The sequence below is a fragment of the Pedosphaera parvula Ellin514 genome, from assembly GCF_000172555.1.
Taxonomy (GTDB): Bacteria; Verrucomicrobiota; Verrucomicrobiia; order Limisphaerales; family Pedosphaeraceae; genus Pedosphaera.
In genome coordinates this window covers 54,782-112,452 of sequence record NZ_ABOX02000016.1, presented here as the reverse complement: position 1 = coordinate 112,452, position 57,671 = coordinate 54,782, and the positions used below count along the sequence as shown (strand labels likewise).

Below are 57,671 nucleotides of genomic sequence, written 5' to 3'. Positions count from 1 at the left end.
ATTGCCAGCCTGGCCGTCAATATTCCTCCAAGCATTACCCAGCAGCCCATAAGTCATGGAGTCACGATCGGCAGCAATGCGACCTTCAGCGTGACGGCCACCGGCACAGCGCCGTTGGGCTATCAATGGAGTTTCAATGGAGCGCCGATCTTTGGTGCGACCGACAGCAGCTACACCATAGTGAATGCCCAAACCAACAACGCTGGCAGCTATGCAGTGTTGGTATCCAATGTGGCGGGAACTGTAACGAGCTCGACTGTCAGTCTGGCCGTCAATATTCCTCCCAGCATCGACCTGCCGCCAGTAAGCCAGAGTGTTACGATCGGCAGCAATGCAGTCTTCAGCGTGACGGCCACGGGCACGGCACCGATGGGTTATCAATGGATTTTTGACGGGGCACCGATTAGTTCCGCCACCGATAGCAGCTACAGTGTATTGAATGCGCAAACAAATAATGCAGGCAGTTACGCCGTGGTGGTAGCGAATGTTGCCGGAAGTGTGACGAGCTCGATTGTGAGTCTGACCATCAATATACCCCCGAGCATTACACAGGAGCCTGTAAGCCAGATTGTTACTGTAGGCAACAATGCAACCTTCACCGTGGCTGCCGATGGATCTCCCGCCCCCACATTCCAGTGGTGGTTCGCAGGTGCTCCGATTGCGGACGCCACACAGAGCAGCTTTGCACTGGCCAATGCGCAACCCAACCAGGCAGGCGAGTATTGGCTGGTGGCATCCAACGTTGCGGGGAGCGTGACGAGCTCAATTGTGAGTCTGACTGTTAATATTCCGGCTGGTATTGACCAGCAGCCAATCAGCCAGAGTGTAACCATTGGTGGCAATGCGACCTTCAGCGTGACTGCCACGGGCACGGCGCCGCTGAATTATCAATGGAGCTTTAACGGGTTACCAATCCCTGGCGCTACCGACAGCAGCTACAGTGTATTGAATGCGCAGACAAGTAATGCGGGCAGTTACGCCGTGGTGGTATCCAATGTTGCCGGAAGCGTGGTGAGCTCAATTGTGAGTCTGGCCGTCAATATTCCTCCAAGCATTACGCAGCAGCCGGTCAGCCAGACTATCATCAAGGGCAGTACTGCCACCTTCAGCGTGACGACCACCGGCACAGCCCCGATGGGCTATCAATGGAGATTCAATGGTTTACCAATCGCTGGCGCTACCGACAGCAGCTACAGTGTATTGAATGCGCAAACAACTAATGCGGGCAGTTACGCTGTGGTGGTATCCAACGTTGCCGGGAGCGTGACAAGTTCGACTGTGAGTCTGGTTGTCAATGTTCCTCCGAGCATTACTCAGCAGCCAATAAGCCAGGCTGTTATCATAAACGGCGATGTCACCTTCAGTGTGACGGCCACCGGCACGGCGCTGATGGGTTATCAATGGAGCTTCAACGGATCGCCAATTCCTGGTGCCACCGCCAGCAGCTACACCGTTTCAAAGGTCAAAAAGAAAGATACAGGCAGCTACTCAGTGGTGATAAGCAACGTGGCAGGTTCCATTACCAGTGCCAATGCGGAGCTCACAATCGCGAAGAAGAATCAGGCAGATGTTCAAATGATGAGCGTGTTGCCAGACACGCGGGTGCACTTAACCATCGCAGGCACCCCGGGCGTTACTTACATGATCGAGGGATCATCCGACCTGGTGAAGTGGGTGGAGTTGGGGGCCGTGGTGAGCACAAACGGAACGATCGACCTCAGCGATACTGCAGCATCCAATCCGTCGGTGAACTTTTTCAGAACCCGACAGATGGCAGAACCAGCGACCGAGGCCAAATAGCTGGGAGAATGGGACGACCTGGATTAGGGAGGGTCCAAGCAGTGACGCTTGGACCCTCCTTTCCTCTGTACATAAGTCCAACCACCATCGAATGGAGAAACATTGTATTCAGGTGGGGTTATAGTACTTATGTCTTTCTCGCAGGTTGTTCACATTGACAGCCATAACGATCGTGTCGTTCCTGGTTATCAGGCCCGCATTTGCGGTCCTCCGCGATGACGGCATCGACCCGGCAAACCTTGGGAAGGGCGAGTGGGATTATTTCATGAGCTCCGCCACCAATAACCTCGGTGGAAATCTTGCCAGTGTAACCAACGAAACGAGCCTGATGTTGTGTTACGAGAGCCTGGGAATTCATTACCTCATCGTCAAGGCCGGCAAGGGTGAGGCAGACTTCAGTGGGGGGTTATAGTTCTCCTGAATTCACCGCGACACTGGTCAATCATGCCCATGCAGCGGGCATTTTGATTTTTGGTTACACACACTCGGATGGCATCGACATACCGAGTGAAATCGCTCCCGCTTCTTCTATTTTCAATAAAGGGGCGGACGGTTTCGTTTTTTGATGCCGAGGGTGAATGGGAAAGCCGGAAACTGGCCAACAATGCCGCTCGGGCATGGCAGCTTTGCTCCACCGTTCGGTCCCACTGGCCGACCAAATTCCTTGCCCATGCGCCTGTTCACATCATTAAAACGCGGCCATTCTTCCTCTCCGTATAGGGAATTTGGCTATTGGTGCGAGGCGGTGATGCCGCAAATTATCATTGTCAACCTCCGGCCTGGAAGGGGCGTCCAGTGCCTGCATTAATTGCTCAAATGTGAATTTGAGCGGTTGGCAAAACTCTTTTGTCGGCAAATCGACTCACATGAACGGCACGACCTATTACTGGACCAACGCCACCAAACCGCTGGCGTCGACCAATGATGTTTATGGGCCACTTACCGGCCAAACCTTGGCCGAAGGTTCGTACAACAACTGGTACCGGACAAGGCTGTAATGGAATTCATTGATTAGCCAGCAGCGGATCCCACGCGATTACGCTGGGCGGGTACAAGGGAGCAAGTTTTGGAGCACGGAACTGCACGGGTCAGTGCAGTAGGCAAATATCAAAGCCAGTTCGAGCGGCGACTTTGCCAGCATCGTAAATAATGGCATGTTCCAGTTTGTTGACGATGGGTCCACCAACGATCCCTTGCGGTTTCACCAAGCGCGACAGGAGCCATGAAACAGGAGACCAAAAGATTGGCTTCTCCGGTGCGGTCGGGGAAAGTCGTTATATCCCCCGGCGGCGTAACGAAAGCCCAAGGTTTTTAGTTTTTCGTGCGATAGAAGCGCGTCGGCGAATTTGTCACTGGATCGATCACTTCGAAAATTCCGTTCGTGCGAGTCACCACGAGATCAAGCCAGTTGCTGAAATCCGAACTGCCCTGCACGACAAAGGTTCCAGGATCAACGTTCAGTTGAAATTGCCGGCGATTGGCCGGCAACACGGCGAATGCGTTAATTCTCGGCGGCGGGTTGTTCACCAGGATTTGCAGGGCGACCACGCCATTTTGCGTGTCGAGCGCCACGATCCGCGTGCCATCGCTATCAATCCCTGCGCCAAAGTTGGAATTACTGCTGTTCGTGCCGGAACCAAAAGCCAGGAAATTAAAATTCGAAACAACCACTGGCGAAGCCGGCGCTGAGATGTCGTAAACTTTCACGCTATGCCCGGAGGTATTGATGCTGTTGTCGTCGACAACGCCGGCGATCAGGCTGTAATTCGTGACTACGGAAATAGCGAGCATGCTCGTATCCAGCGGCGCAATGTCGCTGCTCGTCGAAGCGCTGTTGGCAGCAACATTATAGTTATAAGGTTTACACGCATTGAAGCCGGGGTTCTTGGTGTAAAACGTGTTGGTCCCAAGCAGGTGCAGGCCTCGTGAAAATTCACCCGCCGCCACCGGGGCAGCCGGATTGATCACGGTTGCGATAAAATTTGTGCCGTCGCTGGTGGTGAACAAAACCGCGTTCGTCGCACTGGAACCGGAAACCACAATCCGCGTGTTCACACCTGCCCCCGTGACGGAAAAGCTGTCGCCCCAACGGGCCGTTGTTCCGCTGTCGGGAGCGCCGGAATAAGCGACTGTGGGAGCCGTTCCTTCACTGGACCAACGATAAATGATGAAGGGTGACGTGCCGCTCGCAGTAGTGAGATTGCCACCGTAAATCACACCATCAGCTGCGGCATCAATTTTGTTCAGCACAAACGTGGCGGAGCTGCTGACACCCGTTAAGTTCATGGTGCCAACCTGCGCTCCGGTATTGCCATCAAGTACAAATACTCCGAGGGCGCCGGAAATTTGCGCCGAGCGGCTAACGAGCAACACGTGGCCGGTGAGCGGATTGATACAGATGCCCCGCTCGGTGTTGCCGGAAGTCACGTAAGTGCGCGAACCGGCCTGGATGTTCCAGATGTTCGTGAGTTGGATCGTGGGTCGTGCGGTCAGCACGGTCAGCGTAGCGTTGGAGCTCAACACAGAACCAAGAGTGTTGCTCACCGTCACGGAATAATTTCCTCCGTTGGAATATTGAGCGGAGTTTAAGGTCAAGCTGCTGGAGTTGGCACCGGAAATTGCAATGCCATTGAAACGCCATTGATAACTGAGCGGAGCCGCACCAGATGCCGTTACCGAGAAAGTGGCACTGTTGCTTATGACGACGGTCTGGTTTTGCGGCTGGCCGGTAATCGCCGGGAAAGGATTCACGAAGGTGCTGGCGCTGGCCTGGGCTGAATTGGTGGATGCACCAACGGCATTCGTAGCGCGCACAACGTAATAGTACGTCGTGGCACTGGTTAGGCCATTGTTCGTATATACAACGGAGTTGGGCGCGAGTGTGGCGATGTCCGTGTAGGGGCCGCCGGAAGCCGTGCCGCGTGCGACGACAAAACCGGTTTCGTTGGTCGCATTGTCGGTCCAGGTAAGTTTAATCTGCGAAATGCTCAGAGCCGTTGCGGTCAAACCACTCGGTGCAGCCGGCCTGGGAACTATATTGAGCAGTAGATCGTAGCGGACTATGTCCCCAGCCAAAGCGATGGCATTGGTCGTCTGCAGAACGTTTCCAGTTTTGCTGGCGGTCACTGAATGCGCCGTGCCGCCTGCCGTGGCAGGAACCAGCGTGGCGATGTAATAGCCGTTGCCGTCTGTCTTCACAGTAGGCCCGCCGGCCACCGTCACCGTGGCATCGTCCACATAGAGGCCGGTGTTGTTATCTTTGACGCGTCCCCACACGATTCCTTCGGTGGCAGTGGCAGGATTCCGCCAGGGCATGGGGGGAGTGGAGACGATATTGGTATAAACATTCGCGGCAGCATAGGCCCACCAGTCACTCTCGGCGGGGACAAAATTAGTATGGGGCACGCCATAGGAATAAATCGCGTTGCCTTTGAGTCCAATGCTGCGGGTGTAACCGATCATATTGGCAATGGAGGCATTGGTGTTGAGATAGGCGCCGATACCAGGGAAGATCTGCCGGTTATATTGCCAGCACGAAGCGCTAAAGTTGGCCCAGTTAGTAAATGTGCCGAGGCTGTAGGTTTGGGGAATCACGGCATCCAGCCAACCGTTTTGCAGCATGCCAGCCCAATCACAGAAATAGGTGTAAGGGACCAACCCAGCGAAGGTGCAGGAAGTCGGATACGGGCTGTAGGCGAGCGCCGCCGAGGTGTGACGCAATGGCTGGCGGGGATTGGTTTTGATGGATTGTATCTCAGCCTGAACGCGGGCCATTAATTCGTTCTTGAAGCGGCGGCGATAGTTGGACCAGGCGGTGTCAGTATTGGGCGGGGTGCCGACATAACCGGTATTTCTTCGATAACGGCCCAGGCCTGAGTTCGGATAATTGGTCTGGCTGAGAGCGGGATACCCAAAGCCTGCTGCGTAGCCCGCGTTGTTAAGCTCATCGTCCCAGTTGATGCCATCGATCGGATAGTTGGTCACCAGTTCGCGCACGATGCTGACGATGTATTCCTGCGCATCGGGAGAGCCCATATCCAGATCGTAATTACCGTCCACAAGCACGGGAGCACCGCCTTCGCTATTCGCCAGGGGCGCAATGAACCACTCAGGGTGAGCAGTCAATGTCGCGTTTCCGGCGGGCGGCCAAGCGGTGGAAACGCGATACATCGCGCCGGCGCTGCCACCAAGCCAGGCGTGAACTTCAATGCCGTTTGCGTGCGCCTGCGCGCAGAGAGCCGCTAGCGGATCAAAGCCGGCGGTAACGCGAGGCGACCAAGGTAGAATGTTCGATTTCCAGTGGGCGCCATGCGAATTGACGCCGATCCCATCCATGTACCCGACCACCTGAACTATGACCGCGTTGTAGTGACCGGAAACCAAGGTCGCAACCATGTTGTTCACTTCCGTCTGGCTGCCCATGCCGACGTGAAAGACGTCAGCCCACGCGGCCCGAAATTCCTGGGCTGGCGAGGAAATTGCCAGGACAAACCAAAGCCCCGCCATGATAACCAGGCAGCGTATGCGCATCCTGACATTACGGACCAGAAAAGAATTGGGCATATCCCCAAAAGTTTCATACTTTGGCGACGTAATCAATTAGTCTTTTGTGTAATAAAGATGTTACATCTTTGCGTAAGATGCTTATCTAACAAGCTCGTGCGACGAGGGATACGATTAAAAATCCTCGTCCCGCATCGACATCTCGGCTTTTACCTTTTGCAGCCTGGTTTTGATCCTGCTGCTGGAAGTTAGCTCCCAAAAGGTGGTTTTCTTCTGGCGCAAACCAAGCGTGGCCGCGGTCCAGGTTTGTCCCCAGCCGGCTTCGATGGACCAGGCGCCCCAACCGGCGTCGGCGGAGCTGGCCCAGAAATCCCAGCGCTGATCATCGAAGGCGCGGAACCACGTGCCGTTTACGTAGGGATTACGTGCCGAACGAATTTGGATGCGACACAGGAACTCGGCCAGTTTGTCCTCGGCTTTCTTCAAGTCTTTGTCGCCGGTCGCCCCGACGGCTTCATGCAATCCGAGCAGGGCATAGCCGGTGGTGTAAAGCTGGTCGCTGGCAGGGTCGCCATTCTGTTGGATGAGCGGAGTTTCGGCGGTGCCGTAGGCTTCGTTTGATTGCGGGATTCGATCGTGGTCTCCGCCCTTGCCGCTCAGCCATTCATGAATCGAGCCGGAGGGGCGTTGATGGACCAGCAAATCGGTGGCGACCATTTTCAACCACGAGCGATGCAGTGGCGTGTCTTGCACACGCACCAGCCAGGAAAGGCAGAGTAACATGTGGGCGCGTTCAATATTGTCCTGCCAGCGCCAGCCGTCCGGATAAGCCTTCATGGTCATGGAGATGGCATTGGTGGCCTTGTTGAGGAACGGAGCAAAGCCGGTTTGCCGGTAGGCCCACAAGTTGCAGGCCCATAAAAACGCCTCGAAATGAGGGGAGTAATTGATGGTGGTGGAATCGTGAAATGGTTTCCAGCCCTGCTGTTCCAGCGCGGGGATGTCGATGCGATCACCGCGGAAGCCGAGCTTGCCGGTCGTGCGCAGGTTGGCCAGCAGTGCGCGCATGAGCATTTCATCCCAATGATCATTTTTCAAGCAGGAGGAAGCGGCCATGGTGCTGAGCATCGCGTTGGCATTGTCATCGCCATAATTGGCCACCAGCCAGGCCGGGGCAATGGCTCCCCAACCGATCAAACCAAACGCCCCGCTTTTCGGGTCCGCTCGCACGCCGCCGCACATGCCGGAATTGAAATAAACGTAGTCGAGCAAATTGCTCGCCGTATTGCGGCTGTTCTTGTTCCCATTCAAGGAGTAATCCAAAGCCAGAACCATGGCAGTGTCGGTATTGCAATCCGCCCGCAGCGGCAGGCGTTGAAGTTGATTGCCGTCGTAGCGAATCCCTGAGGCATAACCCTCAAGGATGCCCAATGAACCATCACCAGGATGCGATTCTGGCCCTGGCGTCTCGATGGTTTCGCCGCCAGCAGACAGAGTTTTCTCCACGATTGCCTTGCGTTCCGGCGTCACCAGCAACCGGGATGCCGGGATCCAGTTCGCATAAGAGTCGAATGCTTGTTTTTCTAAATGGCGAGGCAGCTTCTCGGTGGGTCCAAAAGCGGGAACCACCGTGGGTGACCAGACCATTTTGTGGGTGTTCGTCTGAGGATCCAATTTTGCGAGAATGGTTTGCCAGACAGTTTCCCAATTGCCGTACGGGGCATAACGGCCAGTGACGAAGCCACTCAGCTTGGTGGTGGCCACCAACAATCGCTTGTCAGGGAATTCTGCCAGGATCGGAAATACCTCCTTGGGCAGGCCGTAAACGGCCGTGTCATAGCCGGCGACCCTACCCACCATGATCCAGGCATTCGTCGCAGTCAGCGGTGTAAAATGGCAATCATGAATGGCGAGCAGCCTGAGTTTGGGGAGCGTCGGCCCAAAGGCATCGCTGGAGACAATGCCGCGTTCCCAAACCGTGTTGCGGGGTGTGGCGACTTCCAGACCGGTCATCGGACCCGGATATTCAAGGTACAGATGGAGTTGTTTGGATTGTGCAAGTGTCAGTTCATCAGGTTCCAAACGAGTCGTTTCGTTGGGATAATGGTCGGCCAAAATAAGAACGGCAGAGTTAGGTTGGGCATGCTCGAAGGCGTCGGCCGCTTGATCGAAACGGGAATATTGAGCGCCACCTTTTACCAGCGCCTGATAAAGGTCATTGGTTTCCGAGCAGCAGAAGGTGAGTGTGAGCGGGCTGGGATCGAGTTCGGCAGCCTGCGCGGAGCAAAAGAAGAAATCCGAAAGCGCAAAGAGGAGGATGGTGCGCAGCAGCATGGCGGCAAGCAAATGCTTGCGACTGTTTAATGATTTCATAATCAAGCGGCGGCCAGTGTAATTCACTTCGCGCCTGGAAGAAAAGCCAACTGTTATTCGTGATGGCTGTTGACCTTACGGCCAAGCAATAAATCAATTTTATCGCTGGAGAATATCGGGGCGCAAGAGCGTTCGTGGCAGTTCATAGGGGTAAACCAACCTTTTTTCATCAGTGAGACCATTAATAATGACTGGAATCTCAGGTGATTGGGGTTAAACTGGAGGCGTAACCGGAAAAGCTGAAAAATTTTGATGAACGAGTGGAACATACAATCCCGTGCGCACGCGTGTGAAACCTGCGGCAAAAAATTTGCCGACAAGGAGGCGTACCATACGCTGTTGTTTGATGACAAGCGGGAGCTGAAGCGCAACGACATTTGCGAGGCCTGCTGGCAGAGCCAGTATGGCGATGGCGCCCGGGAAAAGAAGGGTTTTATTTCCTATTGGCATGGTGTTTATCACGCCCCGGTGAAGCAGGCCGAGACCATCCAAAAAGACAGCGCCGAATCGTTGCTGCGCAAATTGATAGAGTTGAACGATCCAAAATATATTCCCGCGGGATACATTTTGGCAGTTATGCTGGAGCGCAAACGTCTTTTAAAGGTGAAAGAGCAGTTCATGCGCGATGGCCTGCGAGTGTTTGTTTACGAGCAACCGAAGACCGGTGACATATTTACGATCGTGGACCCCAACCTGCAACTCACGCAGTTACAGGAAGTGCAACAAGATGTCGCCCAGCTTTTGGAACATGGATTGAACCCGCCGCCAACCGAACAACCAGCGGAAACTATAGCGACGGCTACAGTTGGTGAAACGCCCGTAAACTCTCCCGCTGAAACCAGTTCCGAAATACAAAAAGTGGAAGAATCACCCGTGACCTGATAAAATAAGTCAGCGAACCTAACAATGACCGGCTGGAACTTCGGCCTGGTCGTCGTCAGCGAGTGAAAACTGCGAGGACGACGACGAGGACGAGTAAGCAGTGGCGGTTGGCAAACCATCTGAAATGACGATGATGTCATAACGGTAATCTAACTTGTGCCTGACCTTAACAACCTACAAACGGCTCTGGGTTATGCCTTTCGGAAGATTGAGCTGTTACAATTGGCGTTGACCCATCCTTCAGTTGCCCACGAACAAAGAACGCCGGTTCAGCATAATCAACGCCTGGAATTTTTGGGTGATGCTGTGCTCCAACTGGTTCTCACCCATGAATTGTACAGTAAATTTCCTGATTTTGGCGAAGGCCCCCTTACCAAGGCGCGCGCCAAATTGGTGAATCGACGAGCACTGGCCGAACAGGGGCGCGCATTGAATCTTGGGGCTCACCTGATTTTAAGTCGCGGGGAAGAGGCCCACGGCGGGCGGTTGCGGCCATCCGCATTGGCGGACACCTTTGAAGCGCTGCTCGGCGCCATTTTCCTGGATGGCGGTTTTGAAGCCGTTGAAAAGTTTCTGCTGGCACGCTTTCACGATATGCTGGCTGAAATTTCGGCCTTGCCAGCGTTGGAAAATCCAAAGGGCGAATTACAGGAACTGTTGCAGGCTAAATCCTCCGAAGCGCCACAATATAACGTGGTATCAACGAGCGGCCCTGATCATGACCGCGTCTTTGAGTGCATAGTCCAACACAACGGAGTGGAACTGGCGCATGGACGCGGTAAGAGCAAGAAGGAGGCGGAAAGCGCGGCCGCATTGGCCGCGTTGCTGGAGTTGCGCGGAGTAACTCAGTAAGCAATCTGCATCATCTGTGCAGGTAATTAACCCGCGCTCCTTAACCTAAAAGTTACTCAGCTGCCGCGCCCAGTAACGCTAAAGTGGACAACCGGTCAGGGCGGACGCATCTAAATGGGTTCTCCCCTCAGAATGTTTGCTGTCATACCTTTTCTCTCGACACAGAGTTCAACCATTTCTAAAATACCCTTATTGCCCGCTCTCAATAAGGGTATTTTATTGTGCGTCATGCCAGTTCGATTATTTAATTGGTCCAGGGCAGTTTCTATTGGTGACGCATTAGCCATGGCAGGATTTCGGAGTTGCGGCATTCGCAAACCTAGTGTTTTTACGCCGGATTGCAGCGGCATTAAGATGCGTCCGCCCTAGACAACCGGTGAAGTGGACTTGCCGCGCCGGTAAAAATCAGAGACAAACAGTGATGCTTTTCAATTCTCGTCGCAAGGTGCTTATCGGAGTAGTTCACCTGGGACCATTACCCGGCGCGCCGCGGTGGCAGGGTGACATCGGGGCGGTTGCCAGAAAAGCGGTCGCGGATGCGCGCAGTTATGAGCAGGGCGGAGCGGATGCGGTTTTCATCGAAAATTTTGGAGACGTTCCCTTCACCAAGTCGGCGGTCGGGCCTGAGACCGTGGCGGCGATGGCGGCGCTCGGTTGTGCGGTGCGGGCGGCAGTGAAACTGCCGATTGGTTTTAATGTTCTGCGCAATGATGCACGCGCTGCTTTGGGATTGTGCGCAGCGTGTGGCGGCAGTTTCGTACGCGTGAATGTGCATACCGGCGCGATGCTTACCGACCAGGGCTTGATTGAAGGAAATGCTTACGACACGATGCGTTATCGTGAGGCAATCAGTCCCGGAACGCAGGTTTTTGCGGATGTGCATGTGAAGCATGCGGTGCCATTGGGCAGTTGGACGATTGAAGACTCTGCGAAGGATACCATTGAACGCGGGTTGGCAGATGCGTTGATCGTTTCCGGCACCGGCACAGGCGTGGCGGTGAACTTGGATGATCTGCGGCGCGTGCGGGCGGCGTGTCCGGAAGCGAAAATTCTGCTCGGGAGCGGTGTGACGCTGGAGAACGCTGGGGATTTTCTTCAACTGGCTGATGGATTTATCGTCGGCTCGTCATTGAAGAGGGGCGGCAAGCTGGCGAATCCGGTGGATGCGAAGCGGGTGGCGGCATTGGCCAGAGCGATGCGGCGTGGGTAGCCAGCCAAAGAATTTCTGCTGGATGAGTGAGCTCATTTGCTCCACGTGGAACTTCAGAGAAGTGATGGTGAAGTTAATTTTGAGCCAAACGTCAAAATAAAGAATACGGATTTGAACATGGCAGCACCGGAAACACTTTTAAAATTATCGGATGTGACTTTGCGCTATGACTCGGGTGCAGGCCCGGTTGAAGTCTTGAAAGGAGTCTCGTTGGAGGTCAAGGGAGGTGAATCGCTCGCGATCATCGGCCCTTCGGGTTCGGGGAAAAGCACGTTGCTGAATGTCATCGGAACATTGGATCGACCGGCGAGCGGACTGGTGGCGCTTGCGGGAGAGGATTTGAGCCAGTTGAATGACGTGCAACTGGCATCGGTGAGGAATAACCGGATCGGTTTTATCTTCCAGGCACATTATCTCCTGCCGCAATGCACCGTTTTGGAAAATGTGCTCGTGCCAACATTGCCAGGTGGCAAAAGCGATTCGCGGGAAAAAGCTCCGGAGCGTGCGCAGAGACTTTTGAAGAGAGTTGGACTTGGAGACCGGACGCATCATCGTCCGGGGCAGCTTTCGGGAGGCGAGCGCCAGCGCACTGCGGTGGTGCGGGCACTGATCAATCAGCCGCAGCTTCTTTTGGCAGATGAGCCTACCGGCTCTTTGGACCGTGCTTCCGCGCAGGAATTGGCGACGCTGCTGCTGGAACTGAATCGCGAAGAGGGGGTCACGTTGATCGTGGTCACTCATGCGCTGGATCTGGCTCACAAAATGGGCCGGGTTTTGGAATTGAATGATGGCCGGCTGACTCAGGCAACATGACCTTCTGGAAACTTATTTTTCGGAGCCTGCGTTTTCACGCCCGCGCGCATCTGGGGGTCATCATCGGTGCGGCGGTGGGCAGCGCGGCTTTGGTGGGAGCGTTGGTGGTCGGTGACTCGGTGAAGGAGAGCTTGCACGAATTGGGTCTGTTGCGATTGGGCCGGGTGGATCATGCGATCGCAGCCGGAGACAGATTCTTTCGGGCGGAGTTGGCGAATCAAATTCATCCCAGCGAAAAAAGCCGGTCAGCGGCAGTGTTGCAATTGCCGGGGACGGTTTCCTCTCAAGATGCTTCTGCCCGCGCCAATCAGGTGCAGATACTCGGGGTCGATGCAGGATTTTGGGACCTGGCGAATCAATCGCCTGGCATTGCGGAAATTCCAAAGGACGCAGTGGTGCTGAATCAACCACTGGCATCCCAACTCAAAGCCAAGGTTGGCGACACAGTTTTGTTGCGCATTCAAAAGCCGAGCCTGCTCTCGCGCGATGCGCCCATTACGCCGCAGGAGGATTTCTCGGTGGCGTTGCGGTTGAAAGTGGCAGACGTCGTGACCGACCAGCAGTTTGGAAGGTTCAGTTTGCAGGCGAATCAAGTCGCACCGTTCAATGCGTTCGTCAATCGCAACATGCTGGAGGAGAGAATTGATCAGAAAGGACGGGCCAATCTGCTGTTGGTTTCGGATATTCAAAAAGAACCAACGCCTTCGGCGATTAGAGTGCAAGACGCTCTGCGCACGCACTGGCAATTGGCGGATGCCGAACTGGACTTGCGGCCTGTTCCGGCGACCGGTGTGCTGGAACTGCACACTGACCGTGTTTTTCTCGATCCCGCAGCAGTTGAAGCGGCGCGCAAAGCGGACGCGAATGCCAGGCCGCTCATCACCTATTTCGTCAATGAACTGCGTGTGGGCGATCATGCCACGCCTTATTCAATGGTGACGGCGATGGGTTCGCCGATTGTCCCTGCTGAAATGAAGGAGGACGAAATCATCATCAACCAATGGCTCGCCGATGATTTGCAGGCAAAACCGGGAGACAAACTGACGCTGAAATATTTCGTCGTTGGAAACGGTCGCGCCCTGGAAGAACGCACGAATATTTTCACCGTGAAAAGTGTCGTGCCGCTCGCAGGCGCGGCGGCAGATCGTAATTTGATGCCTGATTTTCCGGGCCTGGCCAAGGCAGAGAGTGAAAAGGATTGGGACGCGGGATTTCCAATCCAGCTCAATAGAATTCGCGACAAGGATGAGAAATATTGGAAAGATTATCGCGGCACGCCAAAGGCGTTCGTGACCTTGGCGGCAGGTCAGAAGATGTGGGCGAATCGATTCGGTGATTTCACCGCGGTTCGGTCTCCCCAGGCTGGTGAATCAGTTCAAAGCCTGAGCAAAAAGATCCTTGATAATCTGGATCCCGACAAGGTGGGACTGGCGATTCAGCCGGTGCGCGAACAGGCGTTGGCTGCCAGTTCACAATCGATGGATATCGGGGGATTATTCATTGGCCTGAGCTTTTTCGTAATTGTAGCGGCGCTTTTGTTGATGGCGCTGCTGTTCCAGTTTGGTTTGGAACAACGGGCGACGGAAGTTGGCACGTTGCTGGCGGTTGGGTTTCGTCCGGCGCAGGTGAGAAGGCTGTTACTCGGAGAAGGAGTGATGCTGGCATTTATCGGTGGGGTCGTCGGCGCGGTAGGGGGAATTCTTTATGCCAAAGGGATGCTTTATGGATTGACCACTGTGTGGCGCAGTGCCGTCGGAAACTCAACGTTGCAGTTTCACATCAGCGCGGAGAGTCTGGTTACTGGAATTTTTGCCAGCACGATTGTCGCAAGTTTGACGATCTGGTTTTCGCTGCGCAAGCAAGGGCGTCGACCGGCGCGCGAACTCCTTTCTGAAGGCGCAGAGGAACGCATGCTCAAGGCAAGCTCTGGGACCGGCAAGCGCAGTCGGGGAATATGGGTCGGAGGGATTGCCGCACTCCTGGCTCTCAGCTCGGTCGGCTACGCCATCGCCAAACATGACACTTCATCGGCTGAAACGTTTTTTAGTGCTGGAGCGTTGTTGCTCATTGCTGGACTGGGCTTCTGTGCGGCCTGGCTGGGAGCGTTAGGGAGCAAATCCTACGGCTCGCAACTCAGCATGAACGGACTGGCGTTGCGCAGCAGCACGCGGCGACGGAAACGAAGCCTGGCTACGATCGGGTTGCTGGCCTGCGGAGCGTTTCTGATCGCGTCGATCAGCGCGTTCCGGCTGGATGCAAATCAGGATGCCAGCAAGCGGTCTTCCGGTACGGGCGGGTTTGCTTTGATTGGCGATTCCACCCTGCCCATCACTTATGATTTGAACAGCCAGGCTGGCCGCGATTTCTATGGACTGAACTCAAGCGATCTTCAAGGAGTGGAGGTAGTTTCATTTCGCGTGCGGAACGGCGATGACGCCAGTTGTCTCAATCTGAATCGCGCACAAAAGCCGAGGGTCTTGGGAGTTAATCCCGAGGCGTTGCAAAAGCGACAGGCCTTTACCTTTGCGAAGGTGCTAAAAGGCTTGTCGGAAGAGAAGCCGTGGATGGTGTTGAAATCAAGTTCCAGCCCGGCGTTGCTTAAAGAAGATGAAGTCGCGGCAGTCGGAGATGAGAACTCGATTGTTTATGCATTGCAGAAGAAAGTGGGTGACACGCTCGATTACACCGACGAGCGCGGTGTCACTTTCAAGTTGCGGCTGGTGGGGTCGCTCGCCAACTCTGTGTTGCAGGGTAACCTGATTATTGACGAAGCTGAGTTTGTAAAACGGTTTCCGAGTGAGAGCGGGTATCGAATGTTCCTGATCGATGCTTCGTCAAATAGTGTACAAAGGGTTTCGGCCTCGCTGGGGCGTGCCTTGCAGGATGCCGGATTGGAACTGACACCGGCCACGCAGCGATTGAACGAATTTAACGCGGTGCAGAATACATATTTGAGCACATTTCAGATTTTAGGTGGGTTGGGATTGCTCCTCGGGAGTGCCGGCTTGGGAGTGGTGGTCCTGCGTAACGTGCAGGAACGCCGGGGTGAATTGGGATTGCTCATGGCGGTGGGATTTCGCAGGGTTGTGTTGCAACGGTTGGTGCTCAAGGAGCATGCCGCTTTGCTGATCCTGGGCCTGGCAGTTGGAATCATTGCCGCAGCGATTGGGGTGATGCCGGCCTTGCTTTCACCGGGATCGCAAATACCTTATAAGTCGTTGGCGCTTATGCTCGCGGCGGTGACGTTGAATGGATTGGTTTGGACCTGGCTGGCAACACGCTTTGCTCTACGCGGCCGGCTGTTGGATGCGTTGAGAAACGAATAAGAATCAGAAAGCGAATGAAAAAAGCGAACTGGATATTTTTAGGCGCAATGCTGCTGGCGTTGCAAGGGGCAATGGCGGAAGAGGTCAAGCCGCTTTTCGAAAATAATTTTGAAAGCGCGGAAATCGGCAAAGTTCCGGATGGTCTCATGGTTCTCGATGGCGCTTTTGCCGTGAAGGAAGAGGGCGGGAACAAATTTCTCGAACTACCCGGTGCGCCACTGGATACCTTCGGGGTTTTATTCGGCCCAGCCGTTAAGGAAAATATCGCCGTATCCGCAAGCATCGATGGAACCAAAAAGGGCCGTCGCTTTCCCACCTTTGCGGTGGGTTCGAATGGACAGGGCGGATACAAGCTGCAAATTTCCCCCGGCAAGGGCGAGTTGGAATTATACAAAAGCGACGAGGTTGTCGCCCACGTGCCCTATGAATGGAAATCGGGCGAGTGGACCTTGCTAAAACTGCAGGTGGTCAAAGCTGGTGACGGTGTTTGGAAGGTGGAAGGCAAGGCCTGGACCAAAGGCAGTAGCGAACCCGCGAAGGCGCTGATTTCCTACGATGAAAAGAAGGAGCCATCCGCCGGTCGCGCTTCCATCTGGGGTCAACCTTATGCCACTACGCCAATTCAGTTCGACAATTTGATGGTTACGAAAGTTGCCGAGGGCAAGTAGGGGAGGATTAATGGCTGTGAAACTAATTCCAAGCCAGTCAGTCAAAATCCGAACAGCTCATGAAGTAATGACAACGCGGACAGCGGAGCTTGCATTTTTCATTGTGCAATTCGTGACTGCACCGGGGGCACCAGCGCCAGTGCTCGCCGCTAACATCACCGGACGCGATGGGACAAGCTTCAGTGGAAGCCTGCTCCTCTGGTTTGGCTGCGTTGTCTGGTTCAGCCGACATGGCTTTCTTTTATCTCCCGTTGCGGAGAACTGGCAAGGGCAAAGCACGTGCAACTAAAAATCTGAATGAGAGAAACCAAACAAGGCAGGTGCGGAACATCTCTCAATGGGGATTAGACACCAAGTGCTATTTTATTTAGATTAGGTAAACCTTTAGGACGGTTCGAGTAATTGCTCGCAACCCTCAGTGTCGCATGATACGCAAATTTGAATATGGACAGGTTTATCGTCCGGACAGCGAGTTCATCGCTGATGGCACGGAACTTGGCCGTCCTTTCCAGGACATTTATTTCGCCACCGAGGATGGGCTGCTGTTGAACGGTTGGTTTTTTCCGGCCGATCCGAATGCCAAAAGAAGCGACATGGTCATGTTGGTATGCCATGGGAATGGCGGCAATCTGAGTCATCGTCTGGATCTCTGCCGAACCCTCTTGCAGCTTGGAGTCAGCGTAATGCTGTTTGACTACCGGGGATACGGGCGAAGTCAGGGGGTGCCGACCGAGGAGGGAACCTACCTGGATGCTCAGGCGGCGCATCAATGGCTGCAGAAGAACGGCTTCGCTGCCGGGCATATTCTTTCCTACGGAGAATCATTGGGCGGCGGCATTGCCAGTGAACTGGCCATCCGTGAACAGGTGGGTGGATTAATTCTCCAAAGTACTTTCACCAGCATTCCAGATGTCGGTGCCGAGTTGTTTCCGTGGATTCCCGTCCGTTGGCTGGGCACGATCAAATACAACACCTTGAGCAAGTTGCCACTCATCCATGTCCCGGTGTTGGTCATGCATAGCCGTGATGACGGCCTGGTGCGCTTCCGTCATTCCGAAAAAAACTTCGAGGCCGCCAATGAACCCAAGATGTTTTGGGAAATCAATGGCGACCATGGTTATTCCCTCAAGTCCGACCATGACCGCTGTGCTGAAGGCATCAAGCGGTTCCTGCTAATGGTCGAAGCGGTGCAAGTTCAGCCCTTCGCAACGGCCAAATAAAAGGATGGCCGAAAAGGGGGCGGATTCCGTAAGGTAACCGCCACCTTGTATGAAACACTCTGTACTGTCGAAGCTGGGCCAGCGTTCCGAAGCACCTGCCATTTCCTGGTTGATGGAAGTAGCGCTTTCGCGACCGCAGCTCATCTCCCTGGCCGCAGGTTTTACCGATAACGAATCGTTGCCGGTCAATGACGCCCGCGACCTGCTGAATGAAATTTTGAAAAACCGGAAGACCGGTCAGGCCGCGTTGCAGTACGGGACCACCGCCCGGAGACCCGATGCTGCGTGAACTCACCGCCCAGGACTTTCGTTTGCTGGATGGTGTGCTGGACACGGACAAGCTTATTCCGCCGACCGGATGATCATTACTAACGGCTCACAACAGATGTTGTACATGGTCACGGAAGCCATGTGTGACGAAGGCGATGTGGTGATCGTGGAAGACCCCACTTACTTCGTCTATCTCGGCATCCTGCAAAGCCGCGGCATTAAAGGACGCGGTGTAAGAATTGAAGAGGATGGTTTGAGCCTGGAACATTTGGAGCAGGTGCTCGAATCACTCAAAAAGAGCGGCGAGATCAAGCGCTTGAAAATGCTTTACCTCGTGAGTTACTTCCAAAACCCGAGTGGCGTGACGACCAGCTATGAGAAGAAGGTGGGCGCGTTGAAGTTGCTGCGGAAATATGAGAAAGCTGCCGGGCATCCCATTTTCCTGCTCGAGGACGCGGCATATCGCGAGCTGCGCTTCAAAGGGGAGGATGTGAAGTCGGCATTGTCTGCCAAGGGTTTTGCGAACCGCGTCATCTACGCCGGAACCTATAGCAAACCTTTTGCAACAGGGACACGAGTGGGATTCGGCATTTTACCAGATCCCGTTTACACGGCGGTGATTCGCATCAAGGGCAACCATGATTTCGGCACCTCGAACCTGTTGCAACAGTTGCTAGTGAAGGCGCTCTCTTCCGGCAGATATGAAGAGCACCTGACCGCCCTGCAGAAACGATATGCGAAGAAGGCCAAGGGAATGCTCGTAGCGATGAAGCAATATTTTCCCGCCGAGGTACAATGGTGGGAACCCCTGGGAGGTCTTTATTATTGGGCGCGCGTGCCGCAAGCTCTAAAGACGGGTGTAAAATCCAAGCTGTTCCAAAAAGCCTTGGCGAAGGACGTCCTGTACGTTCCCGGCGAACTGTGCTACGCGAATGACCCGACCCGTCGCAAACCGGAGAACGCCATGCGCATCAGCTTCGGTGGCGGGACCGAGCAAAACATTCAGCTCGGCATCGAACGCCTCGGCGGTGTGTTGCGCGAGATGCTTGGGAAATAGTCAGTCGCGGAAATTCAGGCGGTAAAGCATTGCTTTTATCGGCCGTTTACTGGAATTCTGGTGAGCGGCCGAATTTTTATGCCTTACGCGGTTGTACAAAAGGATTTGGAAGCGCCAGCCATTGAGCGGCTCAAGGCGGCGTTCAGGAATGTTCCCGGTTTGACTGCTATTGATGCTCAGACCGTAGGTAATGACGCTTTTGGAATTCTGGTCAAAGGATTTACCCTCGAAAATGCGAACCGACTTAACCAAGCCCTCCAAGCGCAGGGAGTTGAGACGGAAGTTGTGGAGGAATCCATGCTCCCGACGCTGCCACCAGGCCCCAACACAACCTTTGTGGATTGTACTCCGGAACAACTGGTTGTGTATGATTCACTTAATCGGCCTGTTCAGGTGGATTGGCAAAGTGTCGTTCTGATTGCTGCTGGCAAAGTTCCATTGATTGAATTTAATAAGATTCGGGTCGAAACACCCGCTTCCCCTTTCGATCCCGCTAACTTTGGGAGGGAGTACGAATATCAACCTCGAACCAACACAGAATATGAAACCCGGGAGGAACGGCAGCATCATCTCTTGTTGGAAATCATTTTGGAGGGAGGAATATCGCGTTATGGTATCGACGCGGGCAAGTCAGCGCATTTGCTTTTCAGATATCTTGGAGAGCGGAAAACCAGAGACCTGCAAGCGAACTTCACACTGTTGATTCAGGACCTTGCAAGCTTCGCCCCTCACGCCGCAGTAAATCGTGGCACGTATTACTTTCGCGAACGGGCGGCTCAACCATTCTTCTATCCAAGTAAAAATGCTTTTTACGAAGAGATTATCTGGCTGCTTTGGAAACTTTCACAAAAACAGCCTCCCGGCTATTAACCCATGCCATACGCTCTGCTCCAAAAAAATCTTGAACCCATCGATGTCGAGAAACTGCGGCGTGCATTTGTGGGGCAGAAGAGGATTTCGGCTGCGGATGCTCCCATAATTGCCAGCAAGGCATTTGGTATTCTGCTGAGAAGCCTGGACCTGGAGGAAGCGAAGAACTTAAATCGGGCGCTGCTTGGAGAAAGTATCGAAACAGATATCGTTGAGGAAAGGCAATTGCCGGCTCTCCCACTGCCAAAGCTAATCAAGCAGATGGAACTCACGCCTCAAGCCATGATCCTGTTTGATCCTTTGGGGCGGAAAGTGCCAAATGATTGGAGCCAAATAGCCATGTTGGCTGCGGGTATGGTGAAGGAATCTACCATTCAACGGACGCGAAAGGAATGGGAGGTGGAGAAAATGAGGACCATTCCCGGTCTCATGATTCCGATTCGCACGAAGGAGAAAAAGTTTGAGTATTCCTCACGGGAAACATCCGAGTGGTCGTTGCGATTGGAGATCGTTTTGAACGGAGGAGCCGCCAGATTTCAAATCGCGGCGGATGATTTCAATTACGCCTGCCTGGGAGAGCGCAAAGTGGCAGATGATACCAATAACTTATGTTTGTTGTTGCGCGAGTTGGCAAACCTCGCCCCCCAAGCCAGGCTGAATCAAGGCGCAACTTGGATGTGGAACAATGAAGGCGAGGTTACGGCGTATCCACGCAAGGAAGCCCTTTGGGACGAAATCACCTGGACACTCTGGAAGGGTTAACCAGCTACCAGCAGTCGCCAGCCGCGCTCATGGCACGTACATGTAATAAATGCCCTGCCCAAAGCATGAACTTTTTTCTCGCTATTGAGTCATATCTGCTCCAGTAATGAACGTTCTAATTCCATGAATGGATATTTTAATTTCGCTGATTGGCTGGTGATTTTCATCTACCTCGGCGGCATCATTCTGCTCGGCGTCTGGTTCGGCAGGGACCAGAAGAATACGCGCGATTATTTCCTGGGTAGCCGGAACATTCCCTGGTGGGGCATTGGGCTTTCGATCGTGGCCGCCGAGACGAGTGCGCTGACCATCATTGGCGTGCCGGCGATGGCCTATGGCACCGATATGGCATTTCTGCAAATGATTGTAGGGTATGTCATTGCCCGAATCATTTTAGCGGTTGTAATGGTGCCGCATTATTTCAAGGGAGAGATTTATTCCCCATATCAATTATTCTCCAACGCATTCGGCCCTTCTGTGAGACAAATGGCCGGTGGTTTTTTTCTGCTCAGCGAAACACTGGCCGCCGGGGTTCGGGTATATGTTGCCTGTATTCCAATCAAGTTGATGTTGGGTGACAGGGTGCTGGGTTTCATGACCGGTGATCCGATTCTTGGGGCTATTCTGCTCTTTGTGCTTTTGTCGTTGCTCTACACCTATATTGGCGGCGTCAAGGCCGTCATTTGGACCGATGCCGTGCAGTTCTTTCTATTCCTGGTTGGCGGCATTTTCGCGCTTTGCTTCATTCCGAGTTATTTCAAGGGTGGCTTTGGGGAGGTATTCCACGCAGCCTCGGCCGGTGGAAAACTTCACTGGCTTAATACAGCTTTCACCTTGGGTGCACCCATCAATATTTTCATGGGGATTATCGGCGGAACTGTCATGGTGATGTCTTCTCATGGCGCGGAGCAATTGATCGTGCAGCGGGTGCTGGCGTGCAAGAACGTCGCTGAGGGAAGGAAAGCACTGGCATTAAGCGCCGTCGTGATATTTCCGCTCTTCCTGATTTTTCTGCTTACTGGCGCCATGCTCTGGGTTTTTTACCAATCCCATCCTTTCCAAATTCCGCTGCCGGAGCCGCGCCCGGGCTCAGGCATCAAGGCGAACGATTTTGTATTCCCGATTTTCATGATGACGGAAGTGCCGCACGTGCTGAAAGGATTTTTGATTGTTGCCATCCTGTCAGCCGCGATGTCCTCAGTCAGTTCCGCGCTGACGTCGCTATCCTCAGTTTCGACGATGGATTTTGTAAAAGCACTTTCGAAAAAATCCCGGAGCGAGTCGTATTATCTGACATTCAGCAAGGTTTCGACCATTGCGTGGGCGGCCATGTTGATTCTGGTGGCATATATCAGCCGGGAAGTGGATTTTGTTTTGAATGCGGCCTTCTCATTGCGCGGATTGACGAGCGGAGCACTTTTAGGCGGGTTGTTGCTGGCGGTGTTTTGGAAGAAAGGCCGGTCCACGCCGATTCTGGTCGGGATGAGTGCATCGCTGCTGGTTATGACTGCCATCCAGGTGTTGCCCAAATACGAGTATTTTCGTCCTCCAGCACTTTCCGCGGGTGACATCAACCTGGAAGCTTTTGCAAGCGAGTTGCGAGAGCCGGCCAGGAACGAGGGCGTTACGCCCTTCCTTCAGACGCAGCTCTCACCTGCCACCAAAGAGATGTTAGCGGCATATAAAGGAGGCACGAATGAACCATTGCAGAGAGCTTTGGTCACAGATTTAAATCAAGTCATTCAAGGTAAATCGATTTATGACACCGAACGGTTTGCCAGCGTGAAATTGTCTCCGGATACCGTCAAGTTGCTTGAGCGGGGGCAGGAGGGAAAGGGATTGGCGCGGTTGAACCGGACCTTGCTGCTGGAGGCTTATCCAAAGAAGTTATCTCTCCATATCCCCGAAATCTTCTGGCCATGGTATGCGCTGATTGGCACGACAGTGATGATCGGCGTGGCCTGGTTGGTGAGACTGGTAATGGGTGTCGATTCCGATTCCCGATATAAAGCCAGACCGCAAACCGCCAGCAATGAGCCGGCAATAAAATAGAAGATAGAAGCGTTCGCATGAGGTAATTCTGCCCCAAGGCGGACGCATCCAAACGGGTTGCATTCCAGGATTTTTGCCACCACACAATTTCTCTCGACACGGAATTCCGTCATTTTTAAACTACCCGCATTGCTCGATTTCAATGCGGGTAGTTTACGTTATTCATGGAGCATTCGTCCAAGCAGAACGATTGAGAAGTGAACAAGAGGAAACGGAGTGTTTTCAGGGCCTTGATTCAACTCTGCTCCATCCCCCGTCTGCTCACTATTCAGTGCGCCTCCGAATTGGGAGAGAAAAACGGTTATTCGCCGCTCCTTTCTCTCCGTTCCTTTGTTTGCTCCTGTTCAACTGCATGGTTACGGCTAAGACATGCCGGTTGTGTGCCTTAATTCATGAAGCATTAGGGGAGGTTGCAATTCGGCGTTGCGCATATTCGTGAAACCAAGTGATTTCCACCAGCTTGCAGTGGCATTGAGATGCGTCCGGCTTGCCTTCCGCCCTTGAATCCGTTCGCCTAGTGGTTATCTTTGATTCCACGTGGATAAAAGACTCTACTTTCGAGTTTTGATAATGGCGCTTGGGCTTCTGGCGACTTCCTGCAATCGCAATTCCAATTCTCGAGCCGTTTCCGGCACCATTGATGTGGACGAGGTGCGCGTGGCCTCGCGGTATGGAGGGAGAGTTGAAAAGATTTTCGTTCAGGAAGGAGATGCTTTAAAACCCGGACAGGAAATTATGGAACTGGATGCTGCTGAACTCCAGGCGCGTGGCAAGGAAGTCGCTGCCATTTTGGCGGAAATGGAGGCGGGGCCGAGGAAGGAGGAAATCGAAACCGCCAAAAATGAGTGGGCGGCACAGAAGGCAGACCTCGAATTCGCCGAAGCAGACGCGAAACGTGCAGAGATTCTTTTCAAGCAAAACACCATTTCGCCTAACGAGCGGGATCGTGCCGTGACTCGCGCGGACGGTTTGCGAAAGAGTGTCTCGGCGGCGAAGAGCCGTTATGATCTTCTGCTGGCTGGCACGCGTCCGGAGCGGATTGATCAGGCACGGGCACAACTGGCTCAGATCGACGCGCAGTTGCGGGAGATGAAAATCGTCTCTCCCACGAACTCCGTGATGGAAGTGCTCAGTGTAAAAGTGGGTGATGTGTTGGCCGCCAATCGCGAGGTGGCCACTTTGATTTTGCCGCAGCATCTGTGGGTGCGAGTCTTTGTGCCCGAGACCTGGCTGGGACACATCCATCTCGGAGAGGCGGTGAAGGTGCGCGTGGATTCGTTCCCAGGAAAAGATTTTGAAGGGACAGTTGAGCAGATCAATCGAGCTGCAGAATTTACTCCGCGCAATGTGCAAACCGCGGAGGAACGCATTAAGCAGGTTTTCGGAGTGAAGATCCGCCTAAAAAACGAAGAGGACAAGTTGCGCGCGGGCATGTCTGCGGATGCAACCTTTCCCGGTGTTCCAGCGCCACCCAAGTGAGTCATCCATGGCTGCGGAAACCATGATCGAATGTGAAGGGCTGACCAAAAAGTTCGGTTCGTTCACGGCTGTTGATCATGTCAGCTTCAAGGTGGGAAAGGGTTCCATCTTTGGTTTTTTGGGGCCGAATGGTTCCGGTAAATCCACCGTGATTCGCATGCTATGCGGGTTGTTGGAGCCGACGGAGGGCAGGGCATTAATTGCGGGCTTTGATGTGGCCAGGGAGACGGACAAAATCAAGAGCATGATTGGCTACATGTCACAGAAGTTCTCTTTATATGATGAGCTGACTGTTCACGAGAACCTGATGTTTTATGGCCGCCTTTATGGACTGCGCGGTGAAGCACTTGCGAGGCGCCGGGATGAGCTGGTGGCATTGACTCACATCGAGCCGTACATGAACCGCCGGGCAGCCTTGCTTTCCGGCGGTTGGCGGCAGAGATTGGCCATGGCTTGTTCCTTGTTGCATCAGCCAACGGTGTTATTTCTTGACGAGCCCACGGCGGGAATTGATCCGGTTGCGCGGCGGGAGTTGTGGGATTTGTTGTTTGAATTTTCGAGCCGGGGCATGACCTTGTTCGTGACGACGCACTACATGGATGAAGCAGAGCGCTGCACCCATGTGGGATATATTCACATGTCCAAGCTGGTCGTGTGCGGAGTCCCGGACGAGCTGAAGCATTTGCCGTCAGTCAATCCGCCGGGAACGAAACGCTGGGATGTGACCTGCGAACATGTGACGGCGGCCATGCAAGCCTTGCGCCATATGCCCGGCGTGCGGAATACGACCGTGTTTGGGCAATCGATGCATTTATTGGTGGATGAACAGATGTCAGAAGAAACCGTGCGTGCTCAACTGGCTGCTCTCGGCATCACTAAAGTGGACATCCATCCGATCGGGCCATCATTGGAGGATGTTTTCGTGGCACTGACGGCGAATCGTAACGATGGGCAAACGAAGGAAGGCAAAGCATGAGCAAAATTTTTCGCGGGTTTAGGGCCATTCTTTACAAGGAATTCATTGTGGTATTGCGCGATCCAATGACCCTGTTTTTCCTGTTCTTTCCGCCATTGGTCGAGATGATCGCGTTCGGTTACGCTTTGGACAATGACGTAAAGCACATGGCCACGGTGGTCTTGAACGAGGATCAAACTCCTGAAAGCAGGCAATTGGTCGACAGATTTGTAAACACGCAGACCTTCCGCGTGGTGGGACAAGTGCAGAGTGTCAGCGAACTGGCCGCAGCGATTCGGAAGGGTAAAGCTTATATCGGGCTGCAAATACCTCCTGATTTTACGCGCAACCTGCGTGCCGGTCGGACCGCGCATGTGCAGGTGCTAATAGATGGTTCCAATTCCACCACGGCGCTGCAGGCCTTAAATACCGCCTTGGGAGTCACATTGAGCCAGGCCGTGGCAGCGTTGTTGGCGGAAAGCGGACGCAAGGAAGTGCCGATAGAAGTGCGCCCGCAAGTGCTCTATAACCCGGCCATGCGCAGCCCGAACTTCTTCATTCCAGGTGTAATTGGAGTGGTGCTGCAAATCGCGACCACCTTTGCTACCGCGATGTCACTGGTGCGGGAACGGGAACGGGGGACGTTGGAGCAACTGTTGGTCAGTCCACTCTCACGCTGGGGACTGATGTTGGGCAAACTGACGCCTTATCTTTGCATCGGCATGACCATGTCGCTGGTCCTCTTTTCGATCATGCACTGGTTGTTTGCCGTGCCGATTGCCGGAAGCTTGGTTGCGCTATTCGTTTCAACGTTAATTTATGTCTTCGCGTTACTGAGCCTGGGCTTGCTGATTTCCACACGGGCGCAGAATCAAATGCAGGCATTGCAAATGAGCATTACCTTGATCCTGCCATCAGTTTTCTTTTCCGGATTCATCTTTCCCCGCGAAACCATGCCTTGGATTTTCTATGCCATCGGCTCATGCCTGCCGACCACATACTTTATCGATTTAATGCGGGCAATCATCCTGCGCGGCGCCAGCCTTGGGGATTTTTGGATGCACCTTTGTATTCTCTCAGGCATGGGAATCGTCTTGTTTGTGGCTTGCTCCCTCCGATTCAAACAAAAGATTGCATAGTGCCGGAATTGTCAGCCCTTCGGGGCGGTAGTCAGTGGCGACGAGCGCGGGACGGAGCTGGCTTGAGATGGGTATTCGATGATGATGCGAGCCCCACGCCTGTAAGTGATATAGCCGTAGAACCACTGGAAGAGAACGGCGAGCTTGTTGCGGAAACCCACGAGGAAAATCAAGTGGATGATCAGCCACGCAAGCCAGGCTATAAATCCGGAGAACTCAAACTTGCCCACTTGCGCGACTGCGGCAGAACGGCCAATCGTCGCCATGGTCCCCTTGTCCCAGTATTTGAATGCAGGCCGCTTCACCGCGCCGCGAAAGGCGAGATCATCTGAAATGATCCTGGCCACCAGCTTCGCTTCCTGCATGGCTGCGGGTGATACGCCCGGGACGGGCTTGCCGCCGGGTTGCGGCACCAGGGCCATGTCACCGATCGCAAAGACCTCCGGGTGCGCGGGAATGCTCAGATCGGGATTCACCTTCACCCGGCCAGCGCGGTCGAGTTCAACGCCGAGCTTTCGCGTAAGGGATGTGGCCGAAACTCCGGCAGCCCAGATGATGTTGCCCGCGTGAATGGTTTCGCCATTTGCAAGGTCCAGACGGCCTTCCGAAATGTTTTTCACCATGGTGGAAGTCCGCACTTCAACACCAAGAGCTTCCAATTGCTTTTGTCCACTGACGGATAACTCGGGAGAGAACGTGGGCAGAATACGTGGCCCTGCTTCAATCAAAATAACATGGGCTTGCGCGGGATCGATTCTCCGGAAGTCAGATCTTAAAACATGTCTGGCAAGCTCGGCAAAGGCTCCCGCGAGTTCCACACCCGTGGGACCACCGCCGACCACGACAATCCTCATCAACCGATCGTGCGTGTCCGGGCTCGGCTCCGTCTCGGCCTTCTCGAAAGCCATCAGGATATTGCTGCGGATATGCAGGGCATCTTCCAGCGATTTCAAACCGGGAGCATGTTCCTCCCATTCTGGATGGCCGAAGTAGCTGGTGCAACTGCCCAGGGCAAGAACGAGATAATCGTACTCGAGCACACTGTCCTGCAGGATAACTTTCTTTTCCGCGAGGTTAAAATCAACCACCGTGTCGAGCAGTACCGTAACGTTTTGTTGGTTGCGCAGAATGGCACGGACGGGTTGCGCAATTTCCGGGGCGGATAGACCTGCGGTAGCCACCTGGTATAGCAGTGGTTGAAACAGATGGTGATTGGTCCGGTCGACGAGTGTGATCCTGGCATTCGGATCGTCGAAGTTTTTGCAAAACTCCAACCCGCCGAATCCTGCGCCCAAAACAACAATGTGAGGATGTTTGGTCTCCACCATGACTGACTCTTTATCGAAAGACGGAAAAATGCAAATCAACAACGAGACTCACGTGAGCTCTTGCGGCAGGTTAAAGCCGGTCTGGGAATTGGGATCCGTTTGCAATTGATTGTTGATCATGATCTTCTGCCAGGCCTTGCGGGAAAGGCTGGAGGTCAGGTCTTCAATCTGGTCCACCGCGCTCAAAACTACCGGGTCATCATATTCTTGCACGTATAGAGCGGCGATTTTGCCGATCAACGAGGACATCTCACTGCAGTAATCCAGGTAGCGGGAGAGTTCAAAGCGGGTCATGCTGCGCTTCGGAGAGGAGGCTGTTTGCGGGCCTTTGCCTTCGATGGTCTCAGGATCCTTCGTGAGCTGATGCATGTCGACGATATGGGCCAGGGAACGCAGTTCGTGAATCAATTTTAATGCCCGGTTACGTTTTAAGCGAATTTCCATGGTGAATAAGAAAAAAATGGCGCCACCCAACAGGATGACGGTATTCAAGGCCGCATCCATGGCCTGCAGCAGCTCGGAAAAACGATCGATATCCGTATTAATTTTCAGCTTTAAAAAAATTTTTATAATGATGGTCAGGAAAGCAATGACCAGAAACGCAATGCCGATGCGTAACGGAAAATGGGGTTTGGAAAGCGCGCCAGCTTTGACGGGAGATTTCTCAGCCACAGCGAGCAAATCTTCCGCCACGTGTCCGAGACTGGCGGTCGGAAAGCGTTCTTTTATTCGGTTGCGCAACCGGCGGACCGTTTCGACTATTTTTTCAGCGTCGAGGCTCCTGTACACACAGACAAAATCCCAAAGTCTGCCCTGGAGTCAAGCCACTAACGCCCCGGTGGACAGTATTGTTTCCCCGAATGCGTTAAATCTGTTAATTTAATCTCGTCGTTAGCAACCCGTACAATCAATTGAGTTCTCAATCTAAATCGAAACCAGCAGCAGCAGCGCCCCGACTACGCCTGCGGATTACTGCAACGGCGGAGTCCATTGTGCGGTCGGGCCATCCTTGGCTCTTTGCGGACAGCATCCATGAGCAGAATCGTGCTGGAAACACCGGCGAGTTGGCGGTCATCTATGATCGGAAGGACGAATTCCTGGCGGTGGGGTTGTATGATCCTGATTCGCCCATTCGAGTGCGTGTCTTGCATGCGGGCAAGCCGCAGACGATCGATGCCTCCTGGTGGCGAAATCGTCTACAGGAAACCTTGGCCAGGCGGGAAGGCCTCTTCGATGCGCAGACGAACGGGTATCGCTGCATCAATGGTGAGAGCGATGGCTGGCCGGGATTGGTGCTTGATCGCTATGGCGATGCTTTGGTGCTGAAACTTTATACGGCGGCCTGGCTGCCGCGACTGGGTGAACTCGTGCCGTTGATACGAGAGACTCAGGCTGGCGAACGCCTCATTCTCAGGCTAAGCAGAAACATCCAGCGATTGGCAGAAAAGGAATTCAAGCATGCCGATGGCGAAATTCTTTATGGCCCGGGTCTTAATGAGCCGGTGATCTTCCTAGAGACAGGATTGCGATTCGAGGCAGACGTGTTGCGCGGGCAGAAGACCGGGTTCTTTTTGGATCAGAGGGAAAATCGTCGGAAAGTCGAAGCTTTGGCCAAAGGCCGCGCAGTTTTGAATGCTTTCAGTTTTTCAGGAGGATTCTCATTATACGCGGCCAGAGGCGGTGCGAAATCCGTGACCGATTTGGATATCAGCGCCCATGCGCTGGCGAGCGCGGAGCGCAACTTCAAACTCAATGCAGACATACCAGCGGTGGCGGGCTGTCCACATGAAATGGTGCAGGCAGACACGTTTGAATGGTTGGATAAGAGTGCAAACAGAAAATTCGATTTAATCATTCTCGACCCTCCCTCTTTGGCGAAGCGCGAGGCTGAACGCGCTGGAGCCATCCGTGCCTATGGAAAGCTCGTGGCCGCGGGAATTCGGTGTCTCAATAACGGAAGTGTTTTGCTGGCAGCGTCCTGTTCTGCTCATGTTTCTGCAGATGAGTTTTTTGCGGTGGTGCGGCAGACGGCCGCAGGGTCAGGTAGAAAGTTTGTCGAACTGGAAACCTCCCTGCATGCGCCGGATCATGCGGCGCGATTTAAGGAAGCAGAGTACCTAAAGGCAATTTATCTGCGCTTTGATAAATAAATCGTCTCTGAGAGCAAAAAATCCCCGTCCCGGTATTTCAGAACGAGGATGCAAGCGTGCGGAATCGACAATTAGAACAAGCTGCTGGCCAGAGAGCCAACGATGCTGAGCGGACCCTGGTCTTCCAGGCCTTCGGTGGCCTTATCCAGCTTTTGAAGCGTCATCTTGGCATTCTTGTAAAACTCCTGATCGTTTATCAGCTTGCCGACCGAACCCTGGCCCTGGTTCACCTTTTGCAAAATCTCTTTCGCATTTGTCATCGTCGCGGTGGCTTCGACGTAAAGTTTGTCATCCTTGAGCAGCTTGCCGACCGTGCCTTGACCTGAGTTGACCTGGTCCACCACCTTGCGCGCTTCAGCAACGGTTTGCTGTATCTCTGTGGCGGTATTCTGAAGGTTGGTTACTGAGGCATAAGCACTGTTGTAGAGCGAGTCGTCATAGATCAATTTTCCGACTGTTCCCTTACCCTCGGCAATCTGACCGGAGATGCCTTGGAAGTTCGCAATGATGGCGCTTAATTTCGGATTATTTTGGCGCATGAAATCGGTGAAAGGTCCCAGCAAATTGTCAATCTTATCACCCGTGAAGCTCTTGGTGAGATTCTGCACACCGCTGGCGACATCGTCCAATTTCGCTATCAACGTACTGAGGTCAGGTTGTTCGGTTGTGGCGATCAACTGATTCTGTTCCATCTTCGGAGAATTGGGGTTGCCAAAGTCGAGAGCTACAAAATAATTGCCCATCAAACCGGTGAATTTGATGGTAGCCTTGCTGTCGGTATGCACGGGGGTATCCTTGTTCAGGCGTAGCACCACTTCGACCTTGGCTTCATTGGTCGCGAGTTGGATTTTTTCGACCTGTCCGACCGGCACACCAGCCATCTTGACTGCATCACCTACTTTTAAATCCTGAATATTATTGAAGCGGGCTCGCAGATGATAGCCGGGTTTGAAGATGTTCACCCCACCGATGAGTTCGAGGATAATAAAGGCAGCTAATACCGCCAGAAGCACAAAAATGCCCAGCCGGGTTTCCAGCGTATTTTTCATAGAGCTTAATTTTTAACGGAGTTTGAAATCTGCGTTCAAGAACTTTTGGATGATTGGTTCGGAATTTCGTTTCACCTCATCCGGAGTGCCCACAGCCAGGATTTTTCCTTCGCTGATAAAGGCGATGCGGTCAGCCACACCAAATGCGAGGTCGCGATCATGGCTGACGATAATCGAAGTAACGTGGATCTGCCTGTTTAAATTTACAATTTCTTCACCGATAACCACGGCGGAAAGCGGGTCGAGTTCGCTGGTTGGTTCATCATAAAGAATCAACTCAGGCTCAATGACCAGGGCGCGGGCGATGGCCACCCGCTTTTTCATGCCGCCCGAAAGCTCGCTGGGCAGTCTGTCCTCCTGCCCTTTCAAGCCAACTACCTCCAGTTTTTCCGCCACAATCCGGGCAATCTCACGCGGTGGCTTGAGCCGGTGTTCGGAAAGGTAGAGTCCCACATTTTCGCCCACCGTCAGCGAATTTAACAGGGCTCCAGACTGAAATACCATGGCCAGGCGGTGGTGTTCCATGACCTCGGGGGAGAGAATCGGTTCACCATTGATCAGGATTTCCCCCGCGTCTGGTTCCTCGAGGCCGATGACGTGTTTAAGCAGCACGCTTTTCCCGCTGCCGCTGGGACCCATGATAACGAAAATTTCACCGGGGCGAACCTCCAGGTCCAGACCTTTGAGGATTTCCTGTCCATTAAAACTTTTATGCAGTCCCTGAACCTTGACGCTGACACCATGTTTTGCTGAGTTGGCCGAATTATTCATGAATCGAGGAAATTAGAGCATCAGACGGGTCAGGAAATAATCCAAAATCACAATCAGGACAATGCAATTTACGACAGCCTTCGTCACGGAACGGCCGATGCCGCGCGGCCCACCGATGGTTTGCAGCCCTTGATGGCAGCACACGACACCGATCACAAGTGCAAAAATAAAGCTTTTAACCAGGCCGTTAATGACATCACCGAAATCCACCACTTCCCTCAGGTTGGTAAAGAACGCCTGGAATGACACCGCAATTTTATGATTCAGGGCAGACACCAGAGCGCCGCCGCCCCAGCCAACCAGAATCGAGAAGATTACGAGAAGCGGCAGGGCCACGGCAATGGCCGTAAGCCGGGGGAGCACCAGATAATGAATCGGATTGATGTTCATCGTGCGCAGGGCGTCAATTTCCTGGTAAACACGCATCGAGCCGATTTCGGCCGTCATCGAAGAGCCAATGCGGCCGGCGATCAGGATGGACATCATTACCGGGGCGAGTTCCTTGGCCATGGAAATCCCAACGAGGCCGCCGACCGAGTTGGTAAGGCCGCGTTCCACCAGCACCGGGCCGGTAAGCAGCGCAATCACACCTCCAATAAAGAAGGAGAGAATGCAAACCATTAACAGGCTGGCATTGCCGATTTCGAAAAACTGATCGAAAGTCTTCTGCCTTTGACGCCAAACGAGTGGCAGCGAGCGCACCGTCCGCCAAAAAAGAAGCATCAATTCGCCAATATTTTGAAACATAAAAGAATTTGCCGTTAGCGCCCTTTTGAATCCTCAGGCGAAGGAACCTGCTCCTTGCCCATTGGAATATAGCACACGCGCCAATGTTTACCTTCACCGGTCGATTGATATTGCACCAGCCCAAACAGCAACGAGAGCTTTTTCTTTTCCGGTGAAGCTTCATGCCGATAAAGATTCCAAAGCAATGATTGGCTGGAAGCCTTCGTTCGTGGATTCTTCTCAGAACGCCACAAGGCATAAACCTGGGAATAATTCCGTTCAATACTCTTATTGGTTGGAAAGAAAGGCTCCAGCAGCGATAGAACCTGAAGCCTTTCATTACCATTTAACTCCCATCTATGGGTGAAGAACGGCAGGAAGGCGACTCGCCGGGCGTAAACGCCTGTATCCGTGTTCTTCTCCCGGGTGTCGGAATAAAGGAACAGGAGAATCCGCGTGCGTTCGCGATCCAACGGGGACGACAGGATGCGGTTGTATTTATAAACCGGCCACAGGTAAGTATTGCTTACCAGGTTGGTGCTGTGGGCCTCGCTGTAAATTGGCCAAAAACGCGTGATTGTTTTGCCCGGGCCGCGCGCAATGGCGACAAAGGGCCAGGGCATGTCGTATTCGCGATACCCCTTTTCGCGATCGTCTGTCCAGGTGAAGAAGGGCCACAGAATGGAGGTTGAATCACGGTTCTTGGAGTGAAAGCGAACGTAAAAGGGAATGATTGCGCGCTGATGAGAGATATTCTCCGTGCCAATGTCAGCGGTTACCTCCGAGTAGATAGGCCACAAGATGAAACGCCGGTCATGCCCGGGAATTTGGGTTACATCACCAAAGCCGTTGGTGCTGCTGGTGACATCCTTGTGTTCATGTCCAGCCAGAGGCAGGACCTGCCAGCCCTTAAGCCCGTTGCCATGGCGCAAATGGAAAATGGGGTAGGGCATGTTTTTCGTCACAACGTCGCGCTTACGGGTTTCAACGTAAAAAGGCATCATGACGAAGTTGATTTCGTCGCGGAAAAGGCGGTTACGCAAATGACCGTAGAAGGGGAGGACAGAGGTGTAGTTCTGGCCTGGCTCTACCGATCGCTGCTGGATATAGATCGGGAACAGGGCGAAGCGATGGTTCGTATTGCCGCTCTGGGTTCCACCGGTCGCAAAGTTGAAAAGCTGCCCGATTTGCCAGCGAGTTTCCTTTCCAAACTTGTCGTAAGTCAGCAGTGGATAAAGAAAATCGTACTCCTCGTATTCGAGGGTCGGATCGGTTGTTCTGGAGAAAAAAGGAGGAATGGCCCACTGATGCTGCGTTTCCTTTTGTTCGGAATAAAAAAACGGTCCAGCCGCCTCAACCCGGTGACCTGGCGCGAGGGTTAGATCAAATTCATCAAAAAGTGGTCCTGCATGAATGGATTCGGCGACCGCTTGCAAGGGAGCAAGCAGGCAGGTAAAACCTAGGCACCAGATACTTAAATGTTTACTAATGGCCATTACCGATCACACAAATGTTCGGACGCAAAATACCACGGCAAAAGACTCCTCTCGTCAAGCACAGTAATTCAGAGTAAGAGGCCTTAAAATGCACACGTTAACGCTAACTTCACTCGTGAAGCTCAGAATTGGGCGGTTTAACATATGGATTGACTTCGCCACGGTTTTTTCTATGCTCGCGTTAATTGAGGTTTTTACCTCGGTTCCTCCCGACCCAGTGTCGACCGTGCATTGTCGCCGCTGGGTTGTTTTTTCGCTCCGCCACTCCGCAGACTAAGCAGACTTAGGACTGCTGGCAAAAAGGTCAAACTCGCAATCATGCACATGGCCACACCGGTGGACATTACGTATCCAAGGCTGCGAATCCCTTGATGCTGGGCCAAAATCAAACTGCCAAAGCCGGCAATTGTGTTCAGCCCAGATATGAAAACCGCTTTGCCGGTGCTTTTGGCAAGAATCCCCGGATCTCTATCCTCTGCAAACCGATTCAAGATATGAATCCCGTTCGTGACCCCGATTCCGATGACGAGAGGGAGGGTCATGATGTTCGCGGGATTAAATGGAATGTTAAAAAATCCCATGATACCTCCCATCCAGATGGAACCAATGGCCACGGGCAGGAGCGCCAGAAGCAGGGATGCAAAGCTTCGAAAGTGAATCAATACCATGATTACAATGGCGGCCAGGGCATAATAGGCAGCCTGGATATAACTATCCTTCAGCAGCGTGGTGTATTCGTAAAGCTGCACCGGCGTGCCAGTCACATTCGGGTCAACCGTGCGCAATTCCTTCACAAATTCCTCCTGCTTATCGCGCTGCCAGACATCTTCCCTGGGATAAACCTGTAGTAAATACTTGTGAGTTTTGCCAATGAAACGGTTATACAATGCCGGTGGCAAATCCTTGATCTGCAGCCGGGAGCTGTCGTCCTGGTCGCGCAGAGACTGAAAAGTTTCGTGCACGTCATCGAACAAGGCCTGCTGGTACGCGGCTAATTTTTCCGAAGCCACCTTGGGGTCCATACTCAACATCTGTTTGCGCAGGTCATTGATTGAGTTCCGCAGGGTCAGCAGTTGGTCTGAGAGCTTGGGTTCTTCCTTCGCCGGAGCAGTCGCCACTCTCGCGTTATCACTGTTGTTCGTGAAGTTGAGAGAAATCGGTTTGAGAGGAGCGGCAGCTTCATCCTCCTTGACGGCTTCAGCCGCCGCGCCCATGTAGCCGTAAGTGGAATAAAGAGTATAGCTGAGCTTATTCAAATCAACCGGCGCCATGTCCGTGGGGCGAAACTGAATCGGGGCGATTTCCTTTTTGACCTCACCAATCAATTTCAGTTTTTCGGAGGCATCTTCGACGATGTAAGGAGCCATTGAAATGACATCCGCGACCGCCGGCAGTTTCTTCAGCTTCTTCTCGAGCTCGACTGCCCGCTCGGGAGTATCGGCAACGACCGCCGCAAAGAGAACCGACCTCGCATTGGTCCGGGAGCCGGAATCATTGGTCCGGGAAGCGGAATCGATCAGCTTTTTTTCAAACACCACCGCAGGCAACCCCTCGGACTGCATGTTAAGCAGATCGTAATCAAAAAAGACTTTGCGAAACTGGGTCAGCGACAGGGCAGTCAGGAACAGCGTGATAACAATTACGGTAATGGGACGATGCAGCCAAATCCTCTCAATGCGGGCTCGAAGTTCAACCTGCGCCGGCGGTTTCGCCACAATCTTGCGCGGCTCATGATCAATTGCATTCTGCCGACCGCGATACAGCAGCACCGGCAGCAATGTCATCATCGGGATGAAGCAAACAATCATGCCGCCCCCGCAAATGACACCCATTTCCTGGATGCCCTTGAAGTTGGTGAAAGCCATCGCCCCGAAGGCGGCCGCCGTCGTCAATGCCCCCGTGAATATTCCCTGGCCGGTGTAAACGATGGCCTTGCGCATGGCCGCATCCTCGCTTCGACCCAGCCGCAACTCTTCTTCATAACGCGTGATGAGATGCACGCCAAAATCAATCGCCAAACCAATAAGAATCGGAACAAAAGTGATGGTGAGAATATTGAGATGGCCGACCACCAGCGTGGTAAAGCCCATGGTGTAGCCCAGGCCGATGATCAAACAGAGCGTGGCCTTGAGCGGACGCCCCGTTTCCTGGTAACCATAAATGAAGATTGCCGCGCAGAGAATCAGTGAAACAATGCTCGCAACCATGGAATCCTTCTGAGACTGCCCCATCTCGTCGTGCTCCAACACCGGTTCACCCGTGACGCCCACGTTCAGGCCCGGCACTTCGCGTTCTGTTTGCGCAACCAAAGTCCGAAGTCGATCCACGGCGTCACCATTGAGTTCCTCGGTTTTGGCGCGGGCCGTCACCAGGTAAACCCGGCCTTTATCATAGGTGATATAAATTTGCTGTTCCGCTTCGTTGCCGGCATCGAAGAGAGCGTAGATGGCCGGGGAAACCGGCGCGCCCGGACGTTGCAAGCTGCTGGTGGCTTCCTTGACGATGCGATCCAGCATCGGCACGGCCTTCACCATGGCCTCATTCTCAGCATTAGCCTCGCGCTTCGCATGCAGGAACTCGTAATTGATCATCGCAAAGAGCGATGACATGTTGGTTGCCTGGGTGAATTTGTTGATGAAGGGAATGTAATCCGAGAGCATCACCCGCAGCTCCTTCAGATCCTTTTCCGGGAAGAACAAAAGCGCCTTGGAACCCATCATGGTGGGATCACCCTTGTAAAAAACATCCGTGAAGAGATTTGTTTCCGCCTCGAGCTTCGCTCCCAATCGCTCCACAAATTGGCGGTTTTTGTCCATGTTCTCACTCTCCACGACCGTCACGAGATCGTCCTGAGTGGGAAATTCCTTCTTAAATTTCAGGTAATTCTGATGATACTTTTTATCCGAACCGACAAGGTTATCGCGACTGACATCAAATTGCAGATGGAAAACCGTGTATAGGACACACAGGCCAAACAGGAAGAACTGTGGCCACAGGAAAAGCCAGCGATGCCGCGCGATGGCGTCTGCCAACCGGCCCAATGCCCTGCCAAATAATGTGTCACCTAACGAATTCATTTAATACAAACACAAACAATCGAATCAGTATCCCCAAACAAAAAGCGAACACGATTTTTAAATTCGCCGCATCTAACCTGATATTGGGCTGGAATATTCATAAGCGCTTTCTAAAGTAGACAGCCGACTCATCATAGCCCAAAGCCTGGTAAAAGGACGAGGCCCTGCGAGTGGCCAGGGCAATCAACTTCGAGCCTCGCAGGGAGGCCCACTGCTCAAAATCTTCCATCAGTAATTTGCCAATGCCCTGTCGGCGGAAATCCTCCAGCACCATGATTTCCTCAACCCACGCCACGCGCCCGTTGGCAAAAAAAGTAAAATGATCAAAACCCAAAACGTAACCGACCGTCTTATTTTCCAACTCTGCAACGGAGAGATGGGCATCGCCGGCCGACAGCAGATTTGCAAAGGAATTTGCAAAGGCTTTTCTCTCCACCTCGAATGAAGTGGCGAACTTCCGCGCAAGTTCCATTATGGAATCCTCGTCCTTCGGCTCCCGCGGTGCGAATTATAATCATGTAGTGGCAACTCGACGACCGCCAATTTCAACCCGGCATCCTCCGTGAATTCGCGGTGGAATAAAGTTCCTTCACGTCGTCATGGTCCTCCAGGGCGTCCGTCAACTTGGTCACGGCGGACACCGCACCTGGATCGCTCAGCGGAACTGTCAGGCTGGGGATATAGGTCACCTGTGCCGAAGCGCACTTAATACCTTTGGCTTCGAGCGCCTTGTGGACCGGCTCGAAATGGCCCGGGTCGGTCAGAACCTCAAATCCTTCAGGCTCGGCTTTAAAATCTTCCGCCCCGGCTTCAAGCGCCACTTCCATCACACTATCTTCGCTGGCTCCCTCACGCGAAATAATCATCTGCCCTTTACGCTGAAACAATCGACTCACGGAGCCGGCAGTGGCAATCGCTCCTCCAGCCTTTGGTCAGCAGACTGCGTATTTCCGCTGCGGTTCGATTGCGATTATCAGTGCTCAACTCAATGAGCATGGCCACGCCATTAGGACCATAAACCTCATACGTTAAATCTTCGAAATTGCCCGTCTCACCGCCTCCCGTGCCCTTCTTGATCGCCCGCTCGATATTCTCATTCGGCATGTTTGCGCCACGGGATCTGAGCAGTGCCATGCGCAAGCGGGGATTCATATCCGGATCACCGCCGCCAGCTTTGGCGGCAATGCTGATTTCCTTCGCCAACTTGGCGAAGATCTTGCCCCGTTTGGCGTCAATCGCACCTTTGAAGGTCTTTACCTTTGCCCATTTACTATGACCGGCCATAATTCAATCCAATTGCAAATTTCGAACTTCGAATTCTAAAGCTATCCGCAAGGTTATCAAGTGCTCAGGCGGGAAATCCAGCTTTCTTCCTGCCATTTTTGGATTTCAAAAACCATCACAAATCCTTAGTTCTCAATAAAAAACCAATTCCATTTTTGCGCCAATGGCCATGTGAAATTTTTTAACCTTCCGATACCTTCCGATACCGTCCGATGGCTTCCGATACCGTCCGAACCACCCGCGCATGCCGAATTGGAAAGCGACTTCCCACAAGGGACTACGGACGACAAACAGCTGACAACTTGCGATCTGGCTCTCATTCGAAATTCAAAAATAAAAGATGTCCCGTTAACTCACGTTAGCTCCCGACAACTCCCATTAACTCACGGTTTTTCAGTTCCTTAAAGTACCCGTCGATCAGGCTTCCTCCCTCTCGCCCTAAGTCTTTGGTAAAAGGGTTGAAGCTCAATCCAGCATTTTTAAGTAAGTTTTTCATAGCTCCAAGATGCTCTGCATCGCTCATTAACCTCTAATTTGTGCATTACTATCTCCTAACAACACTAACTCAGTCAACATATATCTACCTAATATTAGAAGTATTTTAGTCCTTCGCCCTCACTCGCGCACGCGACCCGCGATTGCACTCCTACCGCCAGGCTCGTGGTCGGGCGCGTCACTCCGTGCGCGCCGCACTGACATCGTCCGCAATTTCCCCTCTCTAACTGCCCCACTCGCGTACGCCAACCACGACTCAACCCCACCTTCATTTCGCAGTGCAGAGGGAAAATGGCGCTTTCAGATCGCCCCATCATACTGGGTCCCGGAGCGCCGGTTTCCGAACTGGCTTACGATGCATTATCAACGAAAACGCATCTGCCCTCCACCATTCGCGTAAACTTTGGACTGTCATAAACCTATCACTGTCCATAATCCTGCGTTCCAGTTCCATCCCTGCACATTGAATACCCGTCAGAAGGAGTAAAAGCCAAGCAAGGATCGTGACAACGGTTAAGTTTGTCCGGGCTGTTTTCAATCTGTCGCGGACATTTTCTCCCTGGGAATAAAGTCTGTGTATTACATTACATCACCACTGTTTACCGAGGTACCATTCACCCGACTCAAGATCATGTTTCAGCAGGTATTCGTGGTTGTCCATGCCTCGCACTTTGAAATAATTGGCTCGGGGCCACTCCGGTTTGCCCTCGACTTGATACCAGCGGTCAACCACGTCTCCCACCCCGATTGCTTCTTGTTCCCAAACAAAGAGGCGAGGCAGCTCATCGCCTTTTGCTTCGGCGTGGCACTCAACTTTAACCGGAACCAGTTTCATACGCAGACGCTTGGTGGATCAGGTTTGGACTAATCTGCATAGGTATAGCCAAAAGCAATATCATCGACCAGCCGGGTGTAAGCAAACCTCAGTCCCGCTCCAATTTTTGGAATAAACAAACGGCTGGCAGCCTCAAGCACGGCGAAGTTCCCACCCGATCGGAGAGAAAGGACCCATGCACAATGGAACAGCACGGGCAAGGTAAGGCCAATACCCCAATAGAGCGGCAGCTGATAGATGGCGAATGTTATGTCGGAGGGGGGAAATAAGGAAAGTCGAAGCGTGCTTCGCCTGCAAGCCACTCAGACTCGCCGATAGCCAGGAAGAGGATTGTTAATAAAACATCCCGGAAACAGTATGATGCGAAACCGAAGAGAGTTTCTAATTGGATTTGTTTGCGGCCTTGCCGCCGTATTTCTCATTGGGCTCGTGCTGATCGTCACTGGTGCTTTTGACTTCTCTGCTTCAAGCAAACCCGGAGTTATCGAGAACAAGCTGGCACCATATGCCTTTGAGCGCTCCATGGTTAGGCGGGCTCCCAAACAGAACAATCCGTTCACCAATGAACCTTCTGCTCTGGCCGTCGGCATGGCGCACTACAAGGAGAACTGTATTATCTGTCATGGCGCTCCTGGCTCCGAACCCGTCGAACTGGCAATGGGACTCAATCCATCTGCACCGTCGCTCCAGGAGCCGGACATCCAACAGATCTCCGACGGGCAAATGTTTTGGATTATCAAGAATGGCGTTCGCTGGAGCGGGATGCCTGCTTTTGGCATGACTCATAACGACACTGAAATCTGGAAAATCGTCTCCTTCGTCCGTCACCTGCCACAGTTGACACCGGAAGAGAAAGGGAATCTCAACCGGGAACCTGAGCATGACCATCACCAAGGTGGGAGCGGAGCACATCCCGAGAGTTCTCCCTGAATTAAAGCCAGTGCTGCTGGTTCCGGGAACGAGAGGAGTGAACATGAAAACGGCGCACATGCTCAGGCAGCAGCTGGAGTTGATCTTCCAATGGTACGGAGGGATGGTGAATCCACGAACCGGGATGTTCGAATACCTCTACCTCCCTCAACAGGACAGCCTGGTGCAAGAACGATGTTCCAGGTGTACTTCCAGGATCTGCCTGGTTCTACCTCATCGGATTTTTATTACAAACGACCATTGAGAAATGGAAGTCCCAGCTGGTAACAAAGTGAGTTGACTCGTCAGGAGATCGTCCCATTAACAAATTGGGTCGAGACAGAAAAGTTGTCGTTCCCAAATGGTTCTCGTTTTGCGTCAATTAGGGGCTATCCAAGTGTTCGCTTTTGCCAGTTCCAGTCCGGCAGATCCGCCCCCGAAGCGCCGGTTTCCAAACTGGCTGACGATGCAATATCAACGAAAACGCATTGGCTCTCCATCGTTCATGTAAACCCCTATTGGAAACGTGCGCTCTGGGCTGCCGCCAACTTTATTTAATGACTTCCTGCAACTTCCCCAAAACATCCTCATCCGGCTTTCTGGACACCAACGTACCTTTCTTGCCGATTGGAATAACCACCTGAAAATGTTTCGGACTCATTTTGAACGGTGTCTCCGCACTGAATCTTTCAAGGAACTCGTAAGACGCCGGTTCATTCGCTGAGATGGGAATCCTTATTCCCATTGGAAACATAAAACGACCGCCAATTCTCAAATTTACGATAAAGAGCGACCGCTGCCATTTTTCATTCCCCTGTTTCAAAAATTCTTCCGGCCAATCGATGTTTGGCAGAGCAGAATTTTTCCATTTCAGAGCGCAAGTGAACGACAACCAGATCGGATCACTTGGTAGTTTTGGCGACAGATGATTTTCTAATATGAAGTTTATGGCTCGCCGATAATCCCCAGGTGCCAACACCCAATCCATTGATTCCGCTCGTCCCGGCCTACCAAAAACCTCAACCGCCTTCTCTCTGATTTTTGGGACGTAATTTTCTTTATCAAGATATGGATTCAAATTGAGTGTGAGCTTTTCAGCTTCTACAGGCTCAAAGTAGGTTTCCAAGAAACCGTGCATCTTCTGTATGGCCTTGAGCGTGTTACTAGGCCGAATGGCATGACCCCAGCAACTACCCTTGGGCGGACGATATGTAAACATAGGAAATCAATTAGAAACCGAACGCCCAAGTCCAGCGACAGCCGGGACAGCGGCGGTGCGTTCTGGTTGGACCTCGTCGTAATCATCTTAATCTCTCCACATCTTCTAGCAACGCGATGTAATCACGTGGGCGGCGATCCGGCCACTTCCGATAGTATGGAACGAGAAACGCCTCGCGAAAGAATGAAATGCTGAAGTAGTCACACCAAATTTCGTGCGGCAAATTGTGGAAAGCGTCTGCAAGGTCGGATGCCTGCTCCCCGTGTCCGCTTCCCGCTAGCATCCGAATATCAACGAGCGCGTGGTGCAGCAAGTCGCACAGCTTCTTCTGTTGTGCTTCATTCAGTGGTCGTGAGTCTGGGTGCATGATGGGTAAGGGGTCTAACTATGAATATACGAACAGTGATTTGTATATTAAAACCTGTCTACTAGCCGAATCCCAATGTCGCAAACAGTTTTTAATCAATAAAACTTGCCCACACCATACGACCCTCGGTTTGAATATTAAAACAAAAAATCCAAAAACACTTTCGCCTGCCTGTCCGCGATCCATCTTCATTTTCCAACTAACACCAACGCTGTAATCTTGCCTTCATCCCAACAATCCGCTAATCTCTTCCTATTCGCGGAGACAATATGATCCAATCAACCGATTCTTTTGAATGAAGCGCTTGCTATCCATCTTCGCCATCTTGTTCTGCGCCGCGACAGCCTTCGCCACGTCCCCCGCTCTCATTCCACTGCCGCAACAGATGGTGCTGCAGACGGGCACGTTCACACTTTGTCCGGCGCAATTGATACCGGGCGCACCTGCACCGGCCGTGACTAAAATCCTTGTGGACACGGCGTCGCGGGAAACCGGCGAATATCTCGCCGCGCAGCTTTTTAAATCCACCGGCTACCGGTTTGAAATCGCTACGAACTCCGGTGCCGCGCCAGTCGCCGGAACGATTCTGCTCACGACGAACAGCGCCCTCGCAATTCTTGGTGTGGAAGGCTACGAGTTAACCGTGGCCACCAACTCTGTCGTCATCCGTGCGCCAGCTTCCGCGGGAGTTTTTTACGGCGTGCAATCTCTTTTGCAATTGCTGCCGCCCGAAATTTTTTCACCCCGTCCGGTTGTCGGGGTGCCGTGGACCATTCCGTGCGTTTACATCCAGGACGCGCCGCGATTTCCCTGGCGCGGCTGGATGCTCGACAGCGTTCGCCATTTCTTCAACAAGGACGAAGTCAAGGAATTCGTCGACGCAATGGCGCTTCACAAATTGAACATGTTCCACTGGCATCTGGACGATGACACCGCCTGGCGTATTGAGATTTTGAAATGGCCGTTGTTGACCCAGGTTGGCGCTTGGCGGACCAACGTTAACTTCGGACTCAATCCTCGCTCGAGCACCGCTTACGGCGATGATGGTCGTTACGGTGGTTTCTACACGCAGGCAGACATTCGCGAGATCGTGGCCTACGCGGCGCAACGGCATATCACCGTCGTGCCAGAGATCGAGATGCCCGGCCATTCCTCGGCTGCGCTAAACGCATATCCGCAATTCGGTTGTGGTTGCCAAACCTGCTCCAGTCCGCCCGGCAGTCTCGACAACACGAACTCGAATGCTGGTGGCGTGTTTTGCGCGGCGCGTCCGGAAACGATGGCATTCCTGCAGGACGTTTTGACGGAGGTGATGGATCTTTTTCCTGGTCCCTACATCCACGTTGGCGGAGATGAAGTGAATTCGTCGAACTGGCAACAACATTCATTGGATCAAACTTTAAAGAGCAGCCTCGGCATTACTTCGATGCAGCAATACCAGGGTTATTTCACGCAACAGATCGCCAACTGGCTCAAGAGCCGGGGCCGCACGATGATCGGCTGGAGCGAAATCATGAATGGCGGACTCGTCACGAATGCAGTGGTGATGGATTGGTTAACTGGCTCAAGCAGCCGCGCGCAACAGGCCGCCACCAATCAACAATTCGCCGTCATGACGCCGACCTCGACTTGCTACATCAATTACGTCGAGAACCCTGGCGTGACCTGGTCCGTCGAGCCGCCCAGCCAGAGCGGGACAGTGACGCTGAGTACGGTCTACAACTTCGAGCCGATTCCGGCGAACCTCCCGGCGGCATTCACGAATTACATCCTCGGCGCGCAAGGGAACAACTGGGCCGAATTCATTCCCTCTCGGTTGAACATGGAATTCAAAATGTTTCCGCGTTTATGCGCTCTCGCAGAGGTGACTTGGACGGCGCCTTCGCTGAAGAATTACACGGACTTCTCCAATCGCCTCGCGATTCACAAACAACGGCTCACACAAATGGGCGTGAATTACAACCCCTCCCTGACCCCGCCGCAAATTGCTGCCTGGACCGCCTCGCAAATCTCAACCAGCCTCTCTGTTCTCTCCTGGGACATTACCTCCAGCGTCACGACGGCTGGTGAAATTGACGTGAGTTTCTGCTGGAAGACAGGAGCAAATGGTCTGGATATCGCCTGGGCCGCGCTGCTGGAGAATGGAGTTGAGATCGATCGCGACACCCATGCGGGGTTTACCGGTGCCACCCCGAGCCGACCGGCGTACGTTTTACGCCTGCCTGCCCGCAAGCCCGGTGCCACCTACATCCTGCAAGCGTTTGCGGCGGGTCGGAGCGGCACAAATTCCAACGGCGTGATCTATCGCCCCAACTGGGACTGATATGAGGAACAAACTTTCATTCAAAAACCTGTTCGTTGGCGGCGGCTTGCTGGCGTCAATGGCCGTTGCGCACGCACAATCTCTCACCATCAACACCTTCGCCGGTCATGACGCGCCGGGTAGCAAGGACGGTCTCAGCAGCAGTGCGCGCTTCCGGCATCCGAACAGCATCGCCGCCGACAGTGCGGGCAATATCTATGTCGCCGACACGGAGAACAGCACGATTCGGAAAATCACGCCCAACGGCTCCGTGAGCACATTTGCCGGGTTTGCTGGAACCTTCGGCAGCGCGGATGGTGTGGGAACGAATGCCCTGTTTTATGCCCCGCAGGGAATCGCCGTGGACAGCGCGGGTTTTATCTATGTCGCCGACACCGCGAACGCGACGATTCGGAAAATCACGCCCGCTGGTGTAGTGAGCACGCTCGCCGGTTCCGCCGGAAATATTAACAGCTTCGACGGCACTGGAATTAACGCCAATTTTTATCAGCCACGCAGCCTAGCAGTGGACAACGGAGGCAATGTTTATGTCGCAGATACATGGAACCACACCATTCGCAAAATCACCCCCGCTGGTTTGGTGAGCACCTTGGCCGGATTGGCCGGCAACCCCGGCAGCGCAGACGGCACGAATAGCAAGGCCCGATTCAACAGGCCATCTGGAATTGCCGTGGACAACGCGACCAATCTTTTCGTAACCGATTTTCACAATCACACGATTCGCAAAATCACACCAGGTGGCACGGTCACCACGATTGCCGGGTTGCCGGGTGTTTGGGGCAATGCCGATGGGACGAATAACGTCGCTCGTTTTTTTCAGCCACAGGGAATTGTGGCCGACAATGCTGGCAACCTCTTCGTCGCTGATTCGGGCAACCAAACCATCCGCAAAATCTCCCCTAGTGGAACGAACTGGATCGTGAGCACGGTCGCTGGATTGTCCGGAATCGCGGGAAACGCTAATGGCACGAACAACACCGCACGGTTTTATTTCCCAGCCGATGTCGCGCAGGACATCGCGGGTTACATCTACGTGGCCGACCTCGGCAACAACGCCATTCGCACCGAGCGCATCGTGCCACCCACGTTGCAACTCTCCAGGGCGGCGAACCAGTTTATTTTCGCCTGGCCCGTGTCCGCCAGTGGATTCGTTCTGGAAAGCGCCCACAATGTGTCCCCCGGCGCGCAATGGATTCCCCAAACCAACACCGTCTTCATTTCCGGCGATTATTTTGTAGCCACAAACAACCCGGCATTTGCCCCAGCCTTCCACCGCTTGCACCGCCAATAACACTGTCCAGCCCGCACCCCCAGGGCGCCGGTTTCCAGACCGGCTTACGATGAAGGAACGGCGAAAATGCTTGGTTGCTCTTCATCGTTCGAAAGGGCAGACCCTGAATGGCAGTCTTTTAACTTGCCTTCTGGTTGTTCCGATACAACCAGAATCCCAGCACAACATTTAAGCCCATCGCCGCTGCGTGAACGGGGAAAATATTGTAACACGCAATCTTAAGGTCCTTCTCAACGTAGGCTAATCTTCCTTGAAGCAACTCTCCACCTTTTAGGTGAAGCTTGGCGTAAGCTTTGTAAGCTTTTTGTCCCGGGCCGTTGACATCGCCATGGGAGTAGTAACCCCATATCTCAGCGCAGGTAAGTGCAACAATAAACAAGTTCATCATCATCAATGCTATAAAGACTAGATTTTTATGTTTGTACATACTTGTTTAATCAGGACCTCCAAACTCATTCAAAAGGCGCTTAATGTTCATCTAACCAAAGTAATGACACTTCTGTGTCTTCCCATTGACTCCAAATAACCGAATTCAACCCAGTTCAGGCTAGCCAAATTCCTTCCCCGCTTCAAAATATTCTTTTTTGATTCCTCTATGTGCTACTCAGCTATCTCCTTCTTAGAAAAACATTCTGTCACCTCTTTGTCTCGTTTGCAGACTTATGAGGTGTTATGATGAACTCCAACGTAATGGAAACCAGCGATGCCAATCTCGTCGCCGAGAGCCTGACCGGGAACCGCGAGGCGTTTGGCCAGATTGTGGCCCGGTACCAGACGCTCATTTGTTCCCTCGCTTACAGCCGTACCGGCAGCCTGACTCAAAGCGAAGACCTTGCGCAGGAAACTTTTATCGCCGCCTGGCGACAACTGGGAGGCCTTCGCGAGCCGGACAAATTGCGCTCATGGCTCTGTGGTATCGCCCGCAATCATATCTACGACGCCATAAAAAAACGCGGACGCGAACCCAGCAACGCGGCGGAACCGCTGGATACCCTTCACGACTCGCCCACGATGGAACCCTTGCCCGCCGATTTGACCATCCAGAAGGAGGAAGAGGCAATCCTGTGGCGCTCCATCGAGCGCATCCCGGAAATTTACCGTGAACCTTTGGTCTTGTTTTATCGCGAACATCAATCCATTGAGGCCGTCGCCAAGAATTTGGAATTGACGGAGGACGCGGTGAAACAACGCCTCTCGCGCGGGCGAAAACTGTTGCACGAACAAGTTCTTGCCTTTGTCGAGGGCGCGTTGGAACGGACCAATCCCGGCAAGGCCTTCACGCTCGTCGTGTTGGCCGCGTTGCCATCGCTTACATTTTCCGCCAAGGCCGCAGCCGTCGGCGCCGCGGCAGCCAATGGCAGTTCGATGGCCAAGGCCGCGGGAGTGGCAGGCTTGTTCGCTATAATTTGTAACCCGCTGATCGTTCTCTTTGGAAATTTTATTCCATATCGCATGGCCCTCGCGGCAGCTCATTCAGACGAGGAACGACGGCGCATCAAATCATTCTATGCAAGGATTTGTGCCTTAAGTGTTGGACTATCCTTGCCGCTGACCGCAGGGATTTATTGGTTGTTCCGCAATCAGCCCGCCAGCCACTTCGGCGGAGGAGAATTGTTCGTCACTTGGTTCGTCACCCTGGTCGTGGTCTATTTGCTGGCGATTTTCTCCTTCGCCATTGTCGGCGCTGGAAAACGGCGCGCTTATTACTCCAGAGTTTTGGCGGAGAAATACGGCGGCGTTTTTCCAAAATCAGCCTGGGAATATCGCAGCAAAATAAAACTACTGGGATTGCCACTCGTCCATATCCGGATCGGCGACCGTTTCGATCTTTTGAGAACACCGGTCAAGGCATGGATCGCAGTCGGCAATTTCGCTTTCGGCGGATTATTCGCGTTTGGTGAGGTGGCCGTTGCGCCGTTCTCGATAGGCGGTTTGGCCGTGGGCTTGTTGCCATTCGGCGGAATCGTTGCCGGGATATTTCCATTGGGCGGTCTCGCGCTGGGTGTTTGGTCATTCGGCGCGATCGCCATTGGCTGGCAATCCATTGGCGCTTATGCCATTGCCTGGAGCGCAGCCGTAGGAAATTTTGCAGTGGCACACAATTTTGCCATCGGCGGCATCACTCACGCGATGCAGGCCAACACTGATGCTGCGAGACACTTTGTCGATTCAAATTTGTTTTTTCGGTGGATCAAAGTCCTTGAAGGACATTGGTTCTGGATGAATGCCCTGTGGATCGTACCCCTGTTTGTCCAATGGCGCCTCATCGCCCGCAGCCGCCGCAACCAACCGGTTAATTCGTAACCTTCAACCTCCCTTAAAACTATGAAACCATTCGTCATCACCCTGGCGATTCTCTGTGTCGCCGCCACTGCTGGAACCATCATTTACCGCAACATGCCAAAGGCGCAACCCGCTATCGCACCGACTGCAGAGGCAACGCCCGAACCGGCCGCGCCACCGTCACCGAAGAAAATGATCTTGCCGAAACAACGGACACTTCAGATCGTTTCAGCGGACACCAGCGCCACAAATGAGATTTCTCCCGGCCCACTAGTTTCAACCAACGCGATCCCGGATGGTTCCGGCAAATCCACTCCATTGAGCCGTGCCATCGAAGTTTTGCTTTCATCCCAAAGCAGTTTTGATCAAAAGCAGGCTGCGTGGAAACAACTGCGCGATTCCAACCAGTTGGACCAGGCGGTTGAGGCGCTGAAACAGGGTGCAACAAACAATCCGACGTCCTCCGAATATCCAACCGCCTTGGGTCAGGCCTATCTTCAACAGGCAGGCATCGCTGCCCGGAGCGGTAAAAGCGTGAATGAAATGGGCATTCTCGGGATGGAAGCCGATCAAAGTTTTGACGCCGCGTTGAAACTCGATCCCGCCAACTGGGACGCGCAGTTTTTCAAGGCCGTCGCCCTGGCTCATTGGCCGGCAGAGTTGAACAAGGGCGACGAAGTCCTCCAGCGGTTTTCAGCGCTCATTGAGCAACAGGAAACGATGGCCACTCAGCCGCAGTTCGCCAAGGCATACATTTTATTGGGCGAGCAATATCAAAAGATGGGCAAGTCTGATTATGCCGCAGCCACCTGGCAGCTCGGCGCCAGCAAGTTTCCAAGCGACCCGGTGCTTCAGAAGAAAGTTAACGGACGGTAAGGATTCCATTGCCACCCCAAACACTTCCTTCGCCAACAAAGAAAGTTGCAGGCCTTTCCGGCCTGCAACTTCTGGGAGGATTCAATTAATACCGGTCATCCTATGACCGATGCTGTTTTTCACCAATTGCCCTCAGTTGAGCATGGCAAAGCTGCGCCCTTCGTGGTTAATGCATTCGCACCTGCTGATTAAAACTGCTAGCGAGAAATCGACCTTGGATTAACATAAAATGCAGTAATGCCACCCGCGCCGCCAGCGCAGGTAATATCTCCGTAGGTCGGCCGGCCCGGGCGCCACGTGCGAAGGGTTGCACCTGTCCCTTTGGTGTTGATGGCCTTGAACTGCGATTGAGTCGGCGTGTCACCATGCTCAAAATAACTTTTGAGCACCTCGCGGCTGCATGCCTCGGTGCCTAACGGTGAACCCCCAGGCGAGCCGCTGACGACCAAAAAATTGCGCGCTGCGAGATCGCGGTGGATGATGCCCTCCTTGTGCAGATGCCTTATTCGGCCATCGATCTCCAGCTTGAAATTGTGCGCTGGCAGATAGTCGCCTTGATGTTTGTTCCTGGATCGAATCATGCCCGCCGTCCAGGGATTGTTTCCAGCAAATGAAAATGCATTCTGCTCCGCGATGCAGGTGCCGTCGCTGCAACGGGTGGGACTGAGATAGCGACCGCTCGTGGGACTTTCAAAGAGCGGATTTTCACCCTTCGAACCCGAACCATGATACAAAGCGGTTTCCGCAACCCACTCCATGCCATGGAACAGATACGAGTTGCCGAACGCCGACTGCGTCACCGGCAGACCATCACCGCCCACCATCGGCGAGCCGTCAGAGGTGAGGAAAGTAGGCATGCCATAGTCATCGTAATCGTAGCGCTCAAGCACGGAGCCATTGGCATCGGTTAACGCGAGCACATTGCCCAGTTCGTCTGTGTGATAATAAATCGGTTCGCCCCCTCCGGTGAAAGCCACGCGATCCGGATAGCCATCGCCATCCAAATCACCGCCGGTGATGCCCCAGCAATGCACGCGGGAAACTACTCCACTCACCCGTTCTTCAAGGACGCCATCGCGATCCAGATCGCCACCATGCACATACTGGATTGTAACCGGTGCAGACGGCACGCCTGGATACGTTGTCTTGCTGATGCAGCGGCCCAGCGCATCGTAACTGAAACTGGCCACGAGCCCTGGAATTCCGTTGTTCAAACGGTCCACCTCCACCAGCCGGTTCGCATAATCATAGAAGCAGGTCGTTGGTCCGTCGCTGCCACTCAGTTGAATGAGGTTGCCATTATGATCGTGCTGCTCCGTGCCGAACGGTGTCACCGTGTATTGATCCATCTGGAAGTCGGCCGGTTCGGGCAGCGTTGCATCGCGCGTGTAAACATCCACCGTGACATCATTGGTCACCTCGAGACGGTTGCCTTTGGCATCCAGATGATACGACCGCAGTGTCGCTCCTGTTCCCTTTGTATTAATGGCTTTGCTGAGTTGGTTCAACGCAGTGTAAGACCAGAGATTGGTGGCGGTCGGTTGGTTCTGCACGAACGGAACCACCTGCGCCCGCAGGATTTTATTCTGATTGCCATCATAGGCAAAAATCCGTCGATCCACCGCCTGGGCGCCACGAGCATGGTTGATGCTCGCCACCTGTTGCCAACCGAGGTCGCCCGGAGAGTTAGGCTGACCCTGCAGACCGTCGTAGCGAATGCGGGTGTTAACCCCGTTCGTGCGCAAAATCGTGGAAAGCCGGTCCGGACCATCATAAGCATAGGTGGCAATCCCAGAGAGTGCGCCTCCGGCGAAAGGAATTGTGGAAAGACTGCTCACACGATCGAGTGCGTCGTAAGTGGACAGAAAGATGCGTCCGCCTGGATAAGCCATTGAGAGGCGATTGCCCACGCCATCGAATGTGCAGGTTGTCGGGAGACCATCCTGTGCTGAGCTCACGCAGTTGCCGAGCGAGTCGTAGGCGAAGTTGAGCCTTGAAACATTGTTGCTCGCCATCACGCAACGGGAGAGGCCATCGTACTGGAACGTCTCGAAGGTCGTGGTTGCCGCCACGCCGCTGGCGGGTGTGATGTTCCTTTGAAGACAGCGATCCAACAGATCGTAGGTGCTGATCGTCGTGGTGCCGTTGGCATCCGTTCGTGAGGCCAGATTGCTCCGTGGGCTCCAGACCAGCGATTCTGTAGTCTGATCGGCATGCGTGGTTGTCATCAGGCGATCAAGCGAGTCATAGCCGTAGTGTGTGGTATTCCCGTTGGCATCCGTCATCGTCACCAGCCTCGAGTTGTCATCCCACACGCGCAGGGAGCTCGCATCGGTTGCCAAATCAAGCAAACCATCTCCATTCAGATCTGCAATGGTCAGCGTGCAACGATTCAACCCATCATAATTGCACCGGCTCATATTATAATTATGATCCACATAACGCACCACGTTGTTGCGTGAGTCATAGGCATAAAGATTGGTATTCCCAACATTATCGCTGTCACCGATGCAGCGGTTAAGCGCATCAAGGACAAACGAGCTGACAAATGTCTGGACCGGACCACCCAAATCAGATACGTCCACCTGCTGCCTGCTGAGGACATTGCCGCAAGCGTCGTAGGCATACACTACCAGATTGCTTTTTGGATCGGTGATCGTCACGAGGCGATTGAGGCGATCGTGAGTAAAAGCCGTATGGTGATCATTATCATCGGCAGTGCTGGTGACCAGGCCGTTGGGCGCGTAATTGATGGTAGTGCTCGCCATACCGTCGCCGACAGCGAGGCCGGTGATGGGGTCAAAGAAAGCTTCACTGGTGCGGACGCAACGGTCGAATCCATCGTAAACGCATCGCTTCTCCGAAAGTCGCCGGTTGGAAGCGCTTCCGGCCACATCGTTTAATTCGCCGTCGAACCGCTCATAAACCAGGTTGTCATTACCGTCATAGGCTCTCGTGATCGTATTTCCCATGGGATCCGTCACCCGCACCGGTCGGCCAAACCCATCATAGGCAAAAACGCGCGTCGCAGGCACTGCATTATTCCCGAAGGCATCCCGCACAGTGACCACGAGGCGATTACCGTCCGCGTCGTACGAAAATTCTGACAGTGTGCCGTTGGTAAGTCCGGGCCCGTGTGTTTCCTGGAATAGCAGGTCGCGCTCGTCATACGTGTAGCTCACCACGTTATTTGGGTCATTGCCGTTGACCGCTTCCGGGGAACGATAAAGCACCAGATTGTCATTGGCATCGTATTGGAACTCAGCGGCGACTAGATGACTTGAGTCGGTTTCCTGTTCCACCCGCAGGCAACGCTTCATGAGATCGGGATGTTTGAAACGGGAATAAGTGCCAAGCTTGGTGTCTGTATCGTCACGCACTTCAATGCGTGTTTGCACCAGATTGTCAGCTGTATCGTAAAAATAATCCGTGGCGCAACGCGCGTTAATATTCGTCGGCGTTTGGCATTGCACCATCTGGTCCAGCGCATTGTAAGTGAACAACCAATCATTGGTGCGCGGGTCCACACAGCGAGTGACGTTGCCCTGTGGATCATATTCGAAGCGGGTGATGGTGACCGTCGGCCCAGCAGAGTCCACTGTCCAATCAGCCAGGTACCCGGCTTGCGGACCGCTGTCGTAATAATTGAAGGTATCCACCCGGCGAATGCCATCACCATTCGGAGCATTGGTAATGGCGGCCAGTTTACCATGTTCTTTGTAATTGAAGTCGCAGGCAACCACCGCACCACCTTTGCGGTCGGTGGATTCACAGTGCAGCTGGTTGCCCTGCGCATCATAATTCGCCGCCGAAGCATTTCCCCGGGGATCAATGACACCAGTAAGGAAAAGCCCTTTCTTATTATCAATGATGGTTGGCTGGCCGGAAGTGAGCTTCATTTCTCTGGCCGTATGGATGCCATCCAGCGAAGTGGTCTGGCGCGGACCGGAGGCAAACCGGGATTCAGTCGCCGAGAAAGGCAGATTGCCCACGTAAAGCTTTTTGCCCTCGCAGATCGCAGGCGAGCCAAAGCGTGGGTCATAACTGAAATGCCAGGCACGCTCCGTCAAATCATTCACGCCATCACCATCGGTGTCCGCACCTGTGCAGCAGGCGAGTTCCCGCACAATGCGTAAATCACCCTTCTTTCGCGCGCTGGCATTCTTATCAAAGTCCTGCTCATAAGTGCACGTGGTTGCATCGCCGTTGGGATAGGTAATGCGAGTGCAGAGGGAATCCCGGTTCCACGCACAGCGTGTTTCGTAGAAGTCCGGATCGCTCTGGCGCAGCTTGCCGGTCGGGCGGTTCTGCGTCTCCGTCGTCGGCAGATCTGGATTCGCGCGGCCTGTATAATCGAGCTGGCGAACGCAACGGTTCCGCGAATCGAAGAAACACTCGCTCACATTGCCGGCGCCATCGTTCACCACGCACTTCACCACTGCGAAATCATTTGACGGGGTTGGTGTTTGCGGAAACCGGCGCAGTTTGGTGCGATACGGTCCGCGCTGCACATAATCGACCGCGTCATAATCCACGCTGGCGGGATCAGTGTTGGTGGCGTAGACGAACTGCAACCAGGTCTGCTGCTTGCCATCGGTGATGCTGAGCAGATTATTATTTAGCGCTTCATCGGTGGAGTCGTCGAATAAGAATAGGTTGTGGTTTTGCCGTCCGGGAAATCATTGCCGTTGGGCGTGCCCACAACGGGCGGCGAAGTGACCGAGAGCAGCTGTCCCTTGAGATCGGAGCTGGTTGATGAACCGTGATGGTTGAAAGTCACCACGCGGCCGGCGAAATCGGTGAGCGTTTGAATGAAACCATTCTTGTCATAGCCAATGGTGTTGGTGCGCCCCAAGTCGTCCACTACCGTGAACAATCGCCCGCTTCCATCATATCCGAATGTCAGGGCGTTCCCATTGCGGTCTACAATTTGGGAAATTTTTCCGGCCTGCCCTGAGCCGTCGAGCGGATTGAAAACCCACTTTCCTGTATCCGGGAAGGTAAGTATGAAAATGTTCTTGCTAAAGGAGCCTTCGCAGAAAAATTCAGGGGCCGAATAGGTTCCATTCGTTTGCGCGAAAAACCGGTCGTCACGGCCGGTCCCATCATGCACCAGGATGTCTCCACCGAGCGGTTGAATCGATAGATTGTAAGAAAAGTCCCAGCCGTTACCCATGGCTGTATTTGTTCCGGTTCGTGATCGATAGGTGCGCACCCAGGCGAAGTCCAGGCTGCGACCGGGAATGACCGTGTCGGCTATTTCCAACTGCACTTCACCGGAGAAAAGCATCAGATTCGGGAATTCGACATGTGCCGGATGCATGGGGACTTCCCTCATCTCGCCGACGTCATCATTAATGGTTTTTTGCCGGCTTCCAGCACACCACCATTGACCAGTCTCCTTAACGCGCATGCTGAAATGATGAGTGCCGGCCCACCGTTGATTACTGTGTTGATGCATGTGAGGCCAGAGGGCAAAATCATCCTCGAAACTTCCGTCGCCGCCACCGCCGCCAGCGGTGCGGGAGGCAAGTTTGACGTTTACTGCATTCAGTCCCTTTTTGCCTTCTTGAATGTCAGACCCGGTTATGGTGTCCAGCTCAAATCTACCGGCTGTGTAAGTGCGATTGCCCGGGCTGGCTGGCGGTTCCTGCGGCGGTTCGAGCAGGCGATCCGTTGACCCGCCCACGGGAGTGGGCTGCCCGGTGACGGAGAAAAGTTTGTACGCGGTTGCCACGGCCTGTCCGCCTTCGAGCCATGCCACATCGTAGGTCCCTTCGGTGAGTGGTGGCAGGGTGAAACTGTAAACCGATCCCGGCTGAAGCACATTGGGCGACAGAACCAAACCGCCCACCCGCAGCATGCCATTGGTGGACAGCATTTGCCCCATAACATAAAGCGTGCCGCCATTCGTTGAAACCACGGCCGGCTCCACACTGAGAATTTCCGGTTGTGGGAGGACAAGCTGGTAATACTTGGAACGTTCCAGCGCTTCGGGTGCCATCCACTTGATGGGGCCGACATTTGATTTAACCGGCTCCTCCGTCTTCCAAACGTCATTTTCCAAATTCGTTTTGCTTTGCACGAGGTAAACGCCGTCCAGTGACGCATCCCAGGTCAGGTTGATGGAAGGGGATGAGCCATCCAAAGCGCCGGGCGGATTGACTCCCAGTTGCAGATTCACCGCGGAGCAGGACAAGCTCATCGCGAATGTGATGAAGGCTGTGCCAAGTGCCAACCGAAGTCCCGGTTTGCCGAACTGCATCGTCTCAGAGCAATATTTTGCCATAAAATTCCCTATTGTGGGTAAAGCGGACAGGTGAGTCTCAAATGTACAAAAGCAATCGCCGTGCCAACCGATTTATGCGAAGGACAAAGCGGCCTTAGAATCACCGCAACCGCCTTTCAGGAAATGTTGAAGCAACCAACGTGAAAAGATTAATTACGACCGCATGGCCAAACCGGAATCAGCTTAACTCAAACAAAACCGTTTGATTCCAGGTGAGCTACTTTGCGGTGGTTGAAATGACTATTACACGAGAGAGGGCGGTAATCAAGCGTGGCAGGAAGCCAATTTGGCGGCAGCCGGATGAAGGGTTACCGCCAAGGCAAACGATAAGCGTTCGCATGAATTTAAGGATCAACTAGTTCGAATCATACGAAGCAATTGCTGTGCGGGTCACGCGGAAGAACTGATTGGTCGGTGTGGCGGGTGTGGAAATGGTGCCGCGATTGAAAGTTGCTGCAACCCCGGTGGCGTTTGTAGCCCACCCAGTCAAATTGCCGCTGGATTCCACCCGGTAGGTCCCGCCTTCGGTTGCGCTCCAGACGAGTGTCACCGTGTTGTTCGTCACGATTGGCGGGTTAAGCTGCAACGCCGCATTGACGCCACCGACGAAGTTGGTCGTCACCGCCTCGGTGATGCTGGTAACGGTGTTGCCGGTGGGATCGCCATAGAAACTGCGACCGAGATTGTACGGGAAGGCTGGCGCGCCAGTCGTGGTGATGGTCACGAAGTAGGCGTAGGTGCCATTGGGAAATTCCGGTGTCACACAATAGCGACAATTGTATTCATTGAGATCAAAGTCCACGCCCAGGGTTTTGCCGAGGTCGCCCAAGTATTCATTGTCCTCGATATAACGTCCTAGCGGATAGGTCGTGCTGACATTCGGACCGTATTCACTGGCGGCGAGTGTGGCTGAGCGGTTGTATTCGCGCGCCGCCCAGGCGGGAAGATTGGTGCGTCCGGTTGTGGCAAGATTGGCCGTGCCGTTCTGGCCGTCACGAATCACGAAACCGGAAACCATCCGGCGCACGCCGCTGGCTGGATTCGTGGGGTTGGAATAGCCATCCGGCCCATAAATAGGAAAGCCGTCCCGAACCCAGGCGACGATGGGAGAATGTTTGGTCGGCGCACCGGCACTCTCCGTGTAACGGTTGTTGTTGGCATTATAATCCACATGATCGCCCAGTTGATAACGCAGTGCGATGGGATTGGCGTGGTAATGGTGGGCCGCGCCAGCCTGGTGCGCGAGCGCGGCATCAAACGTAACGCTTTCATTCACGTAAGCATCGCGATTCCAAAGCCCGGTGCCTTGCACTTCACTGCTGCCGTTCCAATAAAACGCGTCACGATTGTCAAACAAGGCGACGCCATTCACGAAATATCCCACCGCACCCAGGCCCGTTAGGGTTTTGCTGGCGGGCACGACCGGGCTGCGCGGAATGCGATAAAGCACCTTCGCATTGGCGGGGTAGTTCGGAAAAAGCTGGGTCTTCGCAGCATTGAGGTACCACGGACCCATTACATAACTGGCCAGGCCGCTGCTGCGAATGTAAACCCAATTTGCTGAATAGGAGACTTCCCGCACGCCGGCATAGACTGGCAGGGATTGTGTCCCTGAACCACGGCTCCAGGTGGTAATGGCATTGCCTGAGGTTTCATCGGCGGAGGTGGCATAAATGCGCGCATATTTGCCTGAGTTTTGGGTGAACCACGAATCGATCTGGGGATCAGCGGCGTCTGAGTTGACCGCGATGAGAATTGTAGCCACGAACATTTTGATAGTTGTTTTCATGGGCATGCCTCCTGGTTGAATTTCGAAATATAAAGTGGACAGCGACTCGAAGTGACACACGTTACGCCTCGAGTCGCCGTTGTCTCACACGAGACAAATGGTTGGGTGGCACTCATTAATTGATGGTGAATCCGTTGGCCTGGGTATAAGTCGGGCCGCTCTGCTGCCCGGGTGGGGGCGAGAAGGTGATGGTAATGGTCTGGCCACCTGCCGCAGCGCCGGCCGGTATCGTGAGGGTGCCAGTCACAATTCCCTGTCCGCCGCTGTAGGTGTACGTCGCACCCGTTACAGTGAGTGTGCCCACCGTGAAACTTTGCACTGGCGCGCCGGATTGCGGTGGCACGGGTGGTGTTGCACTGGAGCTGATTACTGCGGCAATACTCAAACTGGAGCCACGATTGCCCGAAGTGGGTGCCATGGTGATCGTGCCAGAGCCGCCCGTATTGGTAGTCGTGCCGGAGACAGGATCGTAAGTCGCCAGTGCAGTGCGCGCGACGCGGAAAAACTTGTCGCTCTCCGCACTGCTGCCGCTGTAGTTTCCGCTGTCGCGGACGGCCGCGATGTTGGAAGCATTGGTCGTCCATGAAGTGAGGTTCGTTGATGACTCCACGCGATAAGTGCCGCCTTCCGTTGCACTCCACACCAATGTCACGACGCTGTTGCTGGCCACCGGTTTGCTGAGTTGCAACGCCGCGTCCGCCCCGCCCATAAAATTGGTGGTCACAGTCTCGGTGATGCTGGTGACCGCTGTGCCAGTCGGACTGCCGACAAATTGTTTGCCAACATTGTAAGGATAGGTCGGCAGCCCATTGCTGGTGATGCAAACGAAATAAGCGTAAGTGCCGCCCGGATATTCCGGTGTGACACAATAACGGCAATTGTA

General features: G+C 53.6%; 42 protein-coding genes and 2 pseudogenes (2 of these 44 running past the window's edge). 25 read left to right on the top strand and 19 right to left on the bottom strand.

The window, feature by feature from the left end; genetic code table 11:
- From CFLAV_RS14540 to CFLAV_RS36955, 3 genes are all read left to right on the top strand, one after another.
- Positions 1-1,800 carry the end of a beta strand repeat-containing protein gene (locus CFLAV_RS14540; RefSeq protein ID WP_007415511.1) on the top strand. The gene continues 4,617 nt to the left of window position 1, outside the view, so the window shows 1,800 of its 6,417 coding nt (coding positions 4,618-6,417); its start codon lies off the left edge, out of view; its stop codon occupies positions 1,798-1,800.
- A gap of 154 nt (positions 1,801-1,954) precedes the next feature.
- Positions 1,955-2,212 (top strand): hypothetical protein, encoded by a 258-nt coding sequence (locus tag CFLAV_RS14535; protein ID WP_150107423.1) that lies wholly within the window; start codon positions 1,955-1,957, stop codon positions 2,210-2,212.
- A 454-nt stretch (positions 2,213-2,666) separates the two neighbouring features.
- Positions 2,667-2,798 carry a hypothetical protein gene (locus CFLAV_RS36955; protein WP_007415509.1) on the top strand — a complete coding sequence of 44 codons (132 nt, stop codon included), beginning with the start codon at positions 2,667-2,669 and terminating at the stop codon, positions 2,796-2,798.
- A 313-nt stretch (positions 2,799-3,111) separates the two neighbouring features.
- Here CFLAV_RS36955 and CFLAV_RS14525 read toward each other — a convergent pair whose 3' ends face one another.
- Positions 3,112-6,363, bottom strand: coding sequence for a family 10 glycosylhydrolase (locus tag CFLAV_RS14525; protein ID WP_007415508.1), 3,252 nt, complete (start codon positions 6,361-6,363; stop codon positions 3,112-3,114).
- A gap of 114 nt (positions 6,364-6,477) precedes the next feature.
- Complete coding sequence (locus CFLAV_RS14520; RefSeq protein ID WP_007415507.1) at positions 6,478-8,676, bottom strand: hypothetical protein; 2,199 nt, start codon at positions 8,674-8,676, stop codon at positions 6,478-6,480.
- Between the two features lie 252 nt (positions 8,677-8,928).
- Here CFLAV_RS14520 and CFLAV_RS14515 point away from each other — a divergent pair, with 252 nt between their 5' ends.
- From CFLAV_RS14515 to CFLAV_RS14440, 16 genes and pseudogenes are all read left to right on the top strand, one after another.
- On the top strand, positions 8,929-9,558 hold the full coding sequence (locus tag CFLAV_RS14515) for a hypothetical protein (protein ID WP_007415506.1): 630 nt from the start codon (positions 8,929-8,931) through the stop codon (positions 9,556-9,558).
- Between the two features lie 156 nt (positions 9,559-9,714).
- Positions 9,715-10,410, top strand: a complete 696-nt coding sequence (gene rnc / locus CFLAV_RS14510) for a ribonuclease III (protein WP_007415505.1) — start codon at positions 9,715-9,717, stop codon at positions 10,408-10,410.
- A 421-nt stretch (positions 10,411-10,831) separates the two neighbouring features.
- Positions 10,832-11,620: a BtpA/SgcQ family protein gene (locus CFLAV_RS14500; protein ID WP_007415503.1), complete on the top strand. Its 789-nt coding sequence runs from the start codon at positions 10,832-10,834 to the stop codon at positions 11,618-11,620.
- Between the two features lie 117 nt (positions 11,621-11,737).
- Positions 11,738-12,433, top strand: a complete 696-nt coding sequence (locus CFLAV_RS14495) for an ABC transporter ATP-binding protein (RefSeq protein ID WP_040548859.1) — start codon at positions 11,738-11,740, stop codon at positions 12,431-12,433.
- Positions 12,430-15,759: an ABC transporter permease gene (locus CFLAV_RS14490; protein WP_007415501.1), complete on the top strand. Its 3,330-nt coding sequence runs from the start codon at positions 12,430-12,432 to the stop codon at positions 15,757-15,759. The genes CFLAV_RS14495 and CFLAV_RS14490 overlap by 4 nt, the downstream gene beginning before the upstream one ends.
- A gap of 14 nt (positions 15,760-15,773) precedes the next feature.
- Positions 15,774-16,427 carry a hypothetical protein gene (locus CFLAV_RS14485; RefSeq protein ID WP_007415500.1) on the top strand — a complete coding sequence of 218 codons (654 nt, stop codon included), beginning with the start codon at positions 15,774-15,776 and terminating at the stop codon, positions 16,425-16,427.
- Between the two features lie 67 nt (positions 16,428-16,494).
- Entirely contained in the window at positions 16,495-16,716 is a 222-nt protein-coding gene (locus CFLAV_RS14480; protein ID WP_150107422.1) for a hypothetical protein, read from the top strand.
- 136 nt (positions 16,717-16,852) lie between these two features.
- Positions 16,853-17,647 (top strand): alpha/beta hydrolase, encoded by a 795-nt coding sequence (locus CFLAV_RS14475; RefSeq protein WP_007415498.1) that lies wholly within the window; start codon positions 16,853-16,855, stop codon positions 17,645-17,647.
- A gap of 49 nt (positions 17,648-17,696) precedes the next feature.
- Entirely contained in the window at positions 17,697-17,936 is a 240-nt protein-coding gene (locus CFLAV_RS34150; protein ID WP_007415497.1) for a hypothetical protein, read from the top strand.
- A 63-nt stretch (positions 17,937-17,999) separates the two neighbouring features.
- Positions 18,000-18,974 (top strand): annotated as a pseudogene (locus tag CFLAV_RS14470) (aminotransferase-like domain-containing protein); the annotation flags it as partial.
- 78 nt (positions 18,975-19,052) lie between these two features.
- Complete coding sequence (locus tag CFLAV_RS14465) at positions 19,053-19,844, top strand: hypothetical protein (protein WP_007415495.1); 792 nt, start codon at positions 19,053-19,055, stop codon at positions 19,842-19,844.
- A 3-nt stretch (positions 19,845-19,847) separates the two neighbouring features.
- Positions 19,848-20,606, top strand: a complete 759-nt coding sequence (locus CFLAV_RS14460; RefSeq protein WP_007415494.1) for a hypothetical protein — start codon at positions 19,848-19,850, stop codon at positions 20,604-20,606.
- 123 nt (positions 20,607-20,729) lie between these two features.
- On the top strand, positions 20,730-22,658 hold the full coding sequence (locus CFLAV_RS14455; RefSeq protein ID WP_007415493.1) for a sodium:solute symporter family transporter: 1,929 nt from the start codon (positions 20,730-20,732) through the stop codon (positions 22,656-22,658).
- Between the two features lie 537 nt (positions 22,659-23,195).
- Positions 23,196-24,137 carry an HlyD family secretion protein gene (locus tag CFLAV_RS14450; protein ID WP_150107421.1) on the top strand — a complete coding sequence of 314 codons (942 nt, stop codon included), beginning with the start codon at positions 23,196-23,198 and terminating at the stop codon, positions 24,135-24,137.
- Positions 24,138-24,144: 7 nt separating this feature from the next.
- Positions 24,145-25,113 carry an ABC transporter ATP-binding protein gene (locus CFLAV_RS14445; RefSeq protein WP_007415491.1) on the top strand — a complete coding sequence of 323 codons (969 nt, stop codon included), beginning with the start codon at positions 24,145-24,147 and terminating at the stop codon, positions 25,111-25,113.
- On the top strand, positions 25,110-26,231 hold the full coding sequence (locus tag CFLAV_RS14440; protein ID WP_007415490.1) for an ABC transporter permease: 1,122 nt from the start codon (positions 25,110-25,112) through the stop codon (positions 26,229-26,231). The genes CFLAV_RS14445 and CFLAV_RS14440 overlap by 4 nt, the downstream gene beginning before the upstream one ends.
- 11 nt (positions 26,232-26,242) lie before the next feature.
- Here CFLAV_RS14440 and CFLAV_RS14435 read toward each other — a convergent pair whose 3' ends face one another.
- Positions 26,243-27,559, bottom strand: coding sequence for an NAD(P)/FAD-dependent oxidoreductase (locus CFLAV_RS14435; RefSeq protein WP_007415489.1), 1,317 nt, complete (start codon positions 27,557-27,559; stop codon positions 26,243-26,245).
- Between the two features lie 48 nt (positions 27,560-27,607).
- On the bottom strand, positions 27,608-28,348 hold the full coding sequence (locus CFLAV_RS14430) for a hypothetical protein (protein ID WP_007415488.1): 741 nt from the start codon (positions 28,346-28,348) through the stop codon (positions 27,608-27,610).
- Positions 28,349-28,470: 122 nt separating this feature from the next.
- Here CFLAV_RS14430 and CFLAV_RS14425 point away from each other — a divergent pair, with 122 nt between their 5' ends.
- Positions 28,471-29,709 carry a 23S rRNA (cytosine(2499)-C(5))-methyltransferase gene (locus tag CFLAV_RS14425; protein WP_202796902.1) on the top strand — a complete coding sequence of 413 codons (1,239 nt, stop codon included), beginning with the start codon at positions 28,471-28,473 and terminating at the stop codon, positions 29,707-29,709.
- A gap of 71 nt (positions 29,710-29,780) precedes the next feature.
- Here CFLAV_RS14425 and CFLAV_RS14420 read toward each other — a convergent pair whose 3' ends face one another.
- The 9 genes and pseudogenes from CFLAV_RS14420 to CFLAV_RS14385 form a co-directional block, all read right to left on the bottom strand.
- Positions 29,781-30,758: an MlaD family protein gene (locus CFLAV_RS14420; protein WP_007415486.1), complete on the bottom strand. Its 978-nt coding sequence runs from the start codon at positions 30,756-30,758 to the stop codon at positions 29,781-29,783.
- Between the two features lie 12 nt (positions 30,759-30,770).
- Complete coding sequence (locus tag CFLAV_RS14415; RefSeq protein WP_007415485.1) at positions 30,771-31,529, bottom strand: ABC transporter ATP-binding protein; 759 nt, start codon at positions 31,527-31,529, stop codon at positions 30,771-30,773.
- Positions 31,530-31,541: 12 nt separating this feature from the next.
- On the bottom strand, positions 31,542-32,276 hold the full coding sequence (locus CFLAV_RS14410; RefSeq protein WP_007415484.1) for an MlaE family ABC transporter permease: 735 nt from the start codon (positions 32,274-32,276) through the stop codon (positions 31,542-31,544).
- 14 nt (positions 32,277-32,290) lie between these two features.
- Positions 32,291-33,751: a hypothetical protein gene (locus tag CFLAV_RS14405; protein ID WP_007415483.1), complete on the bottom strand. Its 1,461-nt coding sequence runs from the start codon at positions 33,749-33,751 to the stop codon at positions 32,291-32,293.
- Between the two features lie 194 nt (positions 33,752-33,945).
- Positions 33,946-36,828 (bottom strand): MMPL family transporter, encoded by a 2,883-nt coding sequence (locus tag CFLAV_RS14400; protein WP_007415482.1) that lies wholly within the window; start codon positions 36,826-36,828, stop codon positions 33,946-33,948.
- Positions 36,829-36,925: 97 nt separating this feature from the next.
- Positions 36,926-37,300 carry a GNAT family N-acetyltransferase gene (locus CFLAV_RS14395; RefSeq protein ID WP_007415481.1) on the bottom strand — a complete coding sequence of 125 codons (375 nt, stop codon included), beginning with the start codon at positions 37,298-37,300 and terminating at the stop codon, positions 36,926-36,928.
- Positions 37,301-37,373: 73 nt separating this feature from the next.
- Positions 37,374-38,112, bottom strand: a pseudogene (locus CFLAV_RS37630) (YebC/PmpR family DNA-binding transcriptional regulator).
- A 358-nt stretch (positions 38,113-38,470) separates the two neighbouring features.
- The gene (locus CFLAV_RS35535; protein ID WP_007415478.1) at positions 38,471-38,635 is read right to left on the bottom strand and encodes a hypothetical protein; all 165 of its coding nucleotides are present in this window, start codon (positions 38,633-38,635) and stop codon (positions 38,471-38,473) included.
- A gap of 561 nt (positions 38,636-39,196) precedes the next feature.
- Positions 39,197-39,442, bottom strand: coding sequence for a hypothetical protein (locus CFLAV_RS14385; protein WP_007415476.1), 246 nt, complete (start codon positions 39,440-39,442; stop codon positions 39,197-39,199).
- Positions 39,443-39,799: 357 nt separating this feature from the next.
- Between CFLAV_RS14385 and CFLAV_RS14375 the strand changes: the two genes are divergently transcribed.
- Positions 39,800-40,372 (top strand): c-type cytochrome, encoded by a 573-nt coding sequence (locus CFLAV_RS14375; RefSeq protein ID WP_007415475.1) that lies wholly within the window; start codon positions 39,800-39,802, stop codon positions 40,370-40,372.
- A 529-nt stretch (positions 40,373-40,901) separates the two neighbouring features.
- On the opposite strand, the gene CFLAV_RS14365 is transcribed toward CFLAV_RS14375, so the two are convergent.
- Positions 40,902-41,570, bottom strand: a complete 669-nt coding sequence (locus CFLAV_RS14365) for a hypothetical protein (protein WP_007415473.1) — start codon at positions 41,568-41,570, stop codon at positions 40,902-40,904.
- A gap of 662 nt (positions 41,571-42,232) precedes the next feature.
- On the opposite strand from CFLAV_RS14365, the gene CFLAV_RS14355 reads away from it, so the two are divergent.
- Together CFLAV_RS14355 and CFLAV_RS14350 are read left to right on the top strand one after the other, a co-directional pair.
- The gene (locus tag CFLAV_RS14355; RefSeq protein WP_007415471.1) at positions 42,233-44,260 is read left to right on the top strand and encodes a beta-N-acetylhexosaminidase; all 2,028 of its coding nucleotides are present in this window, start codon (positions 42,233-42,235) and stop codon (positions 44,258-44,260) included.
- A 1-nt stretch (position 44,261) separates the two neighbouring features.
- Positions 44,262-45,551, top strand: a complete 1,290-nt coding sequence (locus tag CFLAV_RS14350) for an NHL repeat-containing protein (RefSeq protein ID WP_007415470.1) — start codon at positions 44,262-44,264, stop codon at positions 45,549-45,551.
- 118 nt (positions 45,552-45,669) lie between these two features.
- Here the strand turns inward: CFLAV_RS14350 and CFLAV_RS14345 are convergent, their stop codons facing one another.
- The gene (locus CFLAV_RS14345) at positions 45,670-45,942 is read right to left on the bottom strand and encodes a hypothetical protein (protein WP_150107420.1); all 273 of its coding nucleotides are present in this window, start codon (positions 45,940-45,942) and stop codon (positions 45,670-45,672) included.
- A gap of 281 nt (positions 45,943-46,223) precedes the next feature.
- Here CFLAV_RS14345 and CFLAV_RS14340 point away from each other — a divergent pair, with 281 nt between their 5' ends.
- Together CFLAV_RS14340 and CFLAV_RS14335 are read left to right on the top strand one after the other, a co-directional pair.
- Positions 46,224-47,855: an RNA polymerase sigma factor gene (locus tag CFLAV_RS14340; RefSeq protein WP_007415468.1), complete on the top strand. Its 1,632-nt coding sequence runs from the start codon at positions 46,224-46,226 to the stop codon at positions 47,853-47,855.
- 21 nt (positions 47,856-47,876) lie between these two features.
- Complete coding sequence (locus CFLAV_RS14335) at positions 47,877-48,710, top strand: tetratricopeptide repeat protein (protein ID WP_007415467.1); 834 nt, start codon at positions 47,877-47,879, stop codon at positions 48,708-48,710.
- A gap of 197 nt (positions 48,711-48,907) precedes the next feature.
- Here CFLAV_RS14335 and CFLAV_RS14330 read toward each other — a convergent pair whose 3' ends face one another.
- From CFLAV_RS14330 to CFLAV_RS14315, 4 genes are all read right to left on the bottom strand, one after another.
- Positions 48,908-53,284, bottom strand: coding sequence for an RHS repeat domain-containing protein (locus tag CFLAV_RS14330; RefSeq protein ID WP_007415466.1), 4,377 nt, complete (start codon positions 53,282-53,284; stop codon positions 48,908-48,910).
- A gap of 44 nt (positions 53,285-53,328) precedes the next feature.
- A complete protein-coding gene (locus CFLAV_RS14325; protein WP_007415465.1) occupies positions 53,329-54,999 on the bottom strand; it encodes an RHS repeat domain-containing protein in 1,671 nt (556 codons plus the stop codon).
- Between the two features lie 355 nt (positions 55,000-55,354).
- Positions 55,355-56,788, bottom strand: coding sequence for a YHYH protein (locus CFLAV_RS14320; RefSeq protein WP_007415464.1), 1,434 nt, complete (start codon positions 56,786-56,788; stop codon positions 55,355-55,357).
- A gap of 115 nt (positions 56,789-56,903) precedes the next feature.
- Positions 56,904-57,671, bottom strand: the 3' end of a protein-coding gene (locus tag CFLAV_RS14315; protein ID WP_007415463.1) for a YHYH protein. It continues 1,041 nt past the right edge of the window; only the last 768 of its 1,809 coding nucleotides appear in the window; the start codon falls outside the window, past its right edge; its stop codon occupies positions 56,904-56,906.

Excerpts from the sequence above, each read along its gene's own strand:
- CFLAV_RS36955 (WP_007415509.1), top strand. The coding sequence starts at position 2,667 with ATGAACGGCACGACCTATTACTGGACCAACGCCACCAAACCGCTGGCG.
- CFLAV_RS14525 (WP_007415508.1), bottom strand. The coding sequence starts at position 6,363 with ATGCCCAATTCTTTTCTGGTCCGTAATGTCAGGATGCGCATACGCTGC.
- CFLAV_RS14520 (WP_007415507.1), bottom strand. The coding sequence starts at position 8,676 with ATGAAATCATTAAACAGTCGCAAGCATTTGCTTGCCGCCATGCTGCTG.
- CFLAV_RS14515 (WP_007415506.1), top strand. The coding sequence starts at position 8,929 with ATGAACGAGTGGAACATACAATCCCGTGCGCACGCGTGTGAAACCTGC.
- CFLAV_RS14500 (WP_007415503.1), top strand. The coding sequence starts at position 10,832 with ATGCTTTTCAATTCTCGTCGCAAGGTGCTTATCGGAGTAGTTCACCTG.
- CFLAV_RS14495 (WP_040548859.1), top strand. The coding sequence starts at position 11,738 with ATGGCAGCACCGGAAACACTTTTAAAATTATCGGATGTGACTTTGCGC.
- CFLAV_RS14490 (WP_007415501.1), top strand. The coding sequence starts at position 12,430 with ATGACCTTCTGGAAACTTATTTTTCGGAGCCTGCGTTTTCACGCCCGC.
- CFLAV_RS14485 (WP_007415500.1), top strand. The coding sequence starts at position 15,774 with ATGAAAAAAGCGAACTGGATATTTTTAGGCGCAATGCTGCTGGCGTTG.
- CFLAV_RS14480 (WP_150107422.1), top strand. The coding sequence starts at position 16,495 with ATGACAACGCGGACAGCGGAGCTTGCATTTTTCATTGTGCAATTCGTG.
- CFLAV_RS14475 (WP_007415498.1), top strand. The coding sequence starts at position 16,853 with ATGATACGCAAATTTGAATATGGACAGGTTTATCGTCCGGACAGCGAG.
- CFLAV_RS34150 (WP_007415497.1), top strand. The coding sequence starts at position 17,697 with ATGAAACACTCTGTACTGTCGAAGCTGGGCCAGCGTTCCGAAGCACCT.
- CFLAV_RS14465 (WP_007415495.1), top strand. The coding sequence starts at position 19,053 with ATGCCTTACGCGGTTGTACAAAAGGATTTGGAAGCGCCAGCCATTGAG.
- CFLAV_RS14460 (WP_007415494.1), top strand. The coding sequence starts at position 19,848 with ATGCCATACGCTCTGCTCCAAAAAAATCTTGAACCCATCGATGTCGAG.
- CFLAV_RS14455 (WP_007415493.1), top strand. The coding sequence starts at position 20,730 with ATGAATGGATATTTTAATTTCGCTGATTGGCTGGTGATTTTCATCTAC.
- CFLAV_RS14445 (WP_007415491.1), top strand. The coding sequence starts at position 24,145 with ATGGCTGCGGAAACCATGATCGAATGTGAAGGGCTGACCAAAAAGTTC.
- CFLAV_RS14440 (WP_007415490.1), top strand. The coding sequence starts at position 25,110 with ATGAGCAAAATTTTTCGCGGGTTTAGGGCCATTCTTTACAAGGAATTC.
- CFLAV_RS14435 (WP_007415489.1), bottom strand. The coding sequence starts at position 27,559 with ATGGTGGAGACCAAACATCCTCACATTGTTGTTTTGGGCGCAGGATTC.
- CFLAV_RS14420 (WP_007415486.1), bottom strand. The coding sequence starts at position 30,758 with ATGAAAAATACGCTGGAAACCCGGCTGGGCATTTTTGTGCTTCTGGCG.
- CFLAV_RS14415 (WP_007415485.1), bottom strand. The coding sequence starts at position 31,529 with ATGAATAATTCGGCCAACTCAGCAAAACATGGTGTCAGCGTCAAGGTT.
- CFLAV_RS14410 (WP_007415484.1), bottom strand. The coding sequence starts at position 32,276 with ATGTTTCAAAATATTGGCGAATTGATGCTTCTTTTTTGGCGGACGGTG.
- CFLAV_RS14405 (WP_007415483.1), bottom strand. The coding sequence starts at position 33,751 with ATGGCCATTAGTAAACATTTAAGTATCTGGTGCCTAGGTTTTACCTGC.
- CFLAV_RS14400 (WP_007415482.1), bottom strand. The coding sequence starts at position 36,828 with ATGAATTCGTTAGGTGACACATTATTTGGCAGGGCATTGGGCCGGTTG.
- CFLAV_RS14395 (WP_007415481.1), bottom strand. The coding sequence starts at position 37,300 with ATGGAACTTGCGCGGAAGTTCGCCACTTCATTCGAGGTGGAGAGAAAA.
- CFLAV_RS35535 (WP_007415478.1), bottom strand. The coding sequence starts at position 38,635 with ATGAGCGATGCAGAGCATCTTGGAGCTATGAAAAACTTACTTAAAAAT.
- CFLAV_RS14385 (WP_007415476.1), bottom strand. The coding sequence starts at position 39,442 with ATGAAACTGGTTCCGGTTAAAGTTGAGTGCCACGCCGAAGCAAAAGGC.
- CFLAV_RS14375 (WP_007415475.1), top strand. The coding sequence starts at position 39,800 with ATGATGCGAAACCGAAGAGAGTTTCTAATTGGATTTGTTTGCGGCCTT.
- CFLAV_RS14365 (WP_007415473.1), bottom strand. The coding sequence starts at position 41,570 with ATGTTTACATATCGTCCGCCCAAGGGTAGTTGCTGGGGTCATGCCATT.
- CFLAV_RS14355 (WP_007415471.1), top strand. The coding sequence starts at position 42,233 with ATGAAGCGCTTGCTATCCATCTTCGCCATCTTGTTCTGCGCCGCGACA.
- CFLAV_RS14350 (WP_007415470.1), top strand. The coding sequence starts at position 44,262 with ATGAGGAACAAACTTTCATTCAAAAACCTGTTCGTTGGCGGCGGCTTG.
- CFLAV_RS14345 (WP_150107420.1), bottom strand. The coding sequence starts at position 45,942 with ATGATGATGAACTTGTTTATTGTTGCACTTACCTGCGCTGAGATATGG.
- CFLAV_RS14340 (WP_007415468.1), top strand. The coding sequence starts at position 46,224 with ATGATGAACTCCAACGTAATGGAAACCAGCGATGCCAATCTCGTCGCC.
- CFLAV_RS14335 (WP_007415467.1), top strand. The coding sequence starts at position 47,877 with ATGAAACCATTCGTCATCACCCTGGCGATTCTCTGTGTCGCCGCCACT.
- CFLAV_RS14325 (WP_007415465.1), bottom strand. The coding sequence starts at position 54,999 with ATGGCAAAATATTGCTCTGAGACGATGCAGTTCGGCAAACCGGGACTT.
- CFLAV_RS14320 (WP_007415464.1), bottom strand. The coding sequence starts at position 56,788 with ATGAAAACAACTATCAAAATGTTCGTGGCTACAATTCTCATCGCGGTC.